The organism is Metapseudomonas phytobenefica (assembly GCF_043392685.1).
Lineage (GTDB): Bacteria > Pseudomonadota > Gammaproteobacteria > Pseudomonadales > Pseudomonadaceae > Metapseudomonas.
Map to the genome: position 1 here is coordinate 1 of NZ_JBHZGM010000037.1, position 48,203 is coordinate 48,203.

General features: G+C 65.8%; 47 protein-coding genes. 22 read left to right on the forward strand and 25 right to left on the reverse strand.

The features are described 5' to 3' along the window. Window positions 1–165: 165 nt before the first annotated feature. From ACFW0B_RS22485 to ACFW0B_RS22505, 5 genes are all read right to left on the reverse strand, one after another. Window positions 166–357 carry a hypothetical protein gene (locus tag ACFW0B_RS22485; protein WP_449151193.1) on the reverse strand — a complete coding sequence of 64 codons (192 nt, stop codon included), beginning with the start codon at window positions 355–357 and terminating at the stop codon, window positions 166–168. Between the two features lie 211 nt (window positions 358–568). Next, complete coding sequence (locus tag ACFW0B_RS22490; RefSeq protein ID WP_449151194.1) at window positions 569–1,963, reverse strand: efflux transporter outer membrane subunit; 1,395 nt, start codon at window positions 1,961–1,963, stop codon at window positions 569–571. Further along, window positions 1,960–5,148, reverse strand: coding sequence for an efflux RND transporter permease subunit (locus ACFW0B_RS22495; protein ID WP_449151195.1), 3,189 nt, complete (start codon window positions 5,146–5,148; stop codon window positions 1,960–1,962). Before ACFW0B_RS22495 ends, ACFW0B_RS22490 begins: the two co-directional genes overlap by 4 nt. Before the next feature lie 11 nt (window positions 5,149–5,159). Further along, window positions 5,160–6,404: a multidrug efflux RND transporter periplasmic adaptor subunit MexE gene (mexE, locus tag ACFW0B_RS22500; RefSeq protein ID WP_449151196.1), complete on the reverse strand. Its 1,245-nt coding sequence runs from the start codon at window positions 6,402–6,404 to the stop codon at window positions 5,160–5,162. A 280-nt stretch (window positions 6,405–6,684) separates the two neighbouring features. Beyond that, on the reverse strand, window positions 6,685–7,602 hold the full coding sequence (locus ACFW0B_RS22505; protein ID WP_449151197.1) for a LysR substrate-binding domain-containing protein: 918 nt from the start codon (window positions 7,600–7,602) through the stop codon (window positions 6,685–6,687). A gap of 161 nt (window positions 7,603–7,763) precedes the next feature. Between ACFW0B_RS22505 and ACFW0B_RS22510 the strand changes: the two genes are divergently transcribed. The 4 genes from ACFW0B_RS22510 (at window position 7,764) to ACFW0B_RS22525 (ending at window position 12,730) form a co-directional block, all read left to right on the forward strand. After that, a complete protein-coding gene (locus ACFW0B_RS22510; protein ID WP_449151198.1) occupies window positions 7,764–8,786 on the forward strand; it encodes a zinc-dependent alcohol dehydrogenase family protein in 1,023 nt (340 codons plus the stop codon). A gap of 197 nt (window positions 8,787–8,983) precedes the next feature. Beyond that, window positions 8,984–9,913 carry an AraC family transcriptional regulator gene (locus ACFW0B_RS22515; protein WP_449151199.1) on the forward strand — a complete coding sequence of 310 codons (930 nt, stop codon included), beginning with the start codon at window positions 8,984–8,986 and terminating at the stop codon, window positions 9,911–9,913. Window positions 9,914–10,016: 103 nt separating this feature from the next. After that, entirely contained in the window at window positions 10,017–10,475 is a 459-nt protein-coding gene (locus tag ACFW0B_RS22520) for a (2Fe-2S)-binding protein (RefSeq protein WP_449151200.1), read from the forward strand. An 11-nt stretch (window positions 10,476–10,486) separates the two neighbouring features. Next, window positions 10,487–12,730 carry a xanthine dehydrogenase family protein molybdopterin-binding subunit gene (locus ACFW0B_RS22525; RefSeq protein WP_449151201.1) on the forward strand — a complete coding sequence of 748 codons (2,244 nt, stop codon included), beginning with the start codon at window positions 10,487–10,489 and terminating at the stop codon, window positions 12,728–12,730. Window position 12,731: 1 nt separating this feature from the next. Here the strand turns inward: ACFW0B_RS22525 and ptrC are convergent, their stop codons facing one another. Both ptrC and ACFW0B_RS22535 read right to left on the reverse strand, forming a co-directional pair. Beyond that, window positions 12,732–12,926 carry a type III secretion system co-regulatory protein PtrC gene (ptrC, locus tag ACFW0B_RS22530; protein WP_449151202.1) on the reverse strand — a complete coding sequence of 65 codons (195 nt, stop codon included), beginning with the start codon at window positions 12,924–12,926 and terminating at the stop codon, window positions 12,732–12,734. A gap of 200 nt (window positions 12,927–13,126) precedes the next feature. Next, window positions 13,127–13,357: a DUF2789 domain-containing protein gene (locus ACFW0B_RS22535; protein ID WP_449151203.1), complete on the reverse strand. Its 231-nt coding sequence runs from the start codon at window positions 13,355–13,357 to the stop codon at window positions 13,127–13,129. A gap of 85 nt (window positions 13,358–13,442) precedes the next feature. Here ACFW0B_RS22535 and ACFW0B_RS22540 point away from each other — a divergent pair, with 85 nt between their 5' ends. Together ACFW0B_RS22540 and ACFW0B_RS22545 are read left to right on the forward strand one after the other, a co-directional pair. Next, entirely contained in the window at window positions 13,443–13,868 is a 426-nt protein-coding gene (locus ACFW0B_RS22540) for a hypothetical protein (RefSeq protein WP_449151204.1), read from the forward strand. 85 nt (window positions 13,869–13,953) lie between these two features. Continuing rightward, a complete protein-coding gene (locus ACFW0B_RS22545; protein WP_449151205.1) occupies window positions 13,954–14,244 on the forward strand; it encodes a hypothetical protein in 291 nt (96 codons plus the stop codon). 273 nt (window positions 14,245–14,517) lie between these two features. Here the strand turns inward: ACFW0B_RS22545 and ACFW0B_RS22550 are convergent, their stop codons facing one another. Continuing rightward, window positions 14,518–14,994, reverse strand: a complete 477-nt coding sequence (locus tag ACFW0B_RS22550) for a hypothetical protein (protein ID WP_449151206.1) — start codon at window positions 14,992–14,994, stop codon at window positions 14,518–14,520. A gap of 426 nt (window positions 14,995–15,420) precedes the next feature. Here ACFW0B_RS22550 and ACFW0B_RS22555 point away from each other — a divergent pair, with 426 nt between their 5' ends. From ACFW0B_RS22555 to ACFW0B_RS22600, 10 genes are all read left to right on the forward strand, one after another. Further along, a complete protein-coding gene (locus ACFW0B_RS22555) occupies window positions 15,421–15,915 on the forward strand; it encodes a cupin domain-containing protein (protein WP_449151207.1) in 495 nt (164 codons plus the stop codon). 38 nt (window positions 15,916–15,953) lie between these two features. Further along, window positions 15,954–16,973 carry a hydroxyquinol 1,2-dioxygenase gene (locus ACFW0B_RS22560; protein ID WP_449151208.1) on the forward strand — a complete coding sequence of 340 codons (1,020 nt, stop codon included), beginning with the start codon at window positions 15,954–15,956 and terminating at the stop codon, window positions 16,971–16,973. A 174-nt stretch (window positions 16,974–17,147) separates the two neighbouring features. Then, a complete protein-coding gene (locus ACFW0B_RS22565; protein WP_449151209.1) occupies window positions 17,148–18,611 on the forward strand; it encodes an aldehyde dehydrogenase family protein in 1,464 nt (487 codons plus the stop codon). 8 nt (window positions 18,612–18,619) lie between these two features. After that, a complete protein-coding gene (locus tag ACFW0B_RS22570) occupies window positions 18,620–19,687 on the forward strand; it encodes a maleylacetate reductase (RefSeq protein ID WP_449151210.1) in 1,068 nt (355 codons plus the stop codon). A gap of 105 nt (window positions 19,688–19,792) precedes the next feature. Next, the gene (locus ACFW0B_RS22575) at window positions 19,793–20,668 is read left to right on the forward strand and encodes an intradiol ring-cleavage dioxygenase (RefSeq protein WP_449151211.1); all 876 of its coding nucleotides are present in this window, start codon (window positions 19,793–19,795) and stop codon (window positions 20,666–20,668) included. Beyond that, the gene (locus ACFW0B_RS22580) at window positions 20,665–20,976 is read left to right on the forward strand and encodes a YciI family protein (protein WP_449151212.1); all 312 of its coding nucleotides are present in this window, start codon (window positions 20,665–20,667) and stop codon (window positions 20,974–20,976) included. Before ACFW0B_RS22575 ends, ACFW0B_RS22580 begins: the two co-directional genes overlap by 4 nt. Beyond that, on the forward strand, window positions 20,973–21,302 hold the full coding sequence (locus ACFW0B_RS22585) for a Rieske (2Fe-2S) protein (RefSeq protein WP_449151213.1): 330 nt from the start codon (window positions 20,973–20,975) through the stop codon (window positions 21,300–21,302). The genes ACFW0B_RS22580 and ACFW0B_RS22585 overlap by 4 nt, the downstream gene beginning before the upstream one ends. Window positions 21,303–21,515: 213 nt before the next feature. Continuing rightward, window positions 21,516–22,400, forward strand: coding sequence for a LysR family transcriptional regulator (locus ACFW0B_RS22590; protein ID WP_449151214.1), 885 nt, complete (start codon window positions 21,516–21,518; stop codon window positions 22,398–22,400). A 47-nt stretch (window positions 22,401–22,447) separates the two neighbouring features. Then, window positions 22,448–23,110 (forward strand): YceH family protein, encoded by a 663-nt coding sequence (locus tag ACFW0B_RS22595; protein ID WP_449151215.1) that lies wholly within the window; start codon window positions 22,448–22,450, stop codon window positions 23,108–23,110. A 107-nt stretch (window positions 23,111–23,217) separates the two neighbouring features. Next, entirely contained in the window at window positions 23,218–24,348 is a 1,131-nt protein-coding gene (locus ACFW0B_RS22600) for a M14 family metallopeptidase (RefSeq protein WP_449151216.1), read from the forward strand. 133 nt (window positions 24,349–24,481) lie between these two features. Here ACFW0B_RS22600 and epsC read toward each other — a convergent pair whose 3' ends face one another. Beyond that, on the reverse strand, window positions 24,482–25,423 hold the full coding sequence (gene epsC / locus ACFW0B_RS22605; RefSeq protein WP_449151217.1) for a serine O-acetyltransferase EpsC: 942 nt from the start codon (window positions 25,421–25,423) through the stop codon (window positions 24,482–24,484). Window positions 25,424–25,513: 90 nt separating this feature from the next. After that, window positions 25,514–26,407 (reverse strand): threonine/homoserine exporter RhtA, encoded by an 894-nt coding sequence (gene rhtA / locus ACFW0B_RS22610; RefSeq protein ID WP_449151218.1) that lies wholly within the window; start codon window positions 26,405–26,407, stop codon window positions 25,514–25,516. A gap of 60 nt (window positions 26,408–26,467) precedes the next feature. Here rhtA and ACFW0B_RS22615 point away from each other — a divergent pair, with 60 nt between their 5' ends. Beyond that, window positions 26,468–27,058 carry a helix-turn-helix domain-containing protein gene (locus ACFW0B_RS22615; RefSeq protein WP_449151219.1) on the forward strand — a complete coding sequence of 197 codons (591 nt, stop codon included), beginning with the start codon at window positions 26,468–26,470 and terminating at the stop codon, window positions 27,056–27,058. Between the two features lie 221 nt (window positions 27,059–27,279). Here ACFW0B_RS22615 and ACFW0B_RS22620 read toward each other — a convergent pair whose 3' ends face one another. The 5 genes from ACFW0B_RS22620 to ACFW0B_RS22640 all read right to left on the reverse strand — a co-directional run bounded on the left by ACFW0B_RS22620 (window position 27,280) and on the right by ACFW0B_RS22640 (window position 30,876). After that, the gene (locus tag ACFW0B_RS22620) at window positions 27,280–27,609 is read right to left on the reverse strand and encodes a DUF5629 family protein (RefSeq protein ID WP_449151220.1); all 330 of its coding nucleotides are present in this window, start codon (window positions 27,607–27,609) and stop codon (window positions 27,280–27,282) included. A 52-nt stretch (window positions 27,610–27,661) separates the two neighbouring features. Then, window positions 27,662–28,762 (reverse strand): 2OG-Fe(II) oxygenase, encoded by a 1,101-nt coding sequence (locus ACFW0B_RS22625; RefSeq protein WP_449151221.1) that lies wholly within the window; start codon window positions 28,760–28,762, stop codon window positions 27,662–27,664. Between the two features lie 196 nt (window positions 28,763–28,958). Continuing rightward, the gene (locus tag ACFW0B_RS22630) at window positions 28,959–29,213 is read right to left on the reverse strand and encodes a DUF2790 domain-containing protein (protein WP_449151222.1); all 255 of its coding nucleotides are present in this window, start codon (window positions 29,211–29,213) and stop codon (window positions 28,959–28,961) included. Continuing rightward, window positions 29,210–29,821 (reverse strand): cytochrome b, encoded by a 612-nt coding sequence (locus ACFW0B_RS22635; protein ID WP_449151223.1) that lies wholly within the window; start codon window positions 29,819–29,821, stop codon window positions 29,210–29,212. Before ACFW0B_RS22635 ends, ACFW0B_RS22630 begins: the two co-directional genes overlap by 4 nt. Then, window positions 29,818–30,876: a catalase family peroxidase gene (locus ACFW0B_RS22640; RefSeq protein ID WP_449151224.1), complete on the reverse strand. Its 1,059-nt coding sequence runs from the start codon at window positions 30,874–30,876 to the stop codon at window positions 29,818–29,820. The genes ACFW0B_RS22635 and ACFW0B_RS22640 overlap by 4 nt, the downstream gene beginning before the upstream one ends. Before the next feature lie 139 nt (window positions 30,877–31,015). On the opposite strand from ACFW0B_RS22640, the gene ACFW0B_RS22645 reads away from it, so the two are divergent. The 3 genes from ACFW0B_RS22645 (at window position 31,016) to ACFW0B_RS22655 (ending at window position 33,381) form a co-directional block, all read left to right on the forward strand. Continuing rightward, window positions 31,016–31,522, forward strand: a complete 507-nt coding sequence (locus ACFW0B_RS22645; protein ID WP_449151225.1) for a sigma-70 family RNA polymerase sigma factor — start codon at window positions 31,016–31,018, stop codon at window positions 31,520–31,522. Continuing rightward, window positions 31,519–32,262: an anti-sigma factor family protein gene (locus ACFW0B_RS22650; RefSeq protein WP_449151226.1), complete on the forward strand. Its 744-nt coding sequence runs from the start codon at window positions 31,519–31,521 to the stop codon at window positions 32,260–32,262. The genes ACFW0B_RS22645 and ACFW0B_RS22650 overlap by 4 nt, the downstream gene beginning before the upstream one ends. A 189-nt stretch (window positions 32,263–32,451) precedes the next feature. After that, complete coding sequence (locus tag ACFW0B_RS22655; protein WP_449151227.1) at window positions 32,452–33,381, forward strand: malate dehydrogenase; 930 nt, start codon at window positions 32,452–32,454, stop codon at window positions 33,379–33,381. Window positions 33,382–33,542: 161 nt separating this feature from the next. Here the strand turns inward: ACFW0B_RS22655 and lpdA are convergent, their stop codons facing one another. Both lpdA and ACFW0B_RS22665 read right to left on the reverse strand, forming a co-directional pair. Beyond that, on the reverse strand, window positions 33,543–34,943 hold the full coding sequence (lpdA, locus tag ACFW0B_RS22660; protein WP_449151228.1) for a dihydrolipoyl dehydrogenase: 1,401 nt from the start codon (window positions 34,941–34,943) through the stop codon (window positions 33,543–33,545). Between the two features lie 113 nt (window positions 34,944–35,056). Then, window positions 35,057–35,938 (reverse strand): pseudouridine synthase, encoded by an 882-nt coding sequence (locus ACFW0B_RS22665; RefSeq protein WP_449151229.1) that lies wholly within the window; start codon window positions 35,936–35,938, stop codon window positions 35,057–35,059. Window positions 35,939–36,108: 170 nt separating this feature from the next. Here ACFW0B_RS22665 and ACFW0B_RS22670 point away from each other — a divergent pair, with 170 nt between their 5' ends. Further along, the gene (locus ACFW0B_RS22670; protein ID WP_449151230.1) at window positions 36,109–36,456 is read left to right on the forward strand and encodes an I78 family peptidase inhibitor; all 348 of its coding nucleotides are present in this window, start codon (window positions 36,109–36,111) and stop codon (window positions 36,454–36,456) included. A gap of 193 nt (window positions 36,457–36,649) precedes the next feature. On the opposite strand, the gene ald is transcribed toward ACFW0B_RS22670, so the two are convergent. From ald to ACFW0B_RS22705, 7 genes are all read right to left on the reverse strand, one after another. Then, on the reverse strand, window positions 36,650–37,771 hold the full coding sequence (gene ald / locus ACFW0B_RS22675; protein WP_449151231.1) for an alanine dehydrogenase: 1,122 nt from the start codon (window positions 37,769–37,771) through the stop codon (window positions 36,650–36,652). Between the two features lie 134 nt (window positions 37,772–37,905). Continuing rightward, the gene (locus tag ACFW0B_RS22680; protein ID WP_449151232.1) at window positions 37,906–38,673 is read right to left on the reverse strand and encodes a slipin family protein; all 768 of its coding nucleotides are present in this window, start codon (window positions 38,671–38,673) and stop codon (window positions 37,906–37,908) included. A 2-nt stretch (window positions 38,674–38,675) separates the two neighbouring features. Next, window positions 38,676–40,052, reverse strand: a complete 1,377-nt coding sequence (locus ACFW0B_RS22685; protein WP_449151233.1) for an NfeD family protein — start codon at window positions 40,050–40,052, stop codon at window positions 38,676–38,678. 221 nt (window positions 40,053–40,273) lie between these two features. Further along, window positions 40,274–41,233 carry a homocysteine S-methyltransferase family protein gene (locus tag ACFW0B_RS22690; protein ID WP_449151234.1) on the reverse strand — a complete coding sequence of 320 codons (960 nt, stop codon included), beginning with the start codon at window positions 41,231–41,233 and terminating at the stop codon, window positions 40,274–40,276. A 281-nt stretch (window positions 41,234–41,514) separates the two neighbouring features. Next, on the reverse strand, window positions 41,515–42,666 hold the full coding sequence (locus tag ACFW0B_RS22695) for a catalase family protein (protein WP_449151235.1): 1,152 nt from the start codon (window positions 42,664–42,666) through the stop codon (window positions 41,515–41,517). A 41-nt stretch (window positions 42,667–42,707) separates the two neighbouring features. After that, on the reverse strand, window positions 42,708–44,582 hold the full coding sequence (locus ACFW0B_RS22700) for a di-heme-cytochrome C peroxidase (protein WP_449151236.1): 1,875 nt from the start codon (window positions 44,580–44,582) through the stop codon (window positions 42,708–42,710). Between the two features lie 85 nt (window positions 44,583–44,667). Beyond that, window positions 44,668–45,771 carry a GNAT family N-acetyltransferase/peptidase C39 family protein gene (locus tag ACFW0B_RS22705; RefSeq protein ID WP_449151237.1) on the reverse strand — a complete coding sequence of 368 codons (1,104 nt, stop codon included), beginning with the start codon at window positions 45,769–45,771 and terminating at the stop codon, window positions 44,668–44,670. 233 nt (window positions 45,772–46,004) lie between these two features. Here ACFW0B_RS22705 and ACFW0B_RS22710 point away from each other — a divergent pair, with 233 nt between their 5' ends. Next, on the forward strand, window positions 46,005–47,279 hold the full coding sequence (locus tag ACFW0B_RS22710) for a sigma-54-dependent transcriptional regulator (RefSeq protein ID WP_449151239.1): 1,275 nt from the start codon (window positions 46,005–46,007) through the stop codon (window positions 47,277–47,279). Between the two features lie 32 nt (window positions 47,280–47,311). Here the strand turns inward: ACFW0B_RS22710 and ACFW0B_RS22715 are convergent, their stop codons facing one another. Next, on the reverse strand, window positions 47,312–47,908 hold the full coding sequence (locus ACFW0B_RS22715) for an NADPH-dependent FMN reductase (RefSeq protein WP_449151238.1): 597 nt from the start codon (window positions 47,906–47,908) through the stop codon (window positions 47,312–47,314). Window positions 47,909–48,203: the final 295 nt, after the last annotated feature.

A 48,203-nucleotide genomic window follows, 5' to 3' on the forward strand; every position in this document is an offset into this window, starting at 1 on the left:
GCCTTCCGCTAGCACTTCCCCTTGCCGGGCGTGCAGAGGACTTCCACCTCCAAGTCGTCCAGTTCACCACCACAGTGAACCGAACAGCGCCAGTCACGGCGCTACGCGCCATGCCTGGCGCACCCAATAAGAAGGGACAGGCGAACCCGTCCCTTCTCGGTTGCTTCAGCCACGTTTGGCTTTTTCAGTGAGCTCTTTCTGCTGCGCGACTTCTTCCTGCACCTTGCGCTGCTGTTCGATCTGCGCAAGGCGCTTCTCGTAGCGGGCGACGGTGCGGTCGCCGCCGCCCGAAGCCAGGGCGCTACCGGCGCAAAGGGTTACGGCAAGCAGGGTGGCGGAAGTGATCAGGGTTTTCATGGTGGGTCTCCTATCGAGATCAAGGGTTGGGGTATCCAGAGCAATCTCCGAATTCGTTACGGCCGTCCTTGACGTGGTCCGTGGGCCCCGGGCGGCCGGCGTTGCCGGTCACCCGCGGATGCCCACGCGAACCTGAATAAAAAGCCCCGCGGCGAGGAGCACCACTCCGCGAGGCGAAGTTGCCGGCCGGGCCGGGCAAGGGAGGAAGGGATCAGGCCTGCGGCTGCCAACCGCCGCCGAGGGCCTTGTAGATAGCGACGATGCCGCGATAGACATCGGTTTCGGCCTGGGCCTGGGCGTCTTCGGCGGCCAGGCGTTCGCGTTCGGCGTCCAGCAGCACGAGGAAGTCCACTGTGCCTTCGCGGTAGCGCACGGCAGCCTGTTCGGCGGCGGCGCGGGTGGCTTCCGACTGGCGCACCAGGGACACCAGGCGCTCCTGGCGCTTGCTGTAGTCGCTGAAGGCGTTTTCCGATTCCTCCAGGGCCAGCAGCACCTGCTGTTCGTAGTTGGCCAGTGCGCCCTCGGCGTCGGCTTCCGAGGCGCGGATCCGCGCCCGCACGCTGCCGAGGTCGAAGGCGGCCCAGGAGATGGTCGGCGCCACGGCCCAGGCGCGGGCGGCGGAGGAACCGATCTGCGAGCCACGTCCGGCGGTGAAGCCGAGAAAGCCCGACAGGCTCACGCGGGGGAACAGGTCGGCGGTGGCCACGCCCACACCGGCAGTGGCGGCGGCCAGCTGGCGCTCGGCGGAGCGCACGTCGGGACGGCGGCGCAGCAGCTCGGCGGGATCGCCGATGGGCAGCGCCTTGGCGATCACCGGCAGCGGCTTGGGCGAGAGGTCCACGGTCAGTTGTTCCGGACGCTGGCCGAGCAGGGTGGCGATGCGATTGCGGGCGCGAGCTTCCTCGGCCTGCAATTGCGGAAGGCTGGCTTCGGTGGCGGCGAGGCGGCCATCGGCGCGCAGCACGTCCAGTTCGCTGCCGACGCCGGCATCGCGCAGTTGCTCGGTCAGGCTGCGGGACTCGCGCTGGTTCTCCAGGTTTTCGCGGGCGATGCGCTCGCGCAGCTGGGCGCCGCGCAGGTTGCCGTAGGCGTCCACCAACTCGGCGATCAGGCTCACCTGCAGCTGTTGCAGGTCGGCCTGGGCCGCGTCGGTTTCCGCTTCGCTGGCTTCGATCTGGCGCTGGATGCGGCCGAACAGGTCCAGTTCCCAGGCCATGTCCAGGCCCAGGTCGTAACGCTCGGCATTGACCCGCTCTTCGGTCTGGCCCGGCTGCTGGCCCTTGCCGATCACAGCACTGGCGCCGGCGGTGACCACCGGGAACTGGTCGTTGCCGACGTCATCGCGGATGGCGCGGGCTGCCTTGAGGCGGGCGAAGGCCACGCGCAGCTCGCGGTTTTCCTGGAGCGACTGCTGCACCAGCTGGTTCAGGGTCGGGTCGTCGAACTGTTGCCACCAGAGGCTCTCGAAGCGCGAACGGTCGACTTTCACGGCATCCGCCGCGGCGAGCCGCGCGGGCTCGCTTTCCGGGGCCTTGTAGTCCGGGCCTACGGCACAGGCGGAGAGCGCCAGGGCCAGCAGGGCAGGGGCAAAAGCCTTGTACATCATGCGTGGGCTTCCTTCAGTTTCTGGGCGCGGGAGGCCTTGCGGGCTTCGCGTTTTTCCACGAAGCCACGGATCAGGACGTAGAACACCGGGGTCAGCAGCAAGCCGAAGAAGGTCACGCCGATCATGCCGCTGAACACCGCCACGCCCATGGCATGGCGCATTTCCGCGCCGGCACCGGACGACAGCACCAGGGGCACCACGCCCATGATGAAGGCGATGGAGGTCATCAGGATCGGGCGCAGACGCAGGCGGCAGGCTTCCAGGACGGCGGCGACGCGGTCCAGGCCTTCTTCCTGTTTCTCCTTGGCGAACTCGACGATGAGGATGGCGTTCTTGCACGCCAGGCCCACCAGTACGATCAGGCCGATCTGGGTGAAGATGTTGTTGTCGCTGCCGGCCATGATCACCCCGGCAATGGCGGACACCAGCACGGTTGGCACGATCAGAATCACCGCCAGCGGCAGGCTCCAGCTCTCGTACTGGGCGGCCAGCACCAGGAAGGCCAGCAGCACGCAGAGCGGGAAGATGAACACCGCGGTATTGCCGGCGAGGATCTGCTGGTAGGTCAGGTCCGTCCACTCATAGGTCATGCCGTTGGGCAGTTCTTCCTTCAGCAGATTCTCGATCGCCGCCTCAGCCTGGCCGGAGCTGTAGCCTGGGGCGGCCGCGCCGTTGATCTCGGCAGTGATGAAGCCGTTGTAGTGCATTACGCGGTCAGGGCCCGAGGTGCTGTCGATCTTGACGAAGGTGGACAGCGGGACCATCTCGCCACGGTTGTTGCGGACCTTCAGCTGGCCGATCTGCTCCGGCTCCATGCGGAATTGCTGGTCGGCCTGGACGTTGACCTGGTAGGTGCGACCGAAACGGTTGAAGTCGTTGGCGTACAGCGAGCCCAGGTACACCTGCATGGTGTCGAAGATGTCGCTGATGGCCACGCCGTGGGTCTTGGCCTTTTCGCGGTCGATGGCGGCATCCACCTGGGGCACGTTGACCTGGTAGCTGGTGAACAGCGACATGGGGTTCAGCTCCGGCAACTGGCGCGCCTTGGCGATGACGTTCTGGGTCTGCTTGTACAGCTCCTCGTAGCCCAGGTTGCCGCGATCCTCCACCTGCAGGCGGAAGCCGCCGATGGTGCCCAGGCCCCGCACGGGCGGCGGTGGGAAGATGGCGATATAGGCATCCTGGATGTCCGCGAACTGCTTGTTCAGCTCGGCGGCGATGGCACCGGCGGACATGGACGGGGCCTTGCGCTCATCGAAAGGCTTGAGCGGGGTGAACACGATGCCGCTGTTCGGGCTGTTGGTGAAGCCGTTGATGGACAGGCCCGGGAAGGCCACCGAGTTCTCCACGCCCGGGTGCTTGGCGGCGATCTCCGACATGCGTTTGATCACCGCTTCGGTGCGGTCCAGGGTGGCGGCGTCCGGCAGTTGGGCAAAGGCCACCAGGTACTGCTTGTCCTGGGGCGGCACGAAGCCGGTCGGGGTGCTGGAGAAGCCCAGGTAGCCGAGCACCAGCAGGCCGCCATAGACCAGCATGGCGATGCTGCTGCTGCGCAGTACGCGACGTACGGTCCCGACGTAGCCGAAACCGGCACGATCGAAGACGCGGTTGAACGGGTTGAACAGCCAGCGGCCCAGCAGTTTGTCGAGGATGCGCGAGAAGCGGTCCTTGGGCGCGTGGTGATCCTTCAGCAGCACGGCGGCCAGGGCCGGCGACAGGGTCAGGGAGTTGAAGGCCGAAATCACCGTGGAGATGGCGATGGTCAGGGCGAACTGTTGGAAGAACTGACCGGTGAGGCCGGAGATGAAGGCGGTCGGCACGAACACGGCGCACAGCACCAGGGCGGTGGCGATGATCGGGCCGGTCACTTCCTTCATGGCCTGGCGGGTGGCCTCGATGGGCGATCTGCCGAGGCCGATGTTCCGTTCGACGTTTTCGACCACCACGATGGCGTCGTCCACCACGATGCCGATGGCCAGCACCAGGCCGAACAGCGACAAGGCGTTGAGGGAGAAGCCGAACAGGTGCATCACTGCGAAGGTGCCGATCAGCGATACCGGCACGGCCGCCAGCGGGATGATCGAGGCACGCCAGGTCTGCAGGAACAGGATCACCACCAGCACCACCAGCACGATGGCTTCGAGCAGGGTGTGGACCACCGCCTCGATGGAGCCGCGCACGAAGATTGTCGGGTCATAGACGATTTCGTAGTCCATGCCCTGGGGGAACTTCTGCTTCAGCTCGGCCATGCGGGCGCGCACCGCATCGGAGATGTCGATGGCGTTGGAGCCGGGGCGCTGGAAGACCGGAATCGCGACCGCCGGCTTGTTGTTCAGCAGCGAACGCAGGGCGTACTGGTTGGACCCCAGCTCGACGCGGGCGATGTCCTTCAGACGCGTGATTTCTCCGTCGTCGCCGGCCCGGATGATGATGTTCTCGAACTCTTCCTCAGTAACGAGGCGGCCCTGGGTGTTGATGGAGAGCTGGAAGCTGTTGCCACCGTCCACCGGCGGAGCGCCGAGCGCACCGGCGGCCACCTGGCGGTTCTGTTCGCGGATGGCGTTGATCACGTCGGTGGCGGTGAGGTTGCGCGAGGCCACCTTGTTCGGGTCGAGCCAGACGCGCAGGGAGTAGTTGCCCATGCCGAACAGTTGCACGTCGCCCACGCCCTCCAGGCGTGCCAGCTCGTCCTTGATGTTGAGCGCCGCGTAGTTCGACAGATAGAGCATGTCGTAGCGGTCATCCGGCGAGGTCAGGTGGACCACCATGGTCAGGTCCGGGGAGGACTTGTCGACGGTCACGCCCAGGCGCTGCACCTCGGTGGGTAGAGTGGGCATGGTGCGGGTGACGCGGTTCTGCACCTGCACCTGGGCGTTGTCCAGGTCAGTACCCAGGGCGAAGGTGACGGTCAGGCTCAGCTTGCCGTCGTTAGTGGCCTGGGACGACATGTAGAGCATGCCTTCCACGCCGACGATGGCCTGTTCCAGCGGCGAGGCGACGGTTTCACCGATCACCTTGGGGTTGGCGCCGGGGAAGGTGGCGCGCACCACCACGGTCGGCGGCACCACTTCCGGGTATTCACTGATGGGCAGCTGGAACAGCGAGATGGCGCCGCCGATCAGGATCAGCAGCGACAGCACGGCGGCGAAGATCGGCCGCTGAATGAAGAACTGGGAAAAATTCATGGTGTGCTACCTCAGCCGCGCGGACCGGCGGAAGGTTTGCTGGTGTTCTGCTCGGCAAGGCGCGGGGCGTCACGCTCTTCTACGGACTGACGCAGGCGTGCCAGCTGGTCGAGGGTGGCTTCGTCGGCCATGGGCACGGCTTCCGGTTCCACTGGGGCTCCCGGCATGGCGCGCTGCAGGCCGTTGATGACGATCTTCTCGCCCTTGGCCAGGCCATGGCGGACGATGCGCAGGCCTTCCAGCTTCGGCCCCAGCTCGATGGCGCGGTAGGCCACCTTGTTGTCCTCACCCAGCACCAGGACGAACTTCTTGCCCAGGTCGGTGCCGATGGCTTCGTCCTTGATCAGTGCGGCCGGGTAGGTTTCGCTGCCCACCAGCTTGATGCGGGCGTAGAGGCCGGGGGTGAAGCGGCCGTCCTTGTTGTCGAACACGGCGCGGCCGCGGATGGTGCCGGTGCGCGGGTTGACCTGGTTGTCGAGGAAGTCCAGCTGGCCCAGGTGCGGGTTGCCGGTTTCATTGGACAAGCCCATGTAGACGGGGCTGGCGGCGCGGGTGTCGGAGCCGGTCTTGCGGGCCAGCTCCACATATTTGAGGAAGGCGCGCTCGTCGGCGTCGAAGTAGGCGTAGACCTTGTCGGTGGACACCACCGAGGTCAGCAGCGACTGGCCGGCGTTGACCAGGTTGCCCTCGGTGATCTCGGCGCGGCTGACGCGGCCATCGATGGGGGCGGTGATGCGGGTGAAGCTGAGGTTGAGCCTGGCGTTGTCCAATTCCGCCTGGGTGGCGGCGACGGCGGCCTGTGCTTCGGTGGCAGCGCTGGTGCGGGCATCGGCCAGTTCGGCGGAGATGGCGTTGCTCTGACGCAGGCGCTCACCGCGGCGGGCCTCGTTGGCAGCGCGGGTCTGGTTGGCGCGGGCCTGCTGCAGCTGGGCTTCCAGGCGCTTGACCTCAGCCTCGAAGGGACGCGGGTCGATCTGGAACAGCAGGTCGCCTTTCTTCACCAGGCTGCCTTCGTCGAAGGCCACGCGGTCGATGTAACCGGAAACGCGCGGGCGGATTTCGACGGATTCGGGGGCTTCCAGGCGGCCGGTGAACTCATCCCACTCGTTGAGGGGCTGCTCGATCACCGCGGCGACGGTGACTTTCGGGGCTGCGCGGTTGAGGTTGGCTTCCGGTGCCTTGCCACAGGCGACCAGTACCACTGCTGCAGCAAGGGTAAGGGGATAACGCCAGAGATTCTTGTGAAATGCTTCCATGGGACAGCTCCGCCAATTGGTTTTTTTTGAATGGGCGGAGTCTGCAAGCTGGGATTCGACCAGACGAATCGAATGCCCTGAAGATGAATATCACTGGAAGTGATTGATCAGGGTGGGGTTATGGATTTGTTGATCAGCGGGAAAGTAGAGGTGGGAACATTGTGGGGGCGAATTCATTCGCTATGCAGTCCGCAGGACTGCCTTGCCTGAGGGGCTGCTGCGCAACCCTTAGCGAATGAATTCGCCCCCACAGGAAAAGCAACAGAAGTGCAGGCGGGGGTTATTCCAGGCTATCCGGATCGCCGCAATACATCTGGATGCGCGAACGCAGCCAGCGCTCGGCGGGGTCGTTGTCCTGGGCGCCGCGCCAGGCCATGGACAGCTCGAAGGACTGGGTCGGCATGGGCGGGTCTTCGGCACGCAGGCCGCCGGCGGCGGTCAGGGCGGCGGCGGTGTAGTCCGGCACCATGGCCACCAGGTCGGTGCCGGCAAGCAGGGTGCCGAGGCCGTTGAACTGCGGCACCGCGAGTACCACCTTGCGGGACTTGCCCAGCTTGGCGAGTTCTTCATCGACGAAGCCGCCCAGGTCGCCGGCGAAGGACACCAGGGCGTGGGGCCGTGCGCAGTAGTCGTCCAGGCTCAGCGTGCCGGGCACCGAATCGGCGCGCAGCACCTTGGGCCTGGAGCGGCGCAAGGTCTTGCGCTTGGCGTTGGCCGGCAGCTCTTCGGTATAGGCGACGCCCACGGAAATCTCGCCGGAGGCCAGCAGGTTGGGCATCAGCAGATAGTTGGTGCGCCGCACCACCAGCACCACGCCGGGCGCTTCGGCGCGCAGGCGGCGGAGCAGGGCGGGGAGCAGGGCGAACTCCACGTCGTCCGACAGGCCGATGCGGAACACCGCATTGCTGGTGGCCGGATCGAAATCGGCGGCCCGGCTGACGGCGGTGGAGATGGAATCCAGGGCCGGGGAGAGCAGGGCGAAGATCTCCATGGCCCGCGCCGAGGGCTCCATGCTGCGTCCGGTACGGACGAACAGCGGATCGTCGAACAGGGTGCGCAGCCGCGCCAGCGCTGCGCTGATCGCCGGCTGGCCGAGGAAGAGCTTTTCGGCTGCGCGGGTCACGCTGCGCTCGTGCATGAGCGTCTCGAACACTATAAGAAGGTTGAGATCAACTCTTCGCAGATCGTTCCGGTTCATGGAATTATCCGTAATTGATGTGTGAAAGGTGCAATTCCCCGGTCCTGTCGTCAAGGCTCGCATCATCGCCGTTTATGACGACTATCAATGGCTGCGGGTGGTTTTGTGAATAAAGCCCGGATAGAGTCCGTGGTTATGAAGAATCACAGGCGAGGTATGTGATGTCCCGCATGATCCGTTTCCATCAGTTCGGAGGCCCCGAAGTCCTCCAGCTGGACGAGCTGCCGACCCCAGTTCCGGGGCCGGGCGAAGTGCTGGTGCGTACCCAGGCCCTGGGTGTGGGTTGGAGGGACGTGCTCTGGCGGCAGAACCTGGCGGCCGAACAAGTGGCTCAACTACCTTCCGGCCTTGGCTCGGAGATGGCCGGCATCGTGGAAGCCGTTGGCGAGGGCGTTGACGACCTCGCTGTCGGCACTCCCGTTGCCAGCTTCCCGGCCAGCACGCCGAGCCGGCATCCGGCCTGGGGCGACTTGGTGCTGATGCCGCACAACGGTCTGGTCGCCTACCCCGACGTCCTGACGCCGGAGCAAGCCTGCGTGCACTACACGGCTCTGCTGATGGCCTATTTCGCCCTGGTCGACCTGGGCGGTGTGAAGCCAGGCCAGAATGTCCTGGTCACCGAAGCCGGGCAGTGCCTGGCGCCGCAGACCGTCCAGCTGGCGAAGGCGCTGGGTGCCAAGGTCATCGCCTCTAGCAGCCGCCCGGAAAGCCGTGCCTTCCTCAAGCAACTGGGTGCCGACAAGATCATCATCACTGAAGAGCAGGACCTGGTTCTGGAGGTCGAGCGCTTCACCCAGGGCAAGGGCGTGGAAATCGTTCTCGACCAGTGCGCCGGCCAGCAGATGAAGCTTTTGGGCGATGTCGCCGCACAGCGCGGCAAGCTGGTGATCTACGGCTGCAACGGCGGCAACGACACCGCGTTCCCGGCCTGCGCCGCGTTCAAGAAGCATCTGCAGTTCTATCGTCATTGCGTACTCGACTTCACCGGTTCTCCGGAGCTGGGCATCGAGGCCAACGAGGCTTCGGTCAAGCGGGCGCTGGACCATATCAACCAGATGACCCGCGATCATCTGTTGAAGCCTCCGATTGATCGCGTATTCGCGTTCGAGGACTTCGTCGAGGCCAACCGTCACATGGAAACCTGCCCGGCAGGTGGGCGTGTGGTGATGAAGGTTGCCGACTGAGGAAGGCGGGGCGGGCCCTTGGGTCCGCCCCGAATCTTTCTTGTTGTGGAATGTTGGGCAGTGTGCCGCGCGAGGCGGTCGGGTCGATAGCCAAATCCTGCTGGATTATTGCCTGATCCTCCAGAACCGCTTCCAGACGCGAGACGAGTCTGCAAGCCGTGGGTAGAGTTGGCCCATCTTCCCGGAGGGTCAAAGCCATGAATGCACAAGCATTCCTCGCCACTCAGGAATCCGATTCCGCCGCGCGCCAGCAGCAGGAGCTGGTGCGGATCATTGAACGATTCACCCGCCAGGGCAGCCTGCTGGAAACGGCCATTCCGGGGCTCATCCTGTATCGCGCGACCCAGCCCAGCGAGCCGCTGCACTGCCTTTACGAGCCGGCCCTGGGCCTGGTGGTGCAGGGGCGCAAGAAAGTGCTGCTGGGCGAGGAGACCTACTACTACGGGCCGTCGCAATACCTGGTGGTGTCCGTTGACCTGCCGGTGATCGGCCAGGTCATCGAGGCTAGCCCCGAGGTGCCGTATCTCAGCCTGCGCCTGGACCTCGACCCCAAGGAAATCAGCAGTCTGCTGATGGAACTGCCGATTCCCATACCCGCGCCGCAGTCCTGTCCGCGCTGCCTGTCGGTCAGCGGATTGGGCGATTCGCTGCAGGACGCCGTGCTGCGCCTGGTGCGGCTGCTGGATACCCCCGAAGACATCTCTGCGCTGGCGCCGCTGGTGCGCCGCGAGATTCTCTATCGCCTGTTGCGCGGCGAGCAGTGCGCGCAGCTGCGCCAGATCGCCAGCAGCGGCACCCAGGGGCATCGCATCAGCCGGGCGGTGAACTGGTTGCGCAAGAACTTCCATCAGCCGCTGCAGATCGAGCGCCTGGCCAGCGAGGTGAACATGAGCACCTCGGCGCTGCATCACCATTTCAAGGCGATGACGGCCATGAGCCCGCTGCAGTTCCAGAAGCAGTTGCGTCTGCAGGAGGCACGCCGGCTGATGCTGGTGGAAGCCCTGGACGCCGCCAGCGCCGGTGGCCGGGTGGGCTACGAAAGCCCTTCGCAGTTCAGCCGCGAATACAGCCGGCTGTTCGGCGCGCCGCCCGTGCGGGACATCGCGCGCCTGCGCCAGTCGGCGTGAAATCGCCCCGGCAGGGGCGACCCGTACCAGCCTTACCCTGAATTCCTGCCCGGCGACGCCGGGCGGCTTTTCCTGAACCATCCAGACAGAGGTGGTGAACCTGATGATTACGCTCAACCTGAACGGCAACGACCACGAACTCGACGTGCTCGCTGACATGCCCCTGCTGTGGGCCCTGCGCGACGTCGCCAACCTGACCGGCACCAAGTACGGCTGTGGCATGGCCCTGTGCGGCGCCTGCACGGTGCATATCGACGGACAGGCGACGCGCTCCTGCGTCACGCCGGTTTCGGCGGTGGTGGGCAAGAAGATCACCACGGTCGAGGCGGTGGCCGAAGACCCGGTGGGCAAGGCCGTGCAGGCTGCCTGGCGCAAGCTCGACGTGGTGCAGTGCGGTTATTGCCAGTCCGGGCAGATCATGTCCGCCACCGCGCTGCTGCGGGGCAAGCCGAAGCCGAGCGATGCCGATATCGACGCGGCCATGAGCGGCAACATCTGCCGCTGCGCCACCTACGTGCGGATTCGCGCGGCCATCCACGAAGCTGCCGGCAGCCTGGCTTGAGGAGAATCGACATGGGCACCTTCGAAACCGGAACCCGGGCGGCCAGCGGCATTCTCAACCTCAGCCGGCGCACCTTCCTCAAGGGCAGCGGCGGCCTTGCCCTCGGCATTGCCTTCGCTCCCCTGCTGCGGGGTGGCGAAGCGCTGGCTGCTACTGCCGAACCCTTCACACCCAACGCCTTCGTCCGTATCGCCGGCGATGGCAGCGTGACCATCCTCGCCAAGCATGTGGAGATGGGGCAGGGGGCCTACACCGGCCTGGCCACCCTGCTGGCCGAGGAACTGGATGCCGACTGGAGCCAGGTGCGCGTCGAGGGCGCGCCGGCCAACGCCGCGCTCTACAACAACCTCGCCTTCGGCCCGATGCAGGGCACCGGCGGCAGCTCGGCCATCGCCAATTCCTTCGAGCAGATGCGCAAGGCGGGTGCCAGCGCCCGCGCCATGCTGGTGGCGGCCGCCGCCGAACAATGGCAGGTGCCGGCCGCGGAGATCAGCGTGAGCAAGGGCGTGGTCAGCCATGCCGCGTCCGGCAGGCAGGCCGGCTTTGGCGAGTTGGCCGAGGCCGCGGCGCGCCAGCCGCTGCCGAACGAGGTGAGGCTCAAGTCGCCCGAGGACTTCACGCTGATCGGCCAGGAGCGCCTGTCCCGCAAGGACAGCGCCGACAAGACCGACGGCAGCGCCACCTTCACCCAGGATTTCAAGCTGCCCGGCATGCTGGTGGCAGTGGTCGCCTATCCGCCGCGTTTCGGTGGCGTGCCGAAGACTGTCGATGCGAGCAAGGCCAAGGCCGTGCCCGGCGTGGTCGAAGTGGTGGAGTTCAAGGACACGCCCCATGGCCGGGCCGGCGTGGCGGTGCTGGCGACGAACACCTGGGCCGCGCGCCAGGGGCGTGACGCCCTGGTGGTGGAATGGGATGAAAGCAAGGCTTTCAGACTGGGCAGCGACGAGATCTTCGCCCGCTACCGCGAGGCGGCGAGCACGGAAGGACGGATCGCCAGCAGGCAGGGCGACATCGCGGCGGCCCTGGCGCAACCGGCCAGGCTGATCGAGGCTGACTACGAGTTCCCCTATCTGGCCCACGCCGCCATGGAACCGATGAACTGCCTGGTGAAGATGTCCGCCGGCCAGTGCGATGTGTGGAACGGCGAGCAGTTCCAGACGGCGGACCAGTTGGCGATTGCCAAGTACCTGGGCATTCCGGCAGAGAAGGTCAGCATCACCCAGCTCTACGCCGGCGGCAGTTTCGGCCGTCGCGCCAATCCGCAGTCGGATTACCTGCTGGAGGCGGTGGCCATCGCCAGGGCGGCCCGTGCCAAGGGGCACGACGTGCCGGTGAAACTGGTCTGGACCCGCGAGGATGACACCCACGGCGGCTTCTTCCGCCCGGCCTACCTGCACCGTGCGCGCCTGGCGCTGGACGCCGAAGGCCGGCTGCAGGGCTGGCATCAGCGCGTGGTGGGGCAGTCCATCCTCAAGGGCACGGCCTTCGAGGCCGCGATGGTGAAGGACGGCATCGACCGCACCTCGGTGGAGGGCGCGGCCAACCTGTCCTATGCGGTGCCCAACCTGCAGGTGGAGCTGCATACGCCGGATGACATCAGCGTCCCGGTGCAATGGTGGCGCTCGGTGGGCCACACCCATACCGCCTATGCGGTGGAAACCCTGATCGACCAGGCAGCCACCACCGCAGGCAAGGACCCCTACACCTACCGTCACGCGCTGCTGGGCAAGAAGCCGCGCCATCTCGGTGTGCTGGAACTGGCCGCGCGGAAGGCCGGCTGGGACCAGCCGCTGAAACCGGGGGGCGAAGGCGAGAAGCGTGGCCGGGGCATCGCGGTGCACGAGTCCTTCGGCTCCTTCGTCGCCCAGGTTGCGGAGGTGACGGTCAGGGCCGATGGCAGCTTCAAGGTGGATCGGGTGGTCTGCGCGGTGGACTGCGGCCTGGCGATCAATCCGGATGTGATCCGCGCGCAGATGGAGGGCGGTATCGGCTACGGCCTGGCGGCCGCGCTGCACGGCGCCATCACCCTGAAGGAAGGCGTGGTCGAGCAATCCAACTTCCACGACTTCCAGGTGTTGCGGATCAACGAGATGCCGGTGGTGGAGGTGCACATCGTGCCATCGACGCAAGCGCCGACCGGGGTAGGGGAGCCGGGTGTGCCGCCTATCGCGCCGGCGGTGGCCAATGCCCTCTACGCGGCGGTGGGGCAGCGCATCTACAGGCTGCCGTTGCCTCGGCAGGTGCAGCAGGCCTGATTCAGGCTGCCTGGGCGGCGCAGATCAGCTCGCGCAGGGCCTTGCGCTCGGCCACTGGAGTCGGGGCCTGGCGCACGGCCAGGCGGCCATCTTCCAGGCCGATCACCACTTCGGTTTCGAAGTGCAGGCGGAGTTCGTCGAGGGTGACGTGGGTGACCTGGTACAGGCCGTCGCTGATTCGAGGGTCGGCAGGCATGGCGTTGGTCTCGTTCCGATTGGCCGCAGGGCCGATGGAGCGATAGTGCCGCCGGGGCAGCCAGCGCGGAATTGAAAGGGGGTGATGATGAACATCATTCCCATCGATGGTTTTATCGGGGGCCATGTCATTTGCTCTGCCTGTAGGGGTGCACGACTTTTGTAGGGGTGAATCTGGGCGAACGTCTTTTTGCGCTCCGCTCATTTGCTCAGGAGCACCGCCAGTTCGTCGGCTTCCTCGGCCCAGTCGGAATCTTCCAGAAGGGCATCGCGCAGGAAGGCGGACTGGGCCTGGTTCCAGAACGGCGCGTCCGGCAGGGGCTGGCCCACCGCCAGTCGGTTGTTGGTGACGAAGCGCTCGATGTCGCTCTTGCCGGAGGGCAGGCCGAGCTGGTCGAAAAGGGCGCTGAGGGAATGGCGGCTGGTATCCATGATGGGTCTCCGGTGGGGCGTTGAACGGGAAAAAGGCCTCCAACGACTATAGACCCTGTGCCGGCCATGACCGCCGGGTAGCAGCATGTCGGCTAAGGTCGGCACGGGCTTGCACTGGATGCAGGCTTGGCTAGCCTCACACAAAAACGCAGACAAGAACCTTGGGCCACCTGAAGCAGGGGGCGAAATGGGCGTTCAGAGCGAGCAGAAACATTCATTTCGGGATCCGGTAGAAGCGCTGCTGCTGGTCGCTCCGATCTGGTCGCCCGTGCTGTTCATCTTTCTCGCCCAGCTGCTCCATGAATTCTTCCAGATCAACTGGTTGTTCAACTCCAGCCTGAGCACCTTCGGCATGTTCCTGGTGCCGGCTATTTCGGCGCTGCCGCTGATCCACGATTCACCTCGCCCGCTGTCCGCCAGACTGCTGCTGGCAGGTGTCTATTATCTGGTTGGAGTGGCGGCGATCTTCCTGATGTCCTGGGGATTGCTGCTGTACACCGGCTATAGCTGATCCCGTCGCGGAACCCGGTGCGTGGCCACGGATCAAAGGTCCCGGGTCCGCAGATTCGGCGGATCGTCCCACTACGGAGCTATCCATGACCCCTTTGAAGAAACTCGCGCTCATTGGCCTGGCGGCCTTGCCACTGGCTGGTTGCATGAAAGAGGAACCCATCGACCAGGCGGTGCTCTGCACCTACAGCACCGATGCCGAGGCCAAGTTGTGCAAGCCCGGGCAGATGTCCTGGTTCAAGGCGGGCAAGGCGGTCAACCAGGCCCTGCCGCTGAGCGTGGCGGCGGCCTATTGCGACTTCAATCACCAGGTCATGTACAACGAGGCGGGGGTGATCTGCGTGTTCACCGACAAGCGCCTGAGCATGGTGAAGTAAGGGCGATGTCTTCAGTGCGGCCGGTGGAAAGCGCGGCTCGCCCAGGGCTGACTGTCGATTGTGGGGGCGAATTCATTCGCCAAGGTCGGCGAAGCTGCCCCGTCGAGGCTGTGTGGCGAACCTGCGGTGCGCATAGCGATTGAAATCGCCCCCACATCCGACAGCCCGGGTTTTCCGCTTCCCAAAAAGACTGAAGGCGCCACAAGTGGCGCCTTCTGCCTTTCGAGGGAATGCATACATCGTGATTGCCTGCCTCTGAACGCTGCTCCGGGATCAGCCGATGCGGTTGGCGCCAGTGCGGTCGGCACCGCCTTCGGCAACTCGCAGGGACTGGGAGCGCTCGGAACCACCTTCAGCTACATCGAACGCCTTGGTGCGGTCGGAACCACCTTCAGCTACGTCGAACGCCTTGGTGCGATCAGAACCACCTTCAGCGACGCGCAGGGATTGGGAACGCTCGGAACCACCTTCGGCCACGTCGAAGGCCTTGGTGCGATCAGAACCGCCTTCAGCGACGCGCAGGGACTGGGAGCGCTCGGAACCATCTTCGGCTACGCGGAAACCATTGGTACGGTCAGAACCACCTTCAGCGATACGGTTGGCACCGGTACGGTCGGCGCCGCCTTCGGCTACGCGGTGGATGCTGGTGCGATCGGAGCCGCCTTCAGCGACAACGGCACCCTGGGGCAGGGCAAAGGCGGTGGCGGACAGGCTGGCGATGAACAGGCTGGCAAGGATTTGCTTTTTCATTTTCGGGCACCTCGGTAAGGGTTGGAATTCGTCTACGGGGCCCATGTTACCGATGTGATTTCGATGAAGAAGTGAAGCTGCGTGATGGTTACCATCGACGCCGATGATAATTGTGTGAGTGCTAATAAAAACAAATAGTTAGGCGTTTATCTTGAGCGTTGTTACGCCGAATGGAAGGGCTTTTTTCATGAATTTGAATAATCGATTAGTTCGATTAATTTGGGTGATAGACGTCTTCCATCGTCTCCCCTGATACATCTTTTCTTGCGCGGCCAGGCTCGCTGTCCTGCCTGAAAGTACCGTTCCAGAGGCGCTGCGGCACTGTTCGCGTTTTGCAAACACTGTTGTCGCCTGTGCTGGAATTGTTGCTTGCCGGGGACGCTCGTAACGTTCACCCACCCACTACAACAACAAACGGTGAATGAGATGAGCACTGCCGCGTACCGAACTGTCTTCGGCTCGCTCGACGACCATCGCATGGGATCGATCGAGATCATCCAGGGCGAAGCCCGCCACTATGCCTTCTCCAACATCTTTGACGTTGCCAGCCGCTCCGCCCCTTATGAAAAGGTGGTGGTCGGCCTGAACCTTGGCTACGTCATCGAGACCCTGCGTGCCGAAGGCACCTCGCCCTGGTACACCGCCGCCCACGACGAATTCGCCATCTCGGTGGACGGCGAGGTGCGGGTGGATTTCCTCAAGCTGGACGAATCGCTGGCCGACGGCGAAGGCACTCGCCTGGCTGGCGAGCAGCCCAAGGGCCGCCCCATGGGTTACGTCCTGCTCAAGCGCGGTCACCAGGCCCTGTTGCCGGCCGGTTGCGCCTACCGCTTCGAAAGCGCCCGGCCTTCGGTGCTCCTGCTGCAGACCATCAAGGGACCGCTGTCGGTGGAGAAGTGGGCAGACATCTGCCTGAAGTGACCGCCCCGACCCACCACCAGAACAAGAGGACATCCACCATGGCCATGCTCGAAACCCTCGACACCTCCGCCAGCTTCGCCGCCGATGAAGTCGAAGCCAGCCAGCCTGACCCAGTCACCGGCTACCGCAGCTTCAAGCTGGGCGCCTTCACCCTGTCCCGCGATGAATACTTCGTGCGCATCCAGTGGCCGGCCAAGGGCCAGACGCGCTCCCACCTGATCCCCGTTGATGCCTTCCTGCGTGCCACCATGCGCGACGTGGCCTGGGGCTTCTTCTATGGCTGGGTGAACTTCGACGAAGTGATAGGTACCCGCAACCACTACGGCAAGGTCGACCTCTACGCCGGCACCTTCAACGGCGTGCTGCGCGAGGCGGGCGTCGACTACACCGAGCAGTTCGAAACGCCGAAGATCATGGCTACCTTCAAGGCCATCCTGCGGGACTGGACCAACGCCGGTTTCGACCCCTTCGCCGCGCCGGAAGAAACCGGCAGCGCCTTCGGCCGCAAGAACGGCGACAACATCGAGGCCATCGAGCGCTTCCGCGTGGCCACCCGGCGCATGCCCGGCCTGCCGGACGACTCGCCGCTGCGCAATGACCTGCCGGTGAACCGCCAGTTCGCCGATGTGCCCCAGGACGAGCCGGAAATCCACGCCGCAGAAGGCTTCGAGGGCGAGCTGCATGCCTTCAACCTGTACAAGTACCTGTCCCGCTCCGACGTGACCTGGAACCCCTCGGTGAGCTCGGTGTGCAAGGCCAGCCTGTTCTGCCCGACCACCGAGGAGTTCATCCTCCCGGTGTTCCACGGCAACGACCGCGTGGAGTGGTTCCTGCAGCTGTCCGACGAAATCATCTGGGATGTGGCCGACAAGGACGACGGCGCGCCGCGTGCCCGCATCACCATGCGTCCCGGCGATATCTGCGCCATGCCGGCGGACATCCGTCACCAGGGTTATTCCACCAAGCGCTCCATGCTGCTGGTGTGGGAAAACGCCACGCCTGACCTGCCGCAGCGCTACGAGAGCGGCGAACTTGCGCCGTATCCGGTGGAGTTCTGAGGCCATGACACCCCTCTCCCGCGTGCGGGAGAGGGGGCGGGGAAGAGGGTAGGCCGGCCAGCTCCGGTGCTTGATTGCCCCTCTCCCCAACCCTCTGCCCGAAGGGGAGAGGGAGCCACTTCACGTCACACATAGGTGTCGCGGTTCACCAGCGGCGCCCGGAGAGCTTTTCCCATGCAGAACCAACTCTTCATCGACGGCCGCTTCGTACCGGCCCTGAAGGGCGGGACCATCGAAGTCCTGTCGCCTAACGACGGCTCGCTGATTACCCATATCGCTGCCGCCGAAGCCGAGGACGTCGACCTGGCGGTGGCCGCCGCCAAGCGGGCATTCCCGGCCTGGGCCGCACTGTCTGGCGCCGAGCGTGGGCGCCTGCTGCTGAAGCTGGCGGACAAGATCGAGGAACACCTCGAAGAGCTGGCCCAGCTGGAATCCCTGGACACCGGCCACCCGATTCGCGACTCCCGCAGCCTGGACGTGCCGCGCACCGCTGCCTGCTTCCGCTACTTCGGCGGCATGGCCGACAAGATCGAAGGCGCGGTGATCCCGGTGGAAGCCGGTTTCCTCAATTACGTGCAGCGCAAGCCCATCGGCGTGGTCGGCCAGATCGTGCCGTGGAACTTCCCGCTGATGTTCACCAGTTGGAAGATGGGCCCGGCGCTGGCCGCCGGCAACACGGTGGTGATCAAACCGTCGGAGATCACGCCGCTGTCCACCTTGCGCATCGCCGAACTGATGAAGGAAGTGGGCTTCCCCGATGGCGTGGTCAACGTGGTGCCGGGTTACGGACATACCGCCGGCCAGCGCCTGGCCGAGCACGAGGACGTGGGCAAGATCGCCTTTACCGGCTCCACCGCCACCGGCCGGCGCATAGTCGAGGCCTCACAGGGCAACCTCAAGCGCGTGCAACTGGAGCTGGGCGGGAAGGGCGCCAATATCGTCTTCGAGGACGCCAACCTGGAGGCCGCGGTGAATGGCGCCGCCTGGGCGATCTTCCATAACCAGGGGCAGGCCTGCATCGCCGGTTCGCGGCTGATCCTGCACGAGCGCATCGCCGACGAGTTCCTCGAACGTTTCATCGCGCTGGCGCGCTCCATCCGCCTGGGCAGCCCGCTGGACCCGGAAACCGAGATGGGGCCGCTGACCTCCGCGCAGCACCGCGATCGCGTGCTGGCCTATGTCGACATCGCCCGTGAGCAGGGCGGGCGCGTCCTCGCTGGCGGCAAGGCGCCCAGCGACCCGGCGCTAGCCGGCGGTTATTACGTCGAGCCGACGGTGGTGGAAGCCCAGCCGGACCACCGTGTGGCCCAGGAAGAAGTATTCGGACCCTTCGTCACCGTGTTGCGCTTCTCCACGGACGAAGAAGCCCTGGCAATCGCCAACGGCACCCAGTACGGGCTTGGCAGCGGCCTGTGGACCCGCGACCTGCAGCGCGCCCACCGCATGGCGGCGAACATTCACGCCGGCATGTGCTGGATCAACTGCTACAAACGCGTCAGCCCCGGCAGCCCTTTCGGTGGCGTCGGCCAGTCCGGCTATGGCCGCGAGATGGGATTTGAAGCCATCCACGACTACACCGAGGCCCGCTCCGTGTGGGTCAACGTGGACGCGAAGATTCCGCCCCATTTCAAGCGCTGAGGTTGACCATGAATCCATTCATCTACCAAGGCCTGGCATCCCGCGTGGTATTCGGCTGGGGCAAGCTGGACTCGCTGGCCGAGGAACTGGACGCACTCGGTGCCCGCCGCGCGCTGATCCTCACCACCCCGGAACAACGGCACCTCGGCGAACGGGTGGCGGCGATCCTCGGTGAGCGCGCTGCCGGCGTTTACCCCGAGGCGGTGATGCATGTGCCGGTGGAAGTGGCCCGCGCGGCCCGCGCCGAAGCGGCCCGACTGGATGCCGATTGCTGCGTGGCCATCGGCGGTGGTTCCACCATCGGCCTGGGCAAGGCCATCGCCCTGGAGTCCGGCCTGCCGATTCTCGCGGTGCCGACCACCTATGCCGGTTCGGAAATGACGCCCATCTACGGCCTGACCGAGAACCGCCTGAAGAAGACCGGTCGCGACGTCCGCGTGCTGCCGAAAACCGTGGTCTACGACCCGCAGCTGACCCTGAGCCTGCCGCCGGCGATTTCCGCCTGCTCCGGTATGAACGCCATGGCTCACGCAGTGGAGGCGCTCTACGCCCAGGACGCCAATCCGATCATTACGCTGATGGCGGAAGAGTCCATCCGCGCCCTGGCCGAGGCGCTGCCGGGCGTGGTGGCCGATCCGCAGGACGCCGAATCCCGCAGCCGCGCGCTTTACGGCGCGTGGCTGGCCGGTATCTGCCTGGGTTCGGTAGGCATGGCCGTCCACCACAAGCTCTGCCACACCCTGGGCGGCACCTTCAACCTGCCCCATGCCCAGGCCCATGCGGTGGTGCTGCCCCATGCCGCCCACTACAACCACGACGCTGCCGCCGAGCCGCTGCGCCGCGCCGCGCGTGCCCTGGGCGGGCAGGAAGCGGAGGAGGTGGGGCCTCTGATCTTCGCCCTCAACCAGAAACTGGGCATTCCGGCCTCCCTGGCCGAAATCGGCCTGCCCGAGGAAGGACCGGCGGAGACGGCGCTGATCGCCTGTTCCAGCCCCTACTACAACCCGCGCCCGTTCGAGCAGGACGCTATCGAAGCCATGCTCGTGCGCGCCTGGCAGGGCCTGCCGCCGGCCTGACGTCGCTCGTAGGGTGCGCCGCGCGCACCAGATCGCCTGCACGGAGGTTTCGGTGCGCACGGCGCACCCTACGGCTAAGCAAACCTGGACCCACGGGAACACAAGATGAACAACATCCCGAGCAACGAAGCGAAGATTTCCGCCCAGGCGGTTGCCGCCTTCGCCAACACGCCCAACCCGCGTCTGCGCCAGGTGGTGCAGAGCCTGGTGCGGCACCTCCACGCCTTCGCCAGCGAAGTGGAACTGAGCGAAGAGGAATGGCTGGAAGGCATCCGCTTCCTCACCGATACCGGCAAGAAGTGCGACGGCACCGTGCGCCAGGAATTCATCCTGCTCTCGGATGTGATCGGCCTGTCCATGCTGGTGGACGCCATCAACCACCGTGCCTGCGAATCGGCTACCGAAACCACGGTGTTCGGGCCGTTCTACATTGCCGGCATGCCCGAGCGAGACTACGGCGAGAACATGGCTTTCACCCGGGGCGAACCGGCCCTGGTGCTGGGCCGGGTGCTGGATGCGGCAGGCGAGCCCATTGCCGACGCGCTGCTGGATGTCTGGCAGACCGCGGAGAACGGCATGTACTCCGGGCAGGACCCGGAACAGCCCCTGACCAACCTGCGCGGGCGTTATCGCACCGACGCGCAAGGGCGTTTCGCCATTCGCACCACCTTGCCGGTGAGCTATCCCATTCCCACCGACGGCCCGGTGGGACGCCTGCTGCAAGCCTGCGACCGCCACCCGTGGCGGCCGGCGCACCTGCATTTCATGGTGATGGCGCCGGGGCATCGCACCCTGGTCACCCACCTGTTCAACCATGACGACCCCTACCTGGAGTCGGACGTGGTGTTCGGCGTCAAGGATTCCCTCAAGGTGATCTACCAGCCGTGCCAGGCGAACCATCCCCTTGCGGAGCAATACGGTTTCGACGGAGTGTTCCGCCTGGCCAGCTACGACTTCGTGCTGGAGCGCGGAATCCGATGAGCCAGTACTTCGCCGTCTTCGCCACCGACAAGCCCAATCAGATCGGCCTGCGCAACCTGGTGCGTCCGGCCCATCGCGAGCACCTGCGCAATCCCTATCCGCACCGGGTCGTGGTGCGCCTCGGTGGCCCCACGCTGGATCACGGCAATGGCCGCATGAACGGCACTTTGCTGGTGGTGGAGGCGATGAGCCTGGCTGAGGTGCAGGCCTTTCTCGGCGACGACCCCTATGTGCGCGCCGGGCTGTTCGAGCACATCGAGATCCGTCCCTGGAACTGGGGCCTGGGCAACCCGGAGCTGCGCGGATGAACCCGCTCTGTGCGCTGGAGGACATTGCCGACGGCGGCGCCCTGGCCCTGGAGGCCGAGTTGGAGGGCCAGGCTTTGCCACTGGTGCTGGTGCGCCGTGGCGGGTACGTCTGGGGTTACCGCAACCGCTGCCCGCATTTCTCGGTGCCGCTGGACTTCCGCCCCGGCGAGTTCTGCACCTATCGCAGCCGGGTACTGATGTGCGCCCACCACAGCGCCCTGTTCCGCTTCGAGGACGGCCAGTGCATCGAAGGCCCCTGCGAAGGCAACCGGCTGGAGGCGGTGGCGGTGGGCGTGGTCGAGGGGCGGGTGGTGCTTCTGCGCTGATGCTTAGGGCCGCTCTTTTTGTGGGGGGCGATTTCAATCGCTGTGCGGACCGAAGATACGCCCTGTGGTCCCAAGGGGTAGCTGCGCTGCCCTTCGCGAATGAATTCGCCCCCACAACAGATTGGCCTGCATCGACTATTCCTTAGCAAATGCCAATGCCCAATCCTGTCGGCCCTGCGATAAATGCTCATCGCTCCCCACAGGCAGCCAGATATGAACCTCTTCGAAGATATGCGGGTATTCGTGGTCGTGGTCGAGGCCGGCGGCTTCTCGGCGGCGGCGCAGCGCCTGAACATCGCCAAGTCGGTGGTCAGCCGGCGCATGAGTGCGCTGGAACGGCACCTGGAATGCCGGTTGTTCAATCGCACCACCCGGCGCCTCAGCCTGACCGAGACGGGCCTGGACTATTTCGAGCGCACCCAGCGCATTCTTCGTGATCTGGCCGAGGCCGAGGAGGCCACTCGCAGCCTGCAGAACGAGCTGCGCGGACGGCTGCGGCTGGCGGCGCCGATGTCGTTCGGGCTCAAGTACCTGTCGCCGGCCCTCAACGAGTTCATGCAGGCCCACCCTGGCCTGGAGGTGGAGCTGGACCTGAACGACCGCTACGTGGACCTGGTCAACGAAGGCTACGACCTCACCCTGCGCATCGGCCGCCTGCCGGACTCGACCCTGGTGGCCCGCGAGCTGGGACCGTGCCCCCACGCCATCTGCGCCAGCCCCGGCTACCTCGCCGAACACGGCACCCCGCACGTGCCCGACGACCTGCGCGAGCACCGGTGCCTGGGCTACAAGAACCGCGCCAACAGCAGCCAGTGGCAATTCCTCATGGGGCAGGAATGGCGTTCGGTGACGGTGCGGCCCAGGCTGATCGCCAACAACGGCGAGGTGCTGGCGCAGGCGGCGATGGACGGCCTCGGGCTGGTGTCGCTGCCGCGCTTCCTGCTGGAGGAACATCTCGCCAGTGGCCGGTTGGTGGAGGTGCTGCAGGACTATCCGCTGCCCGCTTCGCAGATCTACGCGGTGTGCCCGCCGGGGCGCCGACTGCCCGCCAAGGTGAGGGCCTTCATCGACTTCCTGGTGCAGCGCTTTTCTCGCTAGCCGGCGGAGACTAGGCTAGTGGCACTTTTCAGTAGACGGATAGTGCTATGTCCACCGAGATCCATGCCCAGTTCGCCGACGCGCCGCTCAACGCCATCGAGGTCCGGCTCCTCGGCAGCCTGATCGAGAAACAGGCCACCACCCCCGAGTCCTACCCGCTGACCCTCAACGCCCTGGTGCTGGCTTGCAACCAGAAGACCAGCCGCGAGCCGGTGATGAACGTCACTCCCGGCCAGGCCGGCCAGTCGCTGCGCAATCTCGAATCGCGTGGCCTGGTGAAACTGGTGATGGGCAGCCGCGCCGACCGTTGGGAACAGCGCGCGGACAAGGCCCTGGAACTGGTGCAGCCGCAGCTGATCCTCATCGGTCTGCTGCTCCTGCGCGGCCCGCAGACCCTTGGCGAGTTGTTGACCCGCAGCAACCGCATGGCCGACTTCGACGACACCGAGCATGTCCGCCACCAGCTCGAACGTCTGATCGCCCGCGGCCTCGCGATGCTGATGCCGCGCCAGGGCGGCCAGCGTGAAGACCGCTACATGCACCTGATGGGCGAGCCGGCCGATCTCGAGGCTCTGCTCGAAGCCCGCGCCAGCCAGCCGGAACGGGGTGGCGAGGCGCGCGCCGCAGCCGACGCCCGCATCGAAGAGCTGGAAGCCCGGGTCGCCGATCTGGAAGCCCGCCTGGCCCGCCTGGAAGACCGCGGCGAATGACCCCACACGGGGCGCCGGCTGTCCGTCGATGTCGCCCCGACGATTTCCTGACGCGGTCCGACCTGCGATCCTGTCGCTAACCGTGAACACCGCCCACTGAGGTATCCATGAAGATCAGCTCTGACTTCGACAGCGGCAATATCGAAGTGATTGACGCCAGCGACCCGCAACAGGTGCTGCTGGCGATTCGCCCGGATTCGAAGAGCCACCACTTCCAGTGGTTCCACTTCAAGGTCGAGGGCATGACCCCCGGCCAGCGTCATGGCTTCAGCCTGACCAACGCCGGGCAGTCCGCCTACAGCCACGCCTGGACCGGCTACAACGCCGCCGCCTCCTACGACCAGGTCAACTGGTTCCGCGTCCCCAGCAGTTTCGACGACAAGGGCCTGCACTTCGCCCTCGAGCCCACCCACGAGCAGATCTGGTTCGCCTATTTCGAACCCTACAGCCGCGCCCGCCACGACTGGCTGATCAGCGAAGCCCTGGACAATGCCGGCGCCGAAGTGCTGGCGGTGGGCAAGAGCATCGAAGGCCGCGAGATTCCGCTGCTGCGCGTCAGCCGCAACCCGAACGCCCAGCGCAAGGTCTGGATCATCGCCCAGCAGCACCCCGGCGAGCACATGGCCGAGTGGTACATGGAAGGGGTGATCGAGCGTCTGTCGAAGGAGGGCGATCGCGAGATCGACGCGCTGCTGGCCAAGGCCGACCTCTATCTGGTGCCGAACATGAACCCGGACGGCGCCTTCCGCGGCCACCTGCGCACCAACGCCGCCGGCAAGGACCTCAACCGCGCCTGGCAGTCGGCCGACGACACCGAAACCCCGGAGGTGTTCTTCGTCCAGCAGCAGATGCGCAAGGTGGGCGTAGACCTGTTCCTCGACATCCACGGCGACGAGGAAATCCCCCACGTGTTCACCGCCGGCTGCGAAGGCAACCCCGGCTACACGCCGCGCCTGGAAGCCCTGGAGAACGAATTCCGCCAGCGCCTGGTGGACATCGGCGCGGAGTTCCAGACGGCATTCGGCTATCCCCGCGACGAGCCGGGCAAGGCCAACACCACCCTGGCGTGCAACGCCGTGGGCATGGCCTTCGACTGCCTGTCCTTCACCATCGAGATGCCGTTCAAGGACCACGACGACAACCCGCATCCGCGTACCGCCTGGAACGGCGAACGTTCCAAGCGCCTGGGCAAGGATGTGCTGTCGGTGATCGCGGCCATGGTGGACAAGCTGCGTTGAGCTGATCGCGCAATGAAAAACGGCCCCTGATGGGGCCGTTTTTGTTGCTGGAAGTGAAAAGCGACTTCCACCCTACTCGCTACGATTTGCCGGTGGGAGCGAATTCATTTGCGAATGAATTCGCTCCACAACGTCAAACCCCGCTTTCGTTCTGCAGGTTGGCCTGGGTGATGTTGCTGCCTTCCGGCACGCTGCGGGTCAGCCAGACGTTACCGCCGATGGTCGAGCCCTTGCCGATGGTGATGCGGCCGAGGATGGTCGCGCCGGCGTAGATCACTACGTCGTCTTCGACTATCGGGTGGCGCGGCTGGCCCTTCTGCAGGTTCCCTTCCTCGTCCGCCGGGAAGCGCTTGGCGCCCAGGGTCACGGCCTGGTAGATGCGCACCCGCTCGCCGATGATCGCGGTCTCGCCGATCACCACGCCGGTGCCGTGGTCGATGAAGAAGCTCTTGCCGATCTGCGCGCCGGGGTGGATGTCGATGCCGGTGGCGGAGTGGGCGATTTCGGCGATCATCCGCGCCAGCAGCGGCAGGCCGGCCTGGTAGAAGTAGTGGGCCAGGCGGTGGTGGATCACCGCGTGTACGCCCGGATAGCAGATCAGTACTTCATCCACGCTGCGCGCCGCCGGGTCGCCCTGGAAGGCGGCCAGCACGTCGGTATCCAGCAGCACCCGCAGCTTGGGCAGGGTGGCGGCGAAGCCCTTGACGATCTCGATGGCCTGGCAGGCGATGTCGTCGCCGCTGGCGCCATTGTGGCGCGCGGCGTAGGAAAGCTCGCGGCGCACCTCGCCGGCCAGGGCGTTGAGTGCCACGTCCAGGGTATGGCCGACATAGAAGTCCTCGCTCTCTTCGCGCAGGTCGGCCGGGCCCAGGCGCATGGGGAAGAGGGCGCCGGACAGCGCCTCGATGATGTGCCCGACGGTGACGCGCGCGGGCAGTTCGCGGCCGCCACGGTCCTGCAGGCGACCGTGCTGGCTGCGCCACTGGGCGCGGGCGTCGCGCAGGTCGCTGACGATCTGGTCCAGTTGCCAGTTCACCGGCTGGCAGCCGGTGGCGACATAGGGAAGTCTGTTCATTGGGGTACCTGTAAGACGCGGTCCGGATCGCTATAGCCTGCGGAGAATCACCCGTTCTCCGCAAGAGAAAATTCAGCGGGAATGCCCGGATCAGTCGGCGGGCACCAGGGGCTGGGACGACTGGCGGGAAGACGCGGTGACGGTGCAGCCGACGGAGGCGAGGATGATGCAGAAGATTGCCAGCCACTGCAGCGGCGACAGGTGCTCGCCGAGGAAGATCAGCCCGGAAAGGGCGCCGAATGCGGGCTCGATACTCATCAGGGTGCCGAAGGTCTGTGTCGGCAGGCGCGTCAGGGCGACCATTTCCAGGCTGTAGGGGATGGCCGTGGAGAGCAGGGCGACGCCCAGTGCGATGGGCAACAGTTCCGGACGCAGCAGGTCGGCTCCGGCATGGACGATGCCGATCGGCGCCGTGACCATGGCCGCCACCAGCACGCCGAGGGCCGCCCCCTGCATGCCGTGGTCGCTGCCGGCCCTGGCGCCGTAGAGGATGTACAGCGCCCAGCAGACACCCGCGCCGAGGGCGTAGGCGATGCCGGTCAGGTCCAGGTGGGCTTCGTTCTTGCCCAGTGGCAGCAGGAGCCAGAGGCCCAGCGCTGCCAGGCCGATCCAGATGAAGTCGATGGCGCGGCGCGAGGCGAACAGCGCGACCGCCAGGGGGCCGGTGAATTCGAGGGCTACGGCGATGCCCAGCGGGATGGTGCGCAGGGACATGTAGAACATCAGGTTCATGCCGCCCAGGGCCAGGCCGTAGAGGATCAGCGGTTTGAGAGATGCCCTGCTGATGCGTGCCTGCCAGGGCCGCAGGAGCAGCGCGAGGATGATGGCCGCGAACACCAGGCGCAGGGTGGTGGTGCCTTGGGCGCCGATCACCGGGAACAGGCTTTTGGCGAGTGAAGCGCCGCCCTGGACGGAGGCCATCGCCACCAGGAGGAGGGAAACGGGCAGCAGGGTGGAGGCGAGGCGGCGCGACAGCGAGGTCATGGTGGCTGATCCGGCAGAACGGTAGGAGGCTGGCGTATTCGAGTGCTAATGTGCAACATAATGCGCAAAAGCCAGGGTGTGAGCAATATGTTGCCCAATTCCGATGAACGTCCCAACGTTCTCGAACACGTCTCCGAGAACGTCCGCCGCCTGCGCCGCGCCGCTGGCCTCAGCCAGGAAGCCCTGGCCACAGCCGCTGGCGTCAGCCGGCGCATGCTGGTGGGCATCGAAGGCGGCGATGTGAATGTCAGCCTGGCTACGCTGGACCGCATTGCCGCCGCCCTTGGCGTGCTCTTCCCCGATCTGGTGCAGCAACCGGATCGCCCCGATCGGTCCCGCATCAACGCCGTGGCCTGGGTGGGCAGCAAGCCTGGCAGCCAGGCCACCTTGCTGGCGAGTTCAAAGACGCGGCATGAAGTGGAACTCTGGCGCTGGTCCCTCGCGCCGGGCGAGCGCTACAAGGCCGAACCGGATGCCGAAGGCTGGCGGGAGATGGTCTATGTGATCGAAGGCGAGCTGACCGTGCTGCACAGCGGCGAGACGCATCAGGTAGCGGCCGGGGATTTCCTGGTGTTCGGTAGCGACCAGCCCTACATCTATGCCAACGAAGGCGAACGACTGGTGTGCTTCGTGCGCAATGTCCTGACCTGAAGCGGCTTCAGGGGGACGACTACGCCATCCTTGGCGAATGAATTCGCCCCCACAGGAGATGCCCCCTGCAGCGGGGGTGGGTTTGGCATTGTGGGGGCGATTTCAATCGCTAAGCGGACCGCAGGTTCGCCCGGTGATCAGTAGGGGACGGCTACGCCATCCTTGGCGAATGAATTCGCCCCCACAGGAGAAGGCCACCCTACAGCAGCCGCGCAGGCAGCTCATTCCTGCTCGTCTTCATCCTCGGCATCGCCGCCGAAGGCATCCAGGCAGCGCAAGGCGTGTTCGCCATCGGCACCGGCCAGTTTCCAGCAGCCGCTTTCGGCGTCGAAGCGCGCGGCTTGCACGGCGGCCTGGGTGAAGCGCCATTCGCGGCGGGAGCGGCCGTCCATGCATTCGATGCGCAGTAGCTGGGCCTCGGGGTCTCCCGCCTGGCCGGCGTCCAGCGCCTCCACCAGCGCTTCGTCCAGGTCGAATTCCCAGGCGTGCAGGTCGTCGATTTCCAGCATGTCGGCGTCGAGCAGGGCGTCCAGCAGGTTTTCGTGGCTCATCGGGGTATCCATCAGTCAGTCGCGGGGCGCGGATGATAAGCCAGGCCGCTACTCATTGCTCGGTCGAGCTTTCCAGATACTGCTGGTTTTCCTCGCGGATGCGCCGGGCCTCCTCGTCATAGAGGAAGGGCAGGAACATGTAACGGCGGCCAGCGGTGACGGGCGTGGCTTCGTGCAGCAGCGAACAGGAGAACACCACGGCGCCCCCGGTGGGCGCGCTGTAGAGGCTGCGGCCGAACTCCGGGAAACGCAGCTGGCCGCCTTCGTACTCACCGCTGTTGAGGAACAGGGAAACGGCGAAGCGGCGGTGCGCGGTGCCCTTGGTGGTGTTGTCGCGGTGGGGGCGGAAGTGGCCGCCTTCGGTGGCGTCGTAGCAGGCCACCAGGTAGCGCTCCATACGTGTGGCCTGGAACTGGAATGCTTTCCGGATCTCCGGAACCAGCCGCATGGTGATGCGTTGCATGCAGGACTGGCGCAGCCACTGGTCTTCGACGGAACAGTCGCGGCGGCGCTTGTGATCGTATTCGATCACCTGGACCGTCTTGCCGTCGCGCTCGATCATGTGGCCCGACTCGGCGCCGCCGCGCTGGTCGTAGTAGTCGATCAGCGCCTTGCACAGTTCGGGCTCGAAGATGCGTGGCACTACCAGCACCGGCGCCTGGGGCAGGGCGGGTGTATCGGAGGGAATGGGGTCCTGGGCCTTGAGCAGGCTGATGAGGGTGTCGATGTGGCCTTCGCCGCCGGCCTGGATCGGCAGCACGGCGATCACCCGCAGGCGAGTGTCGAGCAGGTAGGTCAGCTGGCGGATGGCGCCGTTCTCGCGCTGCACGCCAAAGAGGTTGCAGATGCTGCGGTCCATGTCCCAGAAGAAGCGGATGCCCGGCAACAGGTCGCGCACGCGCTGCTGTTCCCGGTCGCGCGGGTCGGCGGTCACCCCGAAGAAGGCAGCCTGGTCGTCGTCGAAGTATTTGCGGTGGGCCAGCAGGTCGGCCAGCACCCGCGCCGCTGTCGGGTCCGCGGCGGAGCCGAGGAAGCACAGGACGATGTAGCGCCCGGCGGTGGTATCGAAGGCGAAGCGTTCGCGGCTGGGGGTGCTGCTGGTGAACCAGGGTACCGCTTCGCCCGGGGGCACGGGGGAATTGCGCTGGGTCATGGTGGTCTCCGTTCTTCTGACGAAAACCTAGTCCAATTGCCGGACGCATGCCTCACGCCCTGCCAGACGTGTCTTCGCAGGGAATGAACGGCACTTTGCCGATTTCCGGATGCCGAAGGCGCAACCAGGATGAGCGCGCCAGCTGGCGCCGAGCCTGCGAATGCTGTCGGGCTTCGCAGGCTCGGCCTGTGGCTGCTCAGTAGTCGTTCTTGCAGCCGGTGCCCCAGACCAGGTACTCGATGGTCTTCGTCTGCATCTGGCTGTCCTCGTAGGTCATGCGTGCCGGCCCGATTCCGCAGAAGGTGGTGAGGTCGGTCATCTGGACCACCCGCGCGATATCCAGGTGCACGCCGTACTCGTACTGGGTGACCGGCGGCGTGGTCTGGTCCGCGGCGGCCAGGGCGACGGTGGAGGCAAGGCTGAGACTCAAGGCGACGACTAGGGTTTTCATGGTGGGGTTCTCCTGCTGGAGAGGTGGTTTGCGGGGAATGCCCGCGCCTGCTGACCGTCAGGCATCGATTGGATGCCACTGCCGGTAGTCATGCTCGAAAGCACGCCATCCCTGCGGATGAGCGCGTGGTAGAGGGCCGCCGCCAGATGCACCAGGATGCTGATGAACAGCAGGTACGCCAGTACAGTGTGGGCCAGGCGCAGCGAGGCATAGAGCCGCGCGTCCGGTGGGACGATAGACGGCAGCAGCAGGGACTCGTGGAGCACCACCGGGTAGTCGCCGGCGGACTGCATGGCCCAACCCACCAGGGGCAGGGCGATCATCAGGGCGTAGAGCAGCAGGTGGGACAGCCTGGCGATGCGTTGCTGCCAGCCGGGCATGTCGCCGGGCAGGGGCGGTAGCGGACCGGCCAGGCGCACGGCCAGGCGAATCAGCACCAGGACCAGCAGCGTCACGCCCAGCGGCTTGTGCAGCGCCACCAGGGTATCGTGGCGCGGCGACAGGTCGCCCACCATGCTGACGCCGATGAAGAGCATGGCCAGCAACAGGATCGCCATCAGCCAGTGGAGGACCCGCAGCAGCGGGCTGAAATGGGTCGGCGTGTTCATGGCTGGACTCCTTGCCCGGCGCCGGGCGCGCCTTCCCGGGTGCGGCGGTTGTAGGACACGGCATAGGCGGCCGAGCGTGCGGCGAGGATCGGGTCGTCGGAGACCTGGATGCCGTCGGGCAGCACTGTCGGGTCGTAGTTGATGTCGCGGCAGGCGCCGCTGTCCTGCGGTTCGGCGCTTTCCACCACCAGGGTGCCGGCATCCACCTGGCGGCGATCTGTCGGCCACTGGCGGGTGGCGTCGTGGGTGGGGTCGCCGGGCTCGGCCAGGGTCAGCATCAGGTGCCAGCGCAATGGGCCTTGCGCGAGGCGTTGCTGCAGGTCGTGGCTGAGGAAGTCCGGGTCGGTTCCGGCAGCTCCCAGGGGCTCGAACGGCGTCTCCGGCTGCACCGACCAGCGCACGAACCGGCCATTGTCGGCGGCGTCCACCAGGCGGAAGGCGTTGATGCCGTTGTAGGCCACGTTGGCGAAGCTGTTGCTGGGCTTGGCGCTCTGCGCCCACTGGCGGAAGGCGGCGCTTTCCGGGTGGGCGGCGAAGAAGGCCTGCATCTTCGCCGGGTCCGGCTTGCCGGTGGCAGGATCGGGGCGGGCGGCCAGCACCTGCTCGTAAAAGGCTTCCGGGGTGGCCACCGGCAACACCGGCGGCGTGTTCATGCCGGTGCGCCACTGCTCGCCGCCGGGCAACTGGAACAGCAGCGCCATGCTGCGGGTGGGTACGCCGGCATCCGGCGCGTGGGGATTGCTGCCGCCGATGGCCAGGCGGCCGATCACCGGCACCTTGCCGTGGGCGAAGACGCTGGCGCGGGACAGCTCTGCGGCCTGGCCGTTGCTCTCGAAGTGGCCGGCAATGCAGATGCCCTTCGCGTGGTTCTTGCGGTAGCCGGGAAATTTGCCGGCGTTGGCCTCGAAGGCGTCGATGATCCGCTGCGGTGTCAGGTGCTCGCCGCCGATCCAGCCGCCGGCGTAGGCGAAAGCGGCTGCCAGTGCGCCGGTGGCGAGGCCGATCACGGCCAGTCGTGCCGCCAGATCGATCCCCTTGGGTGGTGCCTTGCTCATGCGATGCTCCCGGGCGAAATGCCCTTGTCCATGAGCCGGTAAGACGCAGGCAGCGGGGCTTTATTCCCGGCCGGGAATAAAATCCCGCCTCGCACGTCTTTTTGTCGCACCCTTGGCAAGAACGGCACGACACCTGGCTATGAACATGATCGAAGACGCGGAACTGCGGGAGTTATTACAGCGGCTGCGACGTTTCGCACTGTGGCTGACGCGCAACGCGAGCAGCGCCGACGACCTGGTCCAGTCGACCCTGGAACGGGCGCTGTCGCGCTGGAACAGCAAGGGTGATGGCAACCTGCGCGCCTGGTTGTTCGCCATCCTCTACCGGCAGTTCCTCGACGGTCAGCGACGGGCTCGTCGCCACGCGCGGCTGCTGGAATTATTCGGCGGCCGCAACGAGGAAGCGCCTTCCGCCGAGGACCTGGTGGTCAACCAGGCCACGCTCGAAGCCTTCGGCCGGCTGCCGGCGGAGCAGCGCGCGCTGCTGCTCCTGGTGAGCGTGGAAGGGCTCAGCTACAAGGAGACCGCCGATACCCTCGGCATTCCCATCGGCACCGTGATGTCCAGGCTGTCGCGCGCACGCAAGGCGCTGCGCGAGCTGGCCGAGGGCGAGATGTCCAACCCTCATCTGCGGGTACTCAAATGAACGCATTCCATCCCAGCGAAGACGACCTGCACGCTTACCTCGACGGCGAGCTCGACGCCGAGCAGAGCAAGGCGGTGGAAGCCTATCTCGCTACCAACCCGGGAGCGGCCGCCCGGGTGGAGGCCTGGCGACGGGACGCCCAGATGCTCCGCGTAGCCCTGGCCAATCCGGGCCTGGCGCCCAATCCGCGCCTCGACCCGGTGGCCATCCGGGCCTCACTGCGTGCGCGCAAGCAACGCCGCCTGGCCCTGGCGGCTTCCTTCATCCTGGCCCTGGGCGCGGGCGGCCTGGGTGGCTGGCAAGCGCGGGACATGAGCCTGCTGGCGGCCAATCCGCCGATGCAGGATGCCCTCCAGGCCCACCGCCTGTTCGCCGCCAGCCCGGTGGTCGACATCCGCGCCAGGCACCCGGGAGAGCTTCAGGCATGGCTGGATCAGCGCTTCAGCCATGCTGCGCGGATCCCCGACCTCAGTCCCTACGGTTTTACCCCGGTAGGTGGCCGCTGGCTGGTGACCGAACAGGGTGCGGCGGCGTTGCTGCTGTTCGAAGACAGCCAGGGACAACGGGTCAGCCTGTACCTGCGCGCGCCCGGTTCGCTCTACCCGAGGATGAAGCAGGGCCAGCGCCGCGACGGCGATCTGGAGGCCCGGTACTGGTCGAAGGATGGCTACAACTACGCGCTGGTGAGCCGGGAAGGGGACCCGCGCAGCGAGGTACTGGGACGGGCGCTGGCGTTCTGAGGGAGCGGCCGTGGGGGGATGCCTCTTTCACCCACCTTGCATGACCACTGCGCGGCTTCCGGAGGGCCCCAACGCCTATCGAGGCACCCATACCGCTCGTCCTTCGGGTGGCCTTTTTGCGTTAGCGGGCAATACTTCTCTGCAAACGTGGGCGTACTGCTGATGGCGCGCGCCACGGGGAGGTGTCAGGTGAAAAAGCTATCCATTGTGGGTGCCGGCATGGTGGGTGAGGCGGCGGCTCAGATCATCGCCCGGGAAGAGTTCTGCCGTGAGTTGGCGCTGATCGATGTGCAGGGTGAGCTGGCAAAGGGCAAGGCGCTGGACGTCTGGCAGGCGGCAGTCGAGTCAGGTTCCGATACGCGGGTTCATGGCGGCTCCGATGCGAAATTGCTGGAGGATTCCGAGCTGGTGGTGATCACGGCGGGCGTGCCCCGCAAGCCGGGTCAGTCGCGCCAGGATGTATTGAGCATCAACCTGCCGATTCTCGACGGCATCATGCGGGACATCAATCAGCATGCTCCGGCGGCGACGGTGCTGGTGGTGTCGAACCCGGTCGACGTGCTGACCTATCGGGCCTGGAGTCTCAGTAAGCTGGGACGCAAAAGAGTGTTCGGCCAGGCCGGGGTGCTGGATACCGCACGCATGAAGTGTTTCATTGCCGAGGAGACAGGGTTTTCTGCCCGGGATATCACGGCCCTGGTGCTGGGCGGGCATGGCGACAGCATGGTGCCACTGATGCGCTACTGCACGGTCGGTGCGGTGCCGCTGTCTCACTTCCTGTCCAGTGAGCAGATAGAGCGGATTGTCGAGCGCACACGCAAGGGCGGCGGCGAGATCCTGGGCCTGAAGAAGGTGGGGAGCGCCTGCGATGCGCCGGGCGTGGCAATCGCACAGATGGTGGATGCCATCGCCAATGAGAGAAACCTCATTCTGCCGACGGTGGCGATTCTCGAGGGCGAATACGGGCGAACGGATATCGCCATGGGGGTCCCCTGCGTGCTGAGCGCGGAAGGGATTGCGCGGGTGATCGAGTTGCCTCTGGATGAGCAGGAGCAGGCGATGTTCGACCGCTCTGCCGATCAGGTGGCGCGTGATATTGCCGAAATGAAAGCGATGTGAGCAGGGGGCTTCGGCCCCTCCATGAAACCGCTGGTGCGCGCAGCGCACCCTGCGGGGCCGGGGAAGAGGGCGGTTGCCCGCCGCGCGGATTATCAGCGGCCAATGAGGCGGGCCAGACCGCGCACAGCTTCTGGTCCGCCACAAATCCGGCCATACATGGATCAGGCCTGCATCGCCGCTCCATGCACGTCCATCGCCGCCTGGCGCAGGGCTTCGGAACGGGTCGGGTGCGGGTGGCAGATCAGGGCGATGTCTTCGGCCGAGGCGGAGAATTCCATGGCCACGCAGTACTCGCTGATCATCTCGCTGACGCTCGGACCCACCATGTGTACGCCCAGCACTTCGTCGGTGTGCTCGTCCGCCAGGATTTTCACGAAGCCTTCGGTTTCGTGGTTGATCCTGGCCCGGCTGTTGGCGGTGAAGGGGAACTTGCCGACGCGGTAGGGACGCCCTTCGGCTTTCAGCTGTTCCTCGCTCTTGCCCACGCTGGCCACTTCGGGGCGGGTGTAGATCACGTTGGGGATGACGTTGTAGTTCACCTCGGCCGCCTGGCCGGCAATGCGTTCGATGCAGACGATGGCTTCGTCCTCGGCCTTGTGGGCGAGCATCGGGCCGGAGGTGACGTCGCCGATGACCCAGACATTGGGAGCCGGCGTCTGGTGGCGTTCGTTGGCGAGCATGCCGCGGGCGTCGGTGGTCAGGCCGACGCTTTCCAGGCCGAGGCCTTCGGTGTAGGGGCGGCGGCCGATGGCTACCAGCACGTAATCGGCCTTGAGGGTTTCCGCCAGGCCGCCGGCAGCGGGCTCGATGGACAGCTCCACGCCAGTCTTGCCGGACTTGGCGCTGGTGACCTTGGAACCGAGCTTGAAGGTCATGCCCTGTTTGGTCAGGGCGCGTTGCAGGGTCTTGGCGGTTTCATCATCCAGGCCGGGGCAGATGCGGCCGAGGTATTCCACCACCGTCACCTGGGCTCCCAGGCGGCGCCAGACCGAGCCCAGCTCCAGGCCGATCACCCCGGCGCCGATCACCACCAGATGCTTGGGCACCTCCGGCAGCGACAGGGCACCGGTGGAGTCGAGGATGCGTTTGTTGTCGATGGTCACCCCCGGCAACGGCGTGGGTTCGGAGCCGGTGGCGATGACGATGTGGTGGGTTTCCAGCACCTGCTGCTGGCCGTCGGCGGCGGTTACCACCACCTTGCCGGCACCGTCGATACGGCCCCAGCCCTTGACCCATTCCACCTTGTTCTTGCGGAAGAGAAACTCGATGCCCTTGGTCAGGGTGGCTACGCTTTCGGCCTTCTGCGCCATCATCTGCGCCAGGTCGAGCCTGGGTTTGACCTGGATGCCCAGGGTGGCGAACTCCTTGCCGGAGGCCGCTTCGTAGAGTTCCGAGGCATGCAGCAGGGCCTTCGAGGGCATGCAGCCGACGTTCAGGCAGGTGCCGCCCAGGGTTTCCCGGCCTTCGACGCACGCCACCTTCATGCCCAGCTGGCCAGCCTTGATCGCCGCGTTGTAGCCGCCCGGACCACCGCCGATCACCACCACGTCGTATGCGCTCATGGGTTCACCTCGATGCAAAATTCGTAAGGGGAAAGCAGAAGCCTAGTGGACAACCGCGAGCCTTCCAGCCGGGCGGGAATCATGGTCGTGATATTTCCCGTCGGGGCGTGGGGCTACCAGTCCAGGCGCAGGCGGCTGTCGAAGCGGCGTGGTTCGCCGCTGACGGGGTCATCGAATGCGAGGCTGCGGGCCAGCAGCTTCAGCGGGCGGCTGTAGTCGTCGGGCCCGCCCTTGTCGGTCAGCTCCGGGTAGAACCCGTCGTTGCAGATGGCCGCGCCGAGGGCGGCCAGGTGCACCCGCAACTGGTGCTGCTTGCCGGTGATGGGTTCAAGGTCGTAGCGCCAGAGGTCGCCGTTCTTCTCCAGCACATCCATGCGGGTGCGGCTGTTGGGCTCGCCCTCGACTTCCTGCATGCGGAAGAACGGCTCGCCCTTGCCGAGACGGGTTTCCCGCAGCAGCGGAAAGACCAGATGGGGCAGGGCGGGGGCGATGGCTTCGTAGCGCTTGTGGATCTCGCGGTCGCGGAACAGCGCGTGGTAGATGTTGCGGCTGGCCGGATTGGCGGAGAACAGCACCAGGCCGGCGGTGTGGCGGTCGATGCGGTGCAACGGCACCAGGTGCGGGTTGCCCAGGCGCCGGGTGAGGCGCGCCTGGAGGGTTTCCTCGACGTACTCGCCAGCCGGCATCACCGGCAGGAAGTGCGGCTTGTCGGCCACCACCAGGTGTTCATCGACGTGCAGCACGGTTTCCTCGAAGGGAATGGCCTTCTCGCCCTTCACCTCGCGGAAGTAATGCACCCGCAGCGCCACCTGATAGGGATGCGCCGGGCCGAGCGGTTGCCCCTGGCTATCGGTCACCTTGCCGTTCTCCATGCGCTCCAGCCAGGTTTCGCGGGGGATGGCGGGGAAACGGTCGCAGAGGCAGTCGAGCACCGTGCGCCAGTCGCCCTGGGGCAGGTGGAGGGTGCTGGGGCGGATGCTCGGAGTGTGGGGCATGGAGTGTTTCGGCAGGTTTCAGGGGCGAGGCATTAGGCCGCAGCTGACTGACTGGAGTCAAAGGCAGAGGATAGAATGCACCGCCGCGCGCTCGCGGGCAGGAGCCCCGCCGTGATGGCCAAGGCCATTGCAGGCGCACGCCAGGATGTTCGTTCAGTAGAGGACCCCGTATGTACTTCAAGCCGATTTCCCTCAGTCTCGCCCTTGCCGGCCTGCTCCTGGCCGGTTGCAGCTCGACCGACAAGACCGAGACGCCCGCCGCTGCCGCACCGACCGCAGAAGCGTCCTCCAGCGCAGCCGCGCCTTCGTTCTCCGGCAGCTGCGACAGCTCCGGCCTGGACTCCCTGGTAGGCAAGAACGCGGATACCGCGCTGGTCGAGCAGGCGCAGCGCAAGTCCGGTGCCGAAACCGCGCGCGTGCTGCGTCCCCATCAGCCGGTGACCATGGAATACAACTCCCGCCGCCTGAATATCGACGTCGATGAGGCCGGAGTGGTGAAGCAGTTCAGCTGCGGCTGAGGCTGGCTGGATGGATGGATGAAGAAGGCGCCCTTGGGCGCCTTCTTTTGTAGGTTGGGTCGGGCGGAGCTCCGCGAGGAACGAAACCCAACATTTCGCGGTTGATGCCGGGCACGTTGGGCCCCGTTCCTCGGCGCCAACCTACGGGGCCACTGCGCGGCCTTTCGCGAATGAATTCGCCCCCACGGGTATGTCAGAGCTGCTTGAGCATCTCCTCCAGGTGCACGTAGTCCATGTGGTGGGCGGCGGCGACGCTGGCGTTGGTGAGCCGCCCCATGGCCACGTTCAGCCCATGGCGCAGGTGCAGGTCGTCTTCCAGGGCCTTGCGCGTGCCCTTCTGCGCCAGGGCGATGACGAAGGGCAGGGTGGCGTTGTTCAGCGCCAGGGTCGAGGTGCGGGCCACGGCGCCGGGCATGTTGGCCACGCAGTAGTGCACCACGCCATCTACCAGGTAGGTGGGCTCGGCGTGGGTGGTGGCATGGGAGGTTTCCGCGCAGCCGCCCTGGTCGATGGCCACATCCACCAGCACTGCGCCATCCTGCATGCGCGCCACCATCTCGGCGGTGACCAGCTTGGGTGCCGCCGCGCCGGGAATCAGCACGCCGCCAATCACGAGGTCAGCCGCCAGTACCTGTTCGCGCACGGTGCCGTGGGTGGAATAGAGGGTGGCGATGCGATTGCCGTAGAGGGCGTCGAGCCGGCGCAGGGCATCGACGTTCTTGTCCAGCACGGTGACATCGGCGCCCAGGCCAACGGCCATAGCCAGGGCATGGGTGCCGACCACGCCGCCGCCCAGCACTACGACCTTGGCCGGTGCCACGCCGGGCACGCCTCCCAGCAGCACGCCGCGGCCGCCCTTGGCTTTTTCCAGGCAACTGGCGCCGGCCTGGATGGACATGCGTCCGGCCACCTCCGACATGGGCGCCAGCAGGGGCAGGCGGCCGTGGCTGTCGGTGACGGTCTCGTAGGCGATGCAGGTGGCGCCGGAGGCGATCAGTTCTTCGGTCTGCGGGCGGTCGGGGGCCAGGTGCAGGTAGGTAAACAGGGTCTGATCCGGACGCAGGCGCGCGCGTTCCTGGGTCAGCGGTTCCTTGACCTTGACGATGAGTTCGGCCTGATCGAAGACCTCCCCGGCGCCGCTGGCAACCTTCGCCCCCGCGACCTGGTAGTCCTCGTCGGAGAATCCGATGGCGGCGCCAGCCTTGGACTCGACCCAGACTTCGTGCCCCTGGCGGGCCAATTCGGCTACGGATTGCGGGGTCAGGCCGACCCGGTATTCGTGGTTCTTGATCTCCTTCGGTACTCCGATACGCATGGCGACCTCCAGGGTTCTTGTTGCCCTTTGAACAAGTGTAGAAAGCCGGCCAATGCGCTCCCGCCGAATAGTGGCGGGTTTTCAGGGAATCTCCCTGAAGTTTGCGGGGAAAACAGGCGGTCTCGGGAATGCCGTCAGTTTTCCTGGTCCTTTCGCCCGCCCTTGGCGATACCGCCGAGCAAGTCCACTGGCAGGGGGAAGACGATGGTGGTGGTCTTGTCGGTGGCGATGGAGCCCAGTGTCTGCATGTAGCGCAGTTGCATGGCGCCGGACTGGCGGCTGAGCATTTCCGCCGCCTTCATCAGTTTCTCCGAGGCCTGCAGCTCACCTTCGGCATGGATCACCTTGGCCCGGCGTTCGCGCTCGGCCTCGGCCTGGCGGGCGATGGCACGGACCATGGATTCGTTGATGTCGACGTGCTTGATCTCGACGTTGGAAACCTTGATGCCCCAGGCATCGGTCTGGGCGTCCAGGGCCTGCTGGATATCGACGTTGAGGCGTTCGCGCTCGGCGAGCATTTCGTCCAACTCGTGCTTGCCGAGCACCGCGCGCAGGGTGGTCTGGGCCAGCTGGCTGGTGGCCATGAGGAAGTTCTCCACCTGGATGATGGCGCGTTGCGGGTCCAGTACACGGAAATAGACCACCGCGTTGACCTTCACCGAGACGTTGTCGCGGGAGATCACGTCCTGGGGCGGCACGTCCAGCACCACGGTACGCAGGTCAACCCGCACCACCTGCTGGATGGCCGGGATGATCAGCACCAGACCGGGCCCCTTGACCTTCCAGAAGCGCCCGAGCTGGAACACCACGCCGCGTTCGTATTCTCGGAAGATGCGGATGGCCGACACCGCCAGCACGATCAGCAGGAACAGGAGGGTGGCAAAACTCAGGGGAAAGGCCATGTTCAGTCTCCTTGGGGCGGACCGTCATCCGCCTTCACATCCAGCAACAGTCCGTTGCGCGCCAGCACCCGTACGAGCTGGCCGCTTTTCAGTGGGGCATCGCTGCGTACCCGCCAGCGCTCGCCCTGCAACTGCACCCAGCCGCCGTACGGGTCGTTCTCCATCAGGTCGAGCAGGACGGCCTGGCTGCCCACCAGTCCGGCATCGCCGCTGACCAGCACACGCTGACGCGCGCGCACCGCCATGGCGATGATGGCGAAGATCACCAGCCCGCTGGCCAGCCCCACGGTGACGATCAGCGACAGGGGAATGCCGAAGCCCGGTACTTCGGTATCGATCAGGATCACGGCACCGACCACGAAGGCGGCGATACCGCCGAAGCCGATGATGCCGAAGCTGGGCATGAAGGCTTCCGCCGCCATGAACAGGATGCCAAGCAGGATCAGGGCGATGCCGGCGAAGTTCACCGGCAATAGCTGCAGGGCGTACAGGGCGAGGATCAGGCAGATGCCGCCGATCACGCCGCCGATGCCGCTGCCGGGGTTGGAGAATTCGAAGATCAGGCCGTAGACCCCGATCATCATCAGGATCAGCGCGACGCTGGGGTTGGTGATCACTGCGAGGAGCTGTGCCCGCCAGTCCGGTTCATGCTGGATCAGTGGCGCGCCGGCGGTTGCCAGGGTGACCTTCTGTCCGGCGATTTCCAGGGTCCGTCCATTCACCTTGGCGATCAGGTCGTTGACGTCATTGGCGAGTAGGTCGACCACTTTCAGGCGCTTGGCGTCGATGGCGGAGAGGCTGACAGATTCGCGCACCGCCTGTTCGGCCCATTCGGCATTGCGTCCGCGCATCTGCGCCAGTCCGCGGATATAGGCAGCGGCATCGTTGATCTGCTTGCGGGCCAGGGTTTCCGCATTGCCGCTGGCGCCGCCCTTGTCGTCCTTCTTGTCCTTGTCGTCGGTGGGCTTGTCGCCCTCCGGCTGCCCCGGCATGCCGCCGATCTGTACCGGAGTCGCCGCGCCGAGGTTGGTGCCCGGCGCCATGGCGGCGATGTGGCTGGCGTAGAGGATGTAGGTACCGGCGCTGGCGGCCCTGGCGCCGCTGGGGCCGACGAAGCTGGCGATGGGCACCGGGCTGGCGAGGATCGCCTTGATGATGCTGCGCATCGAGGTGTCGAGGCCGCCTGGGGTGTCGATCTGGATCACCACCAGCTGCGACTCGTCGGCCTCGGCGCGCTCGATGCCACGGGTGAGGTAGTCGGCGGTGGCCGGGCCGATGGGACCGTCCACAGTCAGCACGGTGACGCTCCCGGCGGCCAGCAGCGTGCCGGGCAGAAGCAGGGCCAGGCACAACAGCCTGCCAAGCAGCCAGCGAATCATGGGGGCCTCCAGCCATGCCGTGTTCACTTACAGCATAGTTGAGGCCTCTATTGGGGTATTTGGGGCGAGCCGAGGGGGGATGCGACGGGATATTGGCGAGCGCCCGCTCCGATTATTTGTGGGGGCGATTTCAATCGCTGAGGGCTGCGCAGCAGCCCCCGGAAACGAAGGGCAGGACTGTGTCCTGCTTAGCGACTGAAGTCGCCCCCACAGAGGCCGAGTCAAAGGGCCGCACGGAACAACGGCTTGCACGCCTTGGCGATCTGCTCGATATGGCGGTGGTCGGTGCCGCAGCAGCCCCCCATCACGTTGATGTGCGGCAGGCGCTGGCGCAGCCGCGCGTATTGGGCGCCCAGCTCTTCCGGGTTGCCGCTGTCCAGGGCGACCGCCTCGTTCAGCTCGGCGTGGCTGCGCCGCGAGGCGTTGGCGCGCAACCCGCGAATGCGCTGCACCCAACGGCTGCCCGGTACCAGCACATCTTCGAAATGGTCGGGGTGGGCGCAATTGATCATGTAGTAGGCCGGGTAGGCGGCAGTGGCGTTGTCGACCTGTTCGATGGCTTCATTCAGGGGCTGGCCGGTGGGCAGCCTGCCGTCGGTTTCCACGGTGAAGGAGATGACCACGGGCAGTCGCGCCTCGCGCGCGGCGAGGACGACGCCCAGGGCTTCGTCCACGTAGTTCACGGTCAGGGCGGTGACCATGTCGACGGCGGTCTCGGCGAATATGCCGATCTGCTCGCTGTGGTAACGCTGCGCCTGGAACTCGTCCATGGCCTCGTCAGCGACATAACCATCGCCGCGCGGGCCGATGCAGCCGCTGATCACCACCGGGGTACGGCCGCTTTCCACTTCACTGCGCAGTTCCTGCAACAGGGCGATGGCATTTCGATTGGCCTCGGCCAGGCCCTGGGGGGTGAAGCCGAGGTGGCTGGCCCAGTCGGGATTGGCGCGCCAGGTCGGACTTTCCAGGATCAGCCCGGTGCCGTAATGGCTGGCCAGGGCGCAGTAGGTGCGGAAGTACTTGCGCAGGGCTTCCTGGCCGTATCGGTAGTTGAGCAGCACGAAAGCCGCGAAATCAGGAAGGGCAATCCCCTCATGGAAGACCAGGGTGGTCTCGATGCCACCGTCGGTGAGGAACAGTTCGCCCTCCAGTTGTGGCAGGGCACCGCGATATTGGGCCATGGCGTTACTCCGTGACCTGTAGACGTTCGCTGTCCGGAGCGGGCTTCGTGGCGAAGGCGGGGCGCGCAGCCGGACTGGCCTCGGGCTGGTTCCGCGGTCGATGGGGTGGCCCGTAGGCGCTGCGCCGGGTGGGCTCTGGGCGCCCGGCGGATATCAGGAAAGGCTAGCACCAGCATGGGGCAAGCCCCTTGCGGACTGATGGGTGGGGCTGGCGCAACAGGCAACCACTGCCTGTGGGGGCGAATTCATTCGCGAATGAATTCGCCCCCACAGGAACATCTTCAAGGGGTGGTTGCGTCGCTCGCTCCGTTGCGCTCGTGGCGGTAGGCGCTCACCGTCTCGTACACCGCCTTGCGCAGCCGGTTGATGCCGCCGATGGGGCGATGCTCGGGCAGGCTGTGCCAGGGGTTGAAGGAGAGGTTGTCGCAGGCGAGGTTCTGTTCGCGGCTATCGAAGTCCTGGGCCGGAACCTTGATGGTGGCGACGGTCACGAAGGGGGATACGGCTTCGTCCCACTCGACGCTGGTGTCTTCGATCGGCATGTAGTGCTGGGCGTTCTGCTTCTGTACCTGGAAGGCGAAGCAGGCCGGCATGCGGTCGAGGGACAGTTGCTGGTACAGGGCGTTGCGCAGGAAGTTGGGCAGGGCGGTGTTCTGCTCCGGAAGTTCGTAGGGCGGGCAGCTCTGCGGGTCGGGAATGACCCGGTACTTGATGTTCGCCTCGCCCAGCTTGTACGGCGAAATGGAGCTGTAGGTGGCGTTCACCGGGCTGTCCGGGGCCGGGGCGAGGGTCTTCAGGGCGATGATCAGGTGACGGATTTCCCAGCTGCGCGGGTCGAGGCTGGGGAAGAAGGCGCCGATCTTCTGGCCGTTGGCCTGGGCGTTGAAGTTCTGCCGGTACTCGGCCACGTCACGCACGAAGAACACCGGGTGGTTGAACATCACGAAGTCCTGTTCGCTGGCATGCACCGGGCTCTTCATCAGTTTTTTGCCGGGCACGTCGAGCAGCTTGATGGCCAGGCCACGGGCGTCGCGCGCGCTGTCGAACTGCGGGAAGGCGTTGCCGTTGGACAGGCGCATCACTGCCTGCCAGGTTTTGCCCGGCTCGGCGAAAACGCCGGCACGCAGGCTGCTGTCCAGGTCCGGGAGGACGCTGACTTCGGCCTTTACGCAACCATGGGCCTTGGCATGGGCATCGCGCAGCACGCGGGTATTGTCGCGGTGCTGTTCGACGATGCGGATGGCGTCGTCGATGATGGCGCGGGTCTGTGCCGCTTCATCGGCGGGGATGACTTCTTCGCTGGGCACCGGGCCGGAGAACTTCCAGCCGTAGTAGGCCTCGCCCGCCAGCCAGCCGATCACGCCGACCACCAGCACGAAGAGAACGAGCTTGCCGAGGAGGCGGCCGAGCCAGAGCCAGAAACGCTTGAGCATGAGTGCGTGTGTCCTTTGTCTGTTTCAGGGTCGGCGAGGGCTCAGCCCTCGCAGGACGGTCCGGGCGTCCAGGGGCGGGGCTCCACGGGGCTGAGCTGGCCTTCCAGGTCGGGGTTGCCGAGCACCTTGAGGTACTCGATCAGTGCCAGGCGCTCGTCCGGGGAGAGGGCGCGGCCGATCACGCCGTCCTTGCGGCAACCGTCGCGGAACTCGTGGCCACCGTTGCCGTTGCCCTTGATGCGGGTGTCCAGCAGGAAGCTGCCGGGGAAGGCGGTGGTCTGGAAGCCGACGAATTGCGGGTCGTATTCGAAGCTGCCGACATGGAACTGGCTGGCCCGTTCGCTGACCGGCGAAAGCAGCTGGAACAGGTTGGGCACCGAGCCGTTGTGCAGGAAGGGCGGGGTGGCCCAGATGCCGTCCAGTGGGCGGGGCTTGTAGCCGCGCTTTTCCTGCACGCCGATGGGCAGGCCGAAGCCGTCCATGCGGCCGCGCTCCTCGCCGGAAATCCCGGCTTGCCTGTAGGCCTGGTTCTCGACGAAGGCGGTGATGTAGGCCAGGCCCTGGGCGCTGGAAATGCGCTTGAAGTCGATCTGCTCCAGGCTGCCGTCGAACAGTTTCACATCCAGCCCGCTCAGTTGTTCGCGGGTCCAGCCCAGCTTGCTGATATCGAAGCGGTGGTCGGCGATGTTGTCGGCGGTGGTGGAGTCGGTGCCGATTTCTTCGATGGGCACGACGCGCATGTGCCACTCGGGGTCGCGCTCGGGGGCCATGCGCTTGTCCGCCGGTACCACGCGGGGGGCGTGGCAGTAGGCGCAGTTCTCGGCGAACAGGGCTCGGCCCTGGCTGGCGCGGGCCATGTCGACCTTGCCGAAGATTTCTTCCGGCCAGCGCGGCGGGGCGAGCTGTTTCAGGGTTTCTTCCAGGGTGTGGAGATCGCGCACGCGCACGCTGGAGGCGTAGCGTTCGGCTTCCGCAACGGCGCTGCCGTCGGGCTGGAACAGATGCAGGGTGGCGCCGACACCCAGTGCTTCGCCGACGTTGCGTGCCATGGGCTGCATGGCCGAGGCGTTCCACTGCACCCAGTCGAATTTCCAGATGTCCCAGAGGTGCGGGTAGCTCACCGGGGCGTCGGCTACCCGGTAGTTGTCGGGGCTGATGGCGTCGCCATAGACGCTGTTGGCGATGCGGCCGAAGGCGTCGGTACGGCCGAAGCCTTCCTCGGTGGGGTAGAGCCCGCGATGGGTATCGTTCCAGGCGGTGCCGAGCAGGCGGTCGAGGACTTGCTTGAAGTCGCGGCGCAGCTGTTCCTTGCCCTCGGGATAGCGATCGCCCAGCACCTGTTCGGCGAAGCGGCTGAACTTCAGCGGGTTGTAGTAGGTGAAGGCCATGCTCATGCCCAGCGCCTGACCAAAGCCGCCGCCGCGCAGGGTGGGCACGGTGGAGGCCAGGGAATGCAGCGCGGCACCGCCGTCGATGCGCACGGCCTGGCCCTTGTAGCGCAGCTCGCCGGTGTGGCAGGCGGCGCAGCTGATGTCGAGGTAGTGGACGCCGGTTTTCTCGTCCTTGTGGCGCGCCATGCCCACCGGCAGGTTGCCGGGGTTCTGCGCTGTGGCGATCTGTTTCGGATCTACCAGGAAACCGAAGCGCGCCAGGTATTCCGGGCGGGCGAAGCGGTCGCGGGAGAAGGGCAGTTCCAGGGCGGTGAACCACTCGTAGCGCAGGCCCTTAACCGTGGTGCCTTGCGGTGTGTAGTAGTAGGTCTGGCGCGCCTGGTCGCTCCACTGGTCCAGATAGTGCAGCCGGCTGGGCGCCTGGTAGATCGGGAGGTTGGGGTTGGCGATGTAATAGAGGACGACCGCAAGGCCTGCGAGCAGCAGGAGAAGCACCAGCAAAAGGACACGGCGAAGCAGGCGCATCAGATACTTCCTTGTAGCTTGCTGAAAATTTCCTAGCTTATGCCAATCGCCAGGGGTATTGGCAAGGTGCCACTAAGCAATTGTGCTAAGTCCTTCGCGGATAGAGCACCACCGCTGCACGTTGTTTCCCCAGGCCGAAACGGCTGATTCGATCGAACTCCCGAAGGGTGACCGGTATGTGCTGACAGTCCTGCGCGCGCCTGTGCAGGCTGCGCTCGGCGTTGGGGTCGTGCAGATAGATGAAGTTGTGGTCGCAGTCGGTGACCAGCACCCAATGGGGAGCCCGGCTGCGGCTGCGTCGATGGCCGTCCACCAGCACCAGGGGTTGGCCACCCTCTTCGAGCAGGGGACGCAGGTCCAGTTCGTCGCCAAGGTGCTGTTCGATGTCGGTGTTCTCCAGGGCGGAGCAGAAGTCCTCGTGGGCCTGGCGGATCACCTCGCGCTTGCCGGCGTTGCGCACTTCATCGAGGAACAGCGGGCCCTTGTCGCTCAGGTGCAGCCTGACCCGGTAGCCGCGGCGCCAGGCGGCCAGTGCCAGGCCGTGTGGACTGCAGCCGCCGTGGCCGCCAGGCATGTGCACGCTGCTGGCTTCGCGCCAGAGGCGCAGCTCGTCCTGGTGATCGCCGGGCACGACGCCGTCCAGGGCGCCCATGGCCATCAGCAGGCACGCCGGGCCGCAGGTGAATTCGGTGGTCTGGTGGTAATAGGGCACCGGGCGCTGCAGCGCCTGCGGATGCCGGACCACGCGTTTCTCCATGCGCAGCGCGTCACGGTGGTCGGGGAAGAAGTCACTCAGCAGCCCCAGGTGGTCGTAGCCGTTGCGCTCGAACAGGGCCACGGCGTCACGATTGTCGGGGCACACCTCCAGCCGCAGGTAGGCGCAGTCATGCTCGCGGGCGCTGGCTTCGGACAGCTCCAGCAAGCGTTGGCCGATTCCGTTGCCGCGGGCGCGCGGGTCGGTGGCGATGGAATGGAGGCGGGCGAGGGGGCTGCCCTGGCGAAACAGCACCAGCGCGTAGCCGAGCAGCGCGTGGCCATCGCCCTCGGCCACCATCAGGCTGGCATTGGCCTGCAGCATCATCCAGCGGAACTGTTGCCGGCCGAGGCGGGCAACTTCGAAGCAGCGATTCTCAAGCTCTACCAGCGCCGACAGGTCGTCGAGCGTGGCCGGACGCAGAAGCAGATTCATGGCTGGCCCCGCGAGGCAGGGGGGGAATCGCACGAGTATTGGCCCGGAATGGAACGCTGTCGAGACGCTTGCAGCGGGCACTGGCGGTCAAAGTCCGAAGGGGAATTGCGTTTATAGAGAAACATTCCATAGCCCGCCAAAGTTCTTGCTAGCGTTACAGATGGTATCTCCAAGTTATTGTTTTTATTGGTAATACAATTTTTTGGCGTCAAGGAAGGTACATTTTGGAAGCCATCTCCGCTGCACCGCGACGTCTCTTGCTGGTCGAACCCTGCGATCTCTGCCGGCGAATCCTCCCCCATCTGGAACAGGCGGGTTGGACGGTGTTCAGCCAGAACCTGGACCAGGCCATGGCGGCCAGTTACGACATCGGTCTGTTGCGATTGCGCCGCGATCACCTGGAACGCGCGGAGGGGATCAAGCACCTGATCAGCCGCAGTGGCACCGAATGGATAGCCTTGATCGATCCGCTGACGGAGACGGGAACGGGCGTAGAGGAGTTCATCGGTGAGTGGTTCTTCGACGCCGTGCCCCTGCCGGTGGACCTGCCGCGCCTGCAGGGCCTGCTGGGACGCGCTTTCGGCATCGCGCGACTGCGCGGCATCGGCAATCGCCGCGGCGACCAGAACGAATTGCTGGGCCAGAGCCGGCCATTGCGGGAACTGCGCAAGCAACTGGCGCGCCTGGGGCCGAGCGAGAAGCCCGTGCTGATCCTGGGGGAGAGCGGCAGCGGCAAGGAACTGGTGGCGCGAACCCTGCACCGGATGTCGCGACGGGTGGCGGGGCCGTTCGTCAGTTTCAACTGCGGCGTGCTGCCCGAAGTGGAAACCGCCAACCTGCTGTTCGGCCACCAGGGCAAGCTGGCGTCGGCCAATGGTGGCACCCTGTTCCTCGATGCCATCCATGAGTTGCCGCTGGGTCAGCAGGAACGGCTGTTGTCCTGTTTGCGCTCCAAAACCCTGCTCCATGCCGATGGCGAGGTGCTGAGCCTGAACGTGCGCGTGCTGGCGTCGACCCGCGAGGAACTGGGCAACCTGGTGGAGCGCGGAGATTTCCATCCCGGGCTGCGCCAGTGGCTGGAACAGAACCGCCTGCAGATCACCCCGTTGCGCAAACGGCAGGGCGATATCGCCCTGTTGGCGGGGTATTTCGTCGATCTCTACAGCCTGGAGGCGGGGCGCCGGCCCAGCCATTTCAGCGAGGAGGCGCTGGCGGCCATGGTCCGTCACCGCTGGCCCGGCAATGTGCGCGAGCTGGCCAGCCGGGTAAGGCGCGGTTATGCCCTGGCGGAGAATGGCCCCATCGAGGCCGATGACCTGGGACTGCAGAGTGCCCCGGTGAACGGGAGCCTGCTGGGTACGCTGGAGGATTACAAGCGGCGGGCGGAGTATCAGGCGTTATGCGACGCCCTGGCCCATTACAGCAGCAACCTCAGCCTGGCGGCCAAGGTGCTGGGGGTGTCGCGGCCGACCTTCTATCGTCTGCTGCACAAGCACCAGTTGCTGTAGGGGCGATTTGTCGTCGCCCCTGCAACGGTCGCTTACATGCCGTTGGTGAAGGCCGGGTTGCTCATGTCGATGGCTTCGCGAACCGGCTTCAGGGCCTGGGCGTAACGCGCCAGGATGTCCAGGTCGTAGTCCATGCGGGCGCGGATGCGCTGGTCGTCTTCGCTGACCGGCTCGACGTCGTTCAGCACTTTCTCGACACCGCGGATGATCAGGTGCTCCGGCAGGTAGCAGAGGCGGCAGTTCTTGTAGCTGGAGGCACGCAGTTCGCTGATGGGATAGCCGCCGCCGATGCCGGAGGACACCCCCACCAGCAGACCCGGTTTGTGCGCCAGCTCGGCCTTGCTGGCGTAGATGAAGAAGTTCTTGATGGCCGGGCAGGCCATGCCGTTCCACTCGGGGGCGATTACCACCACTGCATCGGCGTCGCGCAGTTGCTGCTGGTATCCGCTCCAGGGTCCGTTGTCTTCGGCCGGCCACAAGGGCAGCGGACCCTGGCCGAGGTCGATGATGCTGCAGGAGCTGGGGCTGGCCTTGTCGAGGTCGATCAGGCGCTGGCGGATGAAGCGGGCAACCTTGCCCGATTGGCTGTTGGCGCGGCTGGAGCCGGCGATCAGGACGATGTTCAGCATCTAGGGGTTCCTTGTTCAGAGGTGGGGCAGGCTAGCCGGGAGATGGCGAGCAGGCAAGCGGATGCGCGCCAGGGTGAGACACGGATGGCGCCGGGGGGCGAATGTTGGGGGAGTCCGGAATCGCGAATAAATTCGCTCCCACAGGGACGGCTGTTGCGGGGGGCTCAGGGCAGGACTGCGTCCTGCCTAGCGATTGAAATCGCCCCCACAAATAAAGCGGCCCCTCTCCCGCGTGCGGGAGAGGGGCCGGGGCGGGCCGCAATCGGAAGAGGGGCGTCAGGCGCGGAACTGATCC

Bases quoted from the DNA above. Each gene is read 5' to 3' on its own strand.
- ACFW0B_RS22485 (WP_449151193.1), bottom strand. From the start codon at position 357: ATGAAAACCCTGATCACTTCCGCCACCCTGCTTGCCGTAACCCTTTGC.
- ACFW0B_RS22490 (WP_449151194.1), bottom strand. From the start codon at position 1,963: ATGATGTACAAGGCTTTTGCCCCTGCCCTGCTGGCCCTGGCGCTCTCC.
- ACFW0B_RS22495 (WP_449151195.1), bottom strand. From the start codon at position 5,148: ATGAATTTTTCCCAGTTCTTCATTCAGCGGCCGATCTTCGCCGCCGTG.
- mexE (WP_449151196.1), bottom strand. From the start codon at position 6,404: ATGGAAGCATTTCACAAGAATCTCTGGCGTTATCCCCTTACCCTTGCT.
- ACFW0B_RS22505 (WP_449151197.1), bottom strand. From the start codon at position 7,602: ATGAACCGGAACGATCTGCGAAGAGTTGATCTCAACCTTCTTATAGTG.
- ACFW0B_RS22510 (WP_449151198.1), top strand. From the start codon at position 7,764: ATGTCCCGCATGATCCGTTTCCATCAGTTCGGAGGCCCCGAAGTCCTC.
- ACFW0B_RS22515 (WP_449151199.1), top strand. From the start codon at position 8,984: ATGAATGCACAAGCATTCCTCGCCACTCAGGAATCCGATTCCGCCGCG.
- ACFW0B_RS22520 (WP_449151200.1), top strand. From the start codon at position 10,017: ATGATTACGCTCAACCTGAACGGCAACGACCACGAACTCGACGTGCTC.
- ACFW0B_RS22525 (WP_449151201.1), top strand. From the start codon at position 10,487: ATGGGCACCTTCGAAACCGGAACCCGGGCGGCCAGCGGCATTCTCAAC.
- ptrC (WP_449151202.1), bottom strand. From the start codon at position 12,926: ATGCCTGCCGACCCTCGAATCAGCGACGGCCTGTACCAGGTCACCCAC.
- ACFW0B_RS22535 (WP_449151203.1), bottom strand. From the start codon at position 13,357: ATGGATACCAGCCGCCATTCCCTCAGCGCCCTTTTCGACCAGCTCGGC.
- ACFW0B_RS22540 (WP_449151204.1), top strand. From the start codon at position 13,443: ATGTCGGCTAAGGTCGGCACGGGCTTGCACTGGATGCAGGCTTGGCTA.
- ACFW0B_RS22545 (WP_449151205.1), top strand. From the start codon at position 13,954: ATGACCCCTTTGAAGAAACTCGCGCTCATTGGCCTGGCGGCCTTGCCA.
- ACFW0B_RS22550 (WP_449151206.1), bottom strand. From the start codon at position 14,994: ATGAAAAAGCAAATCCTTGCCAGCCTGTTCATCGCCAGCCTGTCCGCC.
- ACFW0B_RS22555 (WP_449151207.1), top strand. From the start codon at position 15,421: ATGAGCACTGCCGCGTACCGAACTGTCTTCGGCTCGCTCGACGACCAT.
- ACFW0B_RS22560 (WP_449151208.1), top strand. From the start codon at position 15,954: ATGGCCATGCTCGAAACCCTCGACACCTCCGCCAGCTTCGCCGCCGAT.
- ACFW0B_RS22565 (WP_449151209.1), top strand. From the start codon at position 17,148: ATGCAGAACCAACTCTTCATCGACGGCCGCTTCGTACCGGCCCTGAAG.
- ACFW0B_RS22570 (WP_449151210.1), top strand. From the start codon at position 18,620: ATGAATCCATTCATCTACCAAGGCCTGGCATCCCGCGTGGTATTCGGC.
- ACFW0B_RS22575 (WP_449151211.1), top strand. From the start codon at position 19,793: ATGAACAACATCCCGAGCAACGAAGCGAAGATTTCCGCCCAGGCGGTT.
- ACFW0B_RS22580 (WP_449151212.1), top strand. From the start codon at position 20,665: ATGAGCCAGTACTTCGCCGTCTTCGCCACCGACAAGCCCAATCAGATC.
- ACFW0B_RS22585 (WP_449151213.1), top strand. From the start codon at position 20,973: ATGAACCCGCTCTGTGCGCTGGAGGACATTGCCGACGGCGGCGCCCTG.
- ACFW0B_RS22590 (WP_449151214.1), top strand. From the start codon at position 21,516: ATGAACCTCTTCGAAGATATGCGGGTATTCGTGGTCGTGGTCGAGGCC.
- ACFW0B_RS22595 (WP_449151215.1), top strand. From the start codon at position 22,448: ATGTCCACCGAGATCCATGCCCAGTTCGCCGACGCGCCGCTCAACGCC.
- ACFW0B_RS22600 (WP_449151216.1), top strand. From the start codon at position 23,218: ATGAAGATCAGCTCTGACTTCGACAGCGGCAATATCGAAGTGATTGAC.
- epsC (WP_449151217.1), bottom strand. From the start codon at position 25,423: ATGAACAGACTTCCCTATGTCGCCACCGGCTGCCAGCCGGTGAACTGG.
- rhtA (WP_449151218.1), bottom strand. From the start codon at position 26,407: ATGACCTCGCTGTCGCGCCGCCTCGCCTCCACCCTGCTGCCCGTTTCC.
- ACFW0B_RS22615 (WP_449151219.1), top strand. From the start codon at position 26,468: ATGCGCAAAAGCCAGGGTGTGAGCAATATGTTGCCCAATTCCGATGAA.
- ACFW0B_RS22620 (WP_449151220.1), bottom strand. From the start codon at position 27,609: ATGAGCCACGAAAACCTGCTGGACGCCCTGCTCGACGCCGACATGCTG.
- ACFW0B_RS22625 (WP_449151221.1), bottom strand. From the start codon at position 28,762: ATGACCCAGCGCAATTCCCCCGTGCCCCCGGGCGAAGCGGTACCCTGG.
- ACFW0B_RS22630 (WP_449151222.1), bottom strand. From the start codon at position 29,213: ATGAAAACCCTAGTCGTCGCCTTGAGTCTCAGCCTTGCCTCCACCGTC.
- ACFW0B_RS22635 (WP_449151223.1), bottom strand. From the start codon at position 29,821: ATGAACACGCCGACCCATTTCAGCCCGCTGCTGCGGGTCCTCCACTGG.
- ACFW0B_RS22640 (WP_449151224.1), bottom strand. From the start codon at position 30,876: ATGAGCAAGGCACCACCCAAGGGGATCGATCTGGCGGCACGACTGGCC.
- ACFW0B_RS22645 (WP_449151225.1), top strand. From the start codon at position 31,016: ATGAACATGATCGAAGACGCGGAACTGCGGGAGTTATTACAGCGGCTG.
- ACFW0B_RS22650 (WP_449151226.1), top strand. From the start codon at position 31,519: ATGAACGCATTCCATCCCAGCGAAGACGACCTGCACGCTTACCTCGAC.
- lpdA (WP_449151228.1), bottom strand. From the start codon at position 34,943: ATGAGCGCATACGACGTGGTGGTGATCGGCGGTGGTCCGGGCGGCTAC.
- ACFW0B_RS22665 (WP_449151229.1), bottom strand. From the start codon at position 35,938: ATGCCCCACACTCCGAGCATCCGCCCCAGCACCCTCCACCTGCCCCAG.
- ACFW0B_RS22670 (WP_449151230.1), top strand. From the start codon at position 36,109: ATGTACTTCAAGCCGATTTCCCTCAGTCTCGCCCTTGCCGGCCTGCTC.
- ald (WP_449151231.1), bottom strand. From the start codon at position 37,771: ATGCGTATCGGAGTACCGAAGGAGATCAAGAACCACGAATACCGGGTC.
- ACFW0B_RS22680 (WP_449151232.1), bottom strand. From the start codon at position 38,673: ATGGCCTTTCCCCTGAGTTTTGCCACCCTCCTGTTCCTGCTGATCGTG.
- ACFW0B_RS22685 (WP_449151233.1), bottom strand. From the start codon at position 40,052: ATGATTCGCTGGCTGCTTGGCAGGCTGTTGTGCCTGGCCCTGCTTCTG.
- ACFW0B_RS22690 (WP_449151234.1), bottom strand. From the start codon at position 41,233: ATGGCCCAATATCGCGGTGCCCTGCCACAACTGGAGGGCGAACTGTTC.
- ACFW0B_RS22695 (WP_449151235.1), bottom strand. From the start codon at position 42,666: ATGCTCAAGCGTTTCTGGCTCTGGCTCGGCCGCCTCCTCGGCAAGCTC.
- ACFW0B_RS22700 (WP_449151236.1), bottom strand. From the start codon at position 44,582: ATGCGCCTGCTTCGCCGTGTCCTTTTGCTGGTGCTTCTCCTGCTGCTC.
- ACFW0B_RS22705 (WP_449151237.1), bottom strand. From the start codon at position 45,771: ATGAATCTGCTTCTGCGTCCGGCCACGCTCGACGACCTGTCGGCGCTG.
- ACFW0B_RS22715 (WP_449151238.1), bottom strand. From the start codon at position 47,908: ATGCTGAACATCGTCCTGATCGCCGGCTCCAGCCGCGCCAACAGCCAA.